Origin of the sequence: Frankia sp. Allo2 (assembly GCF_000733325.1) — a bacterium.
GTDB classification, from domain to species: Bacteria; Actinomycetota; Actinomycetes; order Frankiales; family Frankiaceae; genus Frankia; species Frankia casuarinae.
This window is the reverse complement of the sequence record NZ_JPHT01000028.1, coordinates 1-57,671: the sequence shown is the minus strand read 5'-3', so window position 1 is coordinate 57,671 and position 57,671 is coordinate 1. Positions and strand designations below refer to the sequence as shown.

Annotated in this window: 50 protein-coding genes, 1 pseudogene and 1 riboswitch (1 of these 52 running past the window's edge); of the genes and pseudogenes, 2 read left to right on the top strand and 49 right to left on the bottom strand. The window is 72.6% G+C overall.

What is annotated here, in order from left to right; all coding sequences use genetic code 11:
- The 36 genes from argH to pyrR all read right to left on the bottom strand — a co-directional run.
- Positions 1–934, bottom strand: partial view of an argininosuccinate lyase gene (argH, locus tag ALLO2_RS17245; RefSeq protein ID WP_035733421.1) — the 5' portion only. 461 nt of this gene lie to the left of the window's left edge; 934 of the gene's 1,395 nt are visible here — the first part of the coding sequence; its start codon is at positions 932–934; the stop codon falls past the left edge of the window.
- Positions 935–1,011: 77 nt separating this feature from the next.
- Complete coding sequence (locus ALLO2_RS17240) at positions 1,012–2,214, bottom strand: argininosuccinate synthase (RefSeq protein ID WP_011437554.1); 1,203 nt, start codon at positions 2,212–2,214, stop codon at positions 1,012–1,014.
- A gap of 165 nt (positions 2,215–2,379) precedes the next feature.
- Positions 2,380–3,030, bottom strand: coding sequence for an arginine repressor (gene argR, locus ALLO2_RS17235; protein ID WP_023841505.1), 651 nt, complete (start codon positions 3,028–3,030; stop codon positions 2,380–2,382).
- Positions 3,027–4,049, bottom strand: a complete 1,023-nt coding sequence (argF, locus tag ALLO2_RS17230) for an ornithine carbamoyltransferase (RefSeq protein ID WP_035733405.1) — start codon at positions 4,047–4,049, stop codon at positions 3,027–3,029. The genes argR and argF overlap by 4 nt, the downstream gene beginning before the upstream one ends.
- On the bottom strand, positions 4,046–5,380 hold the full coding sequence (locus ALLO2_RS17225; RefSeq protein ID WP_084588473.1) for an acetylornithine transaminase: 1,335 nt from the start codon (positions 5,378–5,380) through the stop codon (positions 4,046–4,048). The genes argF and ALLO2_RS17225 overlap by 4 nt, the downstream gene beginning before the upstream one ends.
- Complete coding sequence (gene argB / locus ALLO2_RS17220) at positions 5,377–6,465, bottom strand: acetylglutamate kinase (RefSeq protein ID WP_011437558.1); 1,089 nt, start codon at positions 6,463–6,465, stop codon at positions 5,377–5,379. The genes ALLO2_RS17225 and argB overlap by 4 nt, the downstream gene beginning before the upstream one ends.
- Positions 6,462–7,628: a bifunctional glutamate N-acetyltransferase/amino-acid acetyltransferase ArgJ gene (gene argJ, locus ALLO2_RS17215; protein ID WP_011437559.1), complete on the bottom strand. Its 1,167-nt coding sequence runs from the start codon at positions 7,626–7,628 to the stop codon at positions 6,462–6,464. Before argJ ends, argB begins: the two co-directional genes overlap by 4 nt.
- A 127-nt stretch (positions 7,629–7,755) precedes the next feature.
- Positions 7,756–8,784 carry an N-acetyl-gamma-glutamyl-phosphate reductase gene (gene argC, locus ALLO2_RS17210; RefSeq protein ID WP_011437560.1) on the bottom strand — a complete coding sequence of 343 codons (1,029 nt, stop codon included), beginning with the start codon at positions 8,782–8,784 and terminating at the stop codon, positions 7,756–7,758.
- A gap of 64 nt (positions 8,785–8,848) precedes the next feature.
- Positions 8,849–11,395, bottom strand: coding sequence for a phenylalanine--tRNA ligase subunit beta (gene pheT, locus ALLO2_RS17205; protein WP_035733402.1), 2,547 nt, complete (start codon positions 11,393–11,395; stop codon positions 8,849–8,851).
- A 3-nt stretch (positions 11,396–11,398) separates the two neighbouring features.
- Positions 11,399–12,502 (bottom strand): phenylalanine--tRNA ligase subunit alpha, encoded by a 1,104-nt coding sequence (gene pheS / locus ALLO2_RS17200; protein WP_011437562.1) that lies wholly within the window; start codon positions 12,500–12,502, stop codon positions 11,399–11,401.
- Between the two features lie 165 nt (positions 12,503–12,667).
- Positions 12,668–13,813, bottom strand: a complete 1,146-nt coding sequence (locus ALLO2_RS17195; protein WP_011437563.1) for a PAS domain-containing sensor histidine kinase — start codon at positions 13,811–13,813, stop codon at positions 12,668–12,670.
- Positions 13,813–14,691 (bottom strand): RNA methyltransferase, encoded by an 879-nt coding sequence (locus ALLO2_RS17190; protein WP_049761106.1) that lies wholly within the window; start codon positions 14,689–14,691, stop codon positions 13,813–13,815. The genes ALLO2_RS17195 and ALLO2_RS17190 overlap by 1 nt, the downstream gene beginning before the upstream one ends.
- 35 nt (positions 14,692–14,726) lie before the next feature.
- Positions 14,727–15,107 (bottom strand): 50S ribosomal protein L20, encoded by a 381-nt coding sequence (gene rplT / locus ALLO2_RS17185; protein WP_011437565.1) that lies wholly within the window; start codon positions 15,105–15,107, stop codon positions 14,727–14,729.
- Between the two features lie 125 nt (positions 15,108–15,232).
- Positions 15,233–15,427 carry a 50S ribosomal protein L35 gene (gene rpmI, locus ALLO2_RS17180; protein WP_011437566.1) on the bottom strand — a complete coding sequence of 65 codons (195 nt, stop codon included), beginning with the start codon at positions 15,425–15,427 and terminating at the stop codon, positions 15,233–15,235.
- Between the two features lie 97 nt (positions 15,428–15,524).
- Positions 15,525–16,115 carry a translation initiation factor IF-3 gene (gene infC / locus ALLO2_RS17175; protein ID WP_070982428.1) on the bottom strand — a complete coding sequence of 197 codons (591 nt, stop codon included), beginning with the start codon at positions 16,113–16,115 and terminating at the stop codon, positions 15,525–15,527.
- A gap of 343 nt (positions 16,116–16,458) precedes the next feature.
- Positions 16,459–17,352, bottom strand: coding sequence for an SseB family protein (locus tag ALLO2_RS17165; RefSeq protein WP_035733398.1), 894 nt, complete (start codon positions 17,350–17,352; stop codon positions 16,459–16,461).
- A gap of 10 nt (positions 17,353–17,362) precedes the next feature.
- Positions 17,363–18,937 carry an ATPase involved in chromosome partitioning gene (locus ALLO2_RS25815; protein WP_023841501.1) on the bottom strand — a complete coding sequence of 525 codons (1,575 nt, stop codon included), beginning with the start codon at positions 18,935–18,937 and terminating at the stop codon, positions 17,363–17,365.
- A 731-nt stretch (positions 18,938–19,668) separates the two neighbouring features.
- Positions 19,669–20,151, bottom strand: coding sequence for a 6,7-dimethyl-8-ribityllumazine synthase (gene ribH, locus ALLO2_RS17155; RefSeq protein ID WP_011437570.1), 483 nt, complete (start codon positions 20,149–20,151; stop codon positions 19,669–19,671).
- Positions 20,148–21,668 (bottom strand): bifunctional 3,4-dihydroxy-2-butanone-4-phosphate synthase/GTP cyclohydrolase II, encoded by a 1,521-nt coding sequence (locus tag ALLO2_RS17150; protein WP_011437571.1) that lies wholly within the window; start codon positions 21,666–21,668, stop codon positions 20,148–20,150. Before ALLO2_RS17150 ends, ribH begins: the two co-directional genes overlap by 4 nt.
- On the bottom strand, positions 21,665–22,372 hold the full coding sequence (locus ALLO2_RS17145; RefSeq protein WP_023841500.1) for a riboflavin synthase: 708 nt from the start codon (positions 22,370–22,372) through the stop codon (positions 21,665–21,667). The genes ALLO2_RS17150 and ALLO2_RS17145 overlap by 4 nt, the downstream gene beginning before the upstream one ends.
- A gap of 127 nt (positions 22,373–22,499) precedes the next feature.
- A riboswitch (FMN riboswitch) is annotated at positions 22,500–22,629 on the bottom strand.
- 69 nt (positions 22,630–22,698) lie between these two features.
- Positions 22,699–23,409 (bottom strand): ribulose-phosphate 3-epimerase, encoded by a 711-nt coding sequence (rpe, locus tag ALLO2_RS17140; RefSeq protein ID WP_011437573.1) that lies wholly within the window; start codon positions 23,407–23,409, stop codon positions 22,699–22,701.
- Positions 23,410–23,442: 33 nt separating this feature from the next.
- Positions 23,443–24,918: an RsmB/NOP family class I SAM-dependent RNA methyltransferase gene (locus tag ALLO2_RS17135; RefSeq protein ID WP_011437574.1), complete on the bottom strand. Its 1,476-nt coding sequence runs from the start codon at positions 24,916–24,918 to the stop codon at positions 23,443–23,445.
- Complete coding sequence (gene fmt / locus ALLO2_RS17130; RefSeq protein ID WP_011437575.1) at positions 24,915–25,928, bottom strand: methionyl-tRNA formyltransferase; 1,014 nt, start codon at positions 25,926–25,928, stop codon at positions 24,915–24,917. Before fmt ends, ALLO2_RS17135 begins: the two co-directional genes overlap by 4 nt.
- Before the next feature lie 293 nt (positions 25,929–26,221).
- The gene (locus ALLO2_RS17125) at positions 26,222–28,468 is read right to left on the bottom strand and encodes a primosomal protein N' (RefSeq protein ID WP_035733395.1); all 2,247 of its coding nucleotides are present in this window, start codon (positions 28,466–28,468) and stop codon (positions 26,222–26,224) included.
- A gap of 128 nt (positions 28,469–28,596) precedes the next feature.
- Entirely contained in the window at positions 28,597–29,793 is a 1,197-nt protein-coding gene (gene metK, locus ALLO2_RS17120) for a methionine adenosyltransferase (protein ID WP_035733394.1), read from the bottom strand.
- A gap of 41 nt (positions 29,794–29,834) precedes the next feature.
- Complete coding sequence (gene coaBC / locus ALLO2_RS17115; RefSeq protein WP_157493450.1) at positions 29,835–31,145, bottom strand: bifunctional phosphopantothenoylcysteine decarboxylase/phosphopantothenate--cysteine ligase CoaBC; 1,311 nt, start codon at positions 31,143–31,145, stop codon at positions 29,835–29,837.
- Between the two features lie 18 nt (positions 31,146–31,163).
- Entirely contained in the window at positions 31,164–31,448 is a 285-nt protein-coding gene (gene rpoZ, locus ALLO2_RS17110; RefSeq protein ID WP_035733411.1) for a DNA-directed RNA polymerase subunit omega, read from the bottom strand.
- A 155-nt stretch (positions 31,449–31,603) separates the two neighbouring features.
- Entirely contained in the window at positions 31,604–32,149 is a 546-nt protein-coding gene (gmk, locus tag ALLO2_RS17105; protein ID WP_035733409.1) for a guanylate kinase, read from the bottom strand.
- Between the two features lie 250 nt (positions 32,150–32,399).
- The gene (gene mihF, locus ALLO2_RS17100) at positions 32,400–32,717 is read right to left on the bottom strand and encodes an integration host factor, actinobacterial type (RefSeq protein WP_011437581.1); all 318 of its coding nucleotides are present in this window, start codon (positions 32,715–32,717) and stop codon (positions 32,400–32,402) included.
- Between the two features lie 227 nt (positions 32,718–32,944).
- On the bottom strand, positions 32,945–33,769 hold the full coding sequence (gene pyrF / locus ALLO2_RS17095) for an orotidine-5'-phosphate decarboxylase (RefSeq protein WP_035733391.1): 825 nt from the start codon (positions 33,767–33,769) through the stop codon (positions 32,945–32,947).
- Positions 33,766–37,173: a carbamoyl-phosphate synthase large subunit gene (carB, locus tag ALLO2_RS17090; protein ID WP_023841497.1), complete on the bottom strand. Its 3,408-nt coding sequence runs from the start codon at positions 37,171–37,173 to the stop codon at positions 33,766–33,768. Before carB ends, pyrF begins: the two co-directional genes overlap by 4 nt.
- Complete coding sequence (gene carA, locus ALLO2_RS17085) at positions 37,160–38,386, bottom strand: glutamine-hydrolyzing carbamoyl-phosphate synthase small subunit (protein ID WP_082456767.1); 1,227 nt, start codon at positions 38,384–38,386, stop codon at positions 37,160–37,162. The genes carB and carA overlap by 14 nt, the downstream gene beginning before the upstream one ends.
- 35 nt (positions 38,387–38,421) lie before the next feature.
- Positions 38,422–39,477, bottom strand: a complete 1,056-nt coding sequence (locus ALLO2_RS17080) for a hypothetical protein (RefSeq protein ID WP_011437585.1) — start codon at positions 39,475–39,477, stop codon at positions 38,422–38,424.
- A complete protein-coding gene (locus ALLO2_RS17075; RefSeq protein WP_232235157.1) occupies positions 39,474–40,850 on the bottom strand; it encodes a dihydroorotase in 1,377 nt (458 codons plus the stop codon). Before ALLO2_RS17075 ends, ALLO2_RS17080 begins: the two co-directional genes overlap by 4 nt.
- A complete protein-coding gene (locus ALLO2_RS17070) occupies positions 40,847–41,770 on the bottom strand; it encodes an aspartate carbamoyltransferase catalytic subunit (RefSeq protein WP_023841496.1) in 924 nt (307 codons plus the stop codon). Before ALLO2_RS17070 ends, ALLO2_RS17075 begins: the two co-directional genes overlap by 4 nt.
- Before the next feature lie 49 nt (positions 41,771–41,819).
- Positions 41,820–42,440 carry a bifunctional pyr operon transcriptional regulator/uracil phosphoribosyltransferase PyrR gene (pyrR, locus tag ALLO2_RS17065; RefSeq protein WP_011437588.1) on the bottom strand — a complete coding sequence of 207 codons (621 nt, stop codon included), beginning with the start codon at positions 42,438–42,440 and terminating at the stop codon, positions 41,820–41,822.
- A 427-nt stretch (positions 42,441–42,867) separates the two neighbouring features.
- Between pyrR and ALLO2_RS17060 the strand changes: the two genes are divergently transcribed.
- Positions 42,868–43,365 (top strand): transcriptional regulator, encoded by a 498-nt coding sequence (locus ALLO2_RS17060; RefSeq protein ID WP_011437589.1) that lies wholly within the window; start codon positions 42,868–42,870, stop codon positions 43,363–43,365.
- A gap of 179 nt (positions 43,366–43,544) precedes the next feature.
- Here ALLO2_RS17060 and nusB read toward each other — a convergent pair whose 3' ends face one another.
- From nusB to ALLO2_RS16995, 13 genes are all read right to left on the bottom strand, one after another.
- Positions 43,545–43,952, bottom strand: coding sequence for a transcription antitermination factor NusB (nusB, locus tag ALLO2_RS17055; protein ID WP_011437590.1), 408 nt, complete (start codon positions 43,950–43,952; stop codon positions 43,545–43,547).
- 53 nt (positions 43,953–44,005) lie between these two features.
- The gene (gene efp, locus ALLO2_RS17050; RefSeq protein ID WP_011437591.1) at positions 44,006–44,569 is read right to left on the bottom strand and encodes an elongation factor P; all 564 of its coding nucleotides are present in this window, start codon (positions 44,567–44,569) and stop codon (positions 44,006–44,008) included.
- A gap of 232 nt (positions 44,570–44,801) precedes the next feature.
- Positions 44,802–45,890, bottom strand: coding sequence for a 3-dehydroquinate synthase (gene aroB, locus ALLO2_RS17045; RefSeq protein ID WP_011437592.1), 1,089 nt, complete (start codon positions 45,888–45,890; stop codon positions 44,802–44,804).
- Between the two features lie 2 nt (positions 45,891–45,892).
- Positions 45,893–46,534, bottom strand: coding sequence for a shikimate kinase (locus ALLO2_RS17040; RefSeq protein WP_051875349.1), 642 nt, complete (start codon positions 46,532–46,534; stop codon positions 45,893–45,895).
- 42 nt (positions 46,535–46,576) lie between these two features.
- Positions 46,577–47,761, bottom strand: a complete 1,185-nt coding sequence (gene aroC, locus ALLO2_RS17035; protein WP_035733387.1) for a chorismate synthase — start codon at positions 47,759–47,761, stop codon at positions 46,577–46,579.
- Positions 47,762–47,860: 99 nt separating this feature from the next.
- Positions 47,861–48,526 (bottom strand): A24 family peptidase, encoded by a 666-nt coding sequence (locus tag ALLO2_RS17030; RefSeq protein ID WP_023841493.1) that lies wholly within the window; start codon positions 48,524–48,526, stop codon positions 47,861–47,863.
- Between the two features lie 2 nt (positions 48,527–48,528).
- Positions 48,529–49,500 (bottom strand): shikimate dehydrogenase, encoded by a 972-nt coding sequence (locus tag ALLO2_RS17025; protein WP_232235156.1) that lies wholly within the window; start codon positions 49,498–49,500, stop codon positions 48,529–48,531.
- Between the two features lie 120 nt (positions 49,501–49,620).
- Complete coding sequence (gene mltG, locus ALLO2_RS17020; protein WP_023841492.1) at positions 49,621–50,886, bottom strand: endolytic transglycosylase MltG; 1,266 nt, start codon at positions 50,884–50,886, stop codon at positions 49,621–49,623.
- Positions 50,883–51,476 (bottom strand): Holliday junction resolvase RuvX, encoded by a 594-nt coding sequence (gene ruvX / locus ALLO2_RS17015; protein WP_023841491.1) that lies wholly within the window; start codon positions 51,474–51,476, stop codon positions 50,883–50,885. Before ruvX ends, mltG begins: the two co-directional genes overlap by 4 nt.
- Complete coding sequence (gene alaS, locus ALLO2_RS17010) at positions 51,473–54,118, bottom strand: alanine--tRNA ligase (protein ID WP_011437599.1); 2,646 nt, start codon at positions 54,116–54,118, stop codon at positions 51,473–51,475. The genes ruvX and alaS overlap by 4 nt, the downstream gene beginning before the upstream one ends.
- Before the next feature lie 123 nt (positions 54,119–54,241).
- Complete coding sequence (locus ALLO2_RS17005; protein WP_023841489.1) at positions 54,242–54,616, bottom strand: hypothetical protein; 375 nt, start codon at positions 54,614–54,616, stop codon at positions 54,242–54,244.
- The gene (locus ALLO2_RS17000) at positions 54,617–55,147 is read right to left on the bottom strand and encodes a DUF948 domain-containing protein (RefSeq protein WP_011437601.1); all 531 of its coding nucleotides are present in this window, start codon (positions 55,145–55,147) and stop codon (positions 54,617–54,619) included.
- Positions 55,148–55,291: 144 nt separating this feature from the next.
- A complete protein-coding gene (locus ALLO2_RS16995) occupies positions 55,292–56,713 on the bottom strand; it encodes a replication-associated recombination protein A (protein WP_049761107.1) in 1,422 nt (473 codons plus the stop codon).
- Between the two features lie 750 nt (positions 56,714–57,463).
- On the opposite strand from ALLO2_RS16995, the pseudogene ALLO2_RS27390 reads away from it, so the two are divergent.
- A pseudogene (locus ALLO2_RS27390) lies at positions 57,464–57,671 on the top strand (GntR family transcriptional regulator); the annotation flags it as partial.

The window sequence follows — 57,671 nt, the reverse complement described above, 5'->3', positions numbered from 1 at the left end:
GTCCCTTGAGGGTGGCCAGGAAACCGGTCAGATCCCCGATGAGCCGGCCGGACTTCCCCCGGGCCAGCTCCGCGACGTCCGGGTTCTTCTTCTGCGGCATGATCGAGCTACCGGTCGCGAAGGCGTCGTCCAGTTCGACCCAGCCGAACTCCCTCGTCGTCCAGAGCACGATCTCCTCGCCGAGCCGCGACAGGTGCACCCCGATCAGGGCCGCCACGAACAGGAACTCGGCGGCGAAGTCCCGGTCGGAGACCGCGTCGAGGGAGTTGGCGAACGCCCGGTCGAACCCCAGCTCCGCGGCCACCCCCTGCGGGTCGAGCGGCAGCGAGGAACCGGCCAGTGCCCCGGCCCCCAGGGCGCTCACCGACGCCCGGACGTCCCAGTCGCGCAACCGGTCGATGTCCCGGACGAACGCCTGCACGTGTGCCAGCAGCTGATGACCGAAGGAGATCNGCTGGGCGTGCTGCAGGTGGGTCATCCCGGGGGCCGGGGTGTCGACGTGCTGCTCGGCAAGCACGACCAGCGCGTGGGACAACTCGGTCAGCCGCGCGGCCACCTCGCGGGCCGAGTCCCGCAGGTAGAGCCGCAGGTCGGTGGCGACCTGGTCGTTGCGGCTCCGGCCGGCCCGCAGCTTTCCGCCCAGCGTTCCGAGCCGTTCGAGCAGACCACGTTCGAGGGCGGTGTGGACGTCCTCGTCCTCGACGGTCGGGCGGAACCGGCCCTGGGCGACCGCGTCGGAGAGCTCGTCCAGGGCGGCGAGCATCGCCGCGAGCTCGTCGGCGTCGAGCAACCCGGCCCGGTGCAGGACCCGGGCGTGCGACTTCGACGCGAGCAGATCGTAGGGCGCCAGCCGCCAGTCGAACTGGACGCTTATCGACAGCCGGGCGAGCGCCTCCGCCGGGCCGCCGGCGAAGCGCCCGCCCCACAGCCGCATCGGCGCCCCGTCACCGGGCGCCCCGTCACCGGGCCCTCTGCGCGTCGTGTCGTTCCCGCCGGGCGGGTGCGTCGCGGTCACGGGTTCAGCCGCTGCTCGCGCGCCGCCCAGACCTTCGTCGGCAGACCCCAGAGCTCGATGAACCCGCGGGCGTCGCGCTGGTCGAACTGGTCGCCGGCGTCGTAGGTGGCCAGTGCGTGGTCGTACAGACTGGCCGGGCTGCGCCGGCCGACGACCTGGGCGACGCCACCCACGAGCCGGATCCGCACCTCCCCGGACACTCCGGCGCTGGCGGAGTCGACGAAGGCGTCCAACGCGCTCTTCAGCGGCGAGTACCACAGACCGTCGTAGACGATCTCACCCCACCGCTGGTCGATGCCCCGCTTGAACCGGGCGACGTCCCGCTCAAGCGTGAGGTCCTCGAGGTCCCGGTGGGCCGTTAGCAGCGTGATCGCCGCCGGGCACTCGTAGATCTCCCGGCTCTTGATGCCGACGAGCCGGTCCTCGATCAGGTCGATCCGGCCCACGCCGTGGGCGCCCGCCCGGACGTTGAGCTCGGCGACGAGATCGGCGAGCGGGAGGGAGCGCCCGTCCAACCCCACCGGGACACCGTCGATGAACGAGATGGTCACCTCGTCGGGGATCCGCGCGACGGTGGGGTCCGCGGAGTAGACGAAGACATCCTCCGGCGGCTGGGCCCACGGGTCCTCGAGGACGCCGCACTCGGCGGTGCGGCCCCACAGGTTCTGGTCGATGGAATACGGCGATTTCTTCGACACGTCGATCGGCAGGCCGCGTTCCTCCGCGAAGGCGATCGCCTTGTCCCGGGTCATCCCCGAGTCGCGCACCGGGGCGAGCACGCTCAGCCCGGGGGCGAGCGCCGCCACCCCGACCTCGAAGCGCACCTGGTCGTTGCCCTTGCCGGTGCAGCCGTGCGCGATGGCGTCCGCCCCGTGCTCGCGGGCCGCGGCGACCAGATGCCTGACGATGACGGGTCGCGACAGGGACGAGATCAACGGATACCGGTCCATGTAGAGCGCATTGCTCTTAATCGCCGGAGCGACGAAGGACTCGGCGAACTCCTCACGGGCGTCGACGACGATCGACTCGACCGCGCCACAGGTGAGGGCGCGCTGCCGGATGGCCTCGAGGTCCTCGCCGCCCTGGCCGACGTCAACCGCCAGCGCGACGACGTCGGCGCCGGTCTCGGCGCCGATCCAACCGATGGCCACGGACGTGTCGAGGCCGCCCGAGTAGGCAAGCACGACGCGTTCGGTCACAGTACTTATCTCCTTATGTCGTTTTATATCAGAATCATGTTGAATTATTGAAAATCACGCCAGGCTGGTTAAAGAAAAACCGATGAGTGCTATTTTTAGCAAAAATTAGCGCTATGTTCATCAAGGATGCCGGGAAGGCCGGTTCACGGCGTCGCCGGCGCACCGCTACGCATCCTGGTCTGGCACGGCGGACGATCCCGTCGACGCTCCCCGCGCCCGGCCGTCGGCGAGCCACAGGAGATGAGCGGCGAGTGCCGGACCCCTCGGACCAGCATGCCCTCCCTGACCAGCGGGATCTCCCGGACCGACCGAACTCTCCGGACGGACCGAGCTCTCCGGACGGACCAGGGCCTCGGCTGCGGGAGCCGACCGGCAGACGACGAGCACCGTGTCATCCCCCGCGATCGTGCCCATGACCCCCGGAAGCGCCTCCCGGTCGAGCACCGAGGCGAACAGCTGCGCGGCGCCCGACGGTGTGCGCAGCACGACCAGGTCGCCGTTGGCCTCCGCGGAGACCAGCAGTTCCTCGCAGAGCCGGGTGAGCGACAACCGGACGATCTCCGCCGGCGCGAGGTTCGCCTCGACCGCGTAGACCAAGCCGCCGTCCGGACCGCGCACCTTGGTCGCCCCGATGTCCTCCAGATCACGGGACAGGGTTGCCTGGGTAACCTGGACGCCCTCGGCGGCCAGCAGACGCGCGAGCTCGGTCTGTGAACGCACGCCGCGCTGACCGATCAACGCCGCCAGCCGAGCCTGGCGGGCGTGCTTGGTCAACGGCGCGGCACGCGCGGCCTCCGCGCCTGCTTCCGAGGTCATCGCCCGGTGCCCCCCACCGACGATGCGCCCCCCACCGACGATGCGCCCCCCACCCCGGACGCGCTTCCGGCGGTGCCGGTCGGACCGACGCCCTCGGACAGCAGGATCGACAGCAGGGCCTTCTGGGCGTGCAGCCGGTTCTCGGCCTGGTCGAACACGACCGAACGGGGTCCGTCGATCACCGACGTGGTGATCTCGAGCTCCCGATGCGCGGGCAGGCAGTGCATGACGATCACGTCGGGCGAAGCGGCCTCGACGGCCTTCTCGTCGAGGCGGTACGGCTGGAACACCAACGCGCGGCTGTCCGACTCACTCTCCTGACCCATCGACGCCCACACGTCGGTGTAAAGCACGTCTGCCCCGGCGGCGGCCTCCAGCGCGTCGTGCATCACCAGCGCCTCCCCCCCGGTCACCATGCCGATCTCATTGGCGTGCCGCACCACCTGCTCGAACGGCTCATAGCCGGGCGGCGAGGCCACGTGCACCCGCATGCCGGCCGACGCGCCGGCGAGCAGCAGCGAGTGCGCGACGTTGTTGCCGTCGCCCAGGTAGGTCNGGGTCANCCCGGCCNGGCGNCCCCGCCGCTCCCGGATCGTCTGCAGGTCGGCCAGGGCCTGGCAGGGATGGGCGTGGTCGGACAGCGCATTGATCACCGGAACGGTGGCCGCCGCCGCCAGCCGCTCCAGCCGCTCCTGCGCGAAGGTACGCACGACGATCGCGTCGACGTACCGGCTCAGCACGGCGGCGGTGTCCTCGATGGTCTCCCCCCGGCCAAGCTGCGCGCTCGCCGCGTCGATCACCACCGGGTGGCCGCCGAGCTCAGCGACGCCCACGTCGAACGACAGTCGGGTGCGCGTCGACGGCTTCTCGAACAGCAGCGCCACCGAGCGCCCGGCGAGCGGACGCTCCGTCAGCCGGGTGACGCGGCGGCGTGCCTTGAACCCGTCGGCGAGGTCGAGCAGAGCGGTCTGCTCCGCGGGGGTCAGGTCGGTGTCGAGAAGGAAGTGTCGGACCGTCATGCGCTGACCCTAGAGCCCGGGGCTGACGCGGACTGCGCCGACGCGGACTGCGCCGACGGAACCCGGGCGGCGAGCGCGTCGCCGACGATGCCGGGCAGGGCCGCGACGAAGGCGTCCACCTCGGCGGCGGTGAGGATCAGCGGTGGGGCGAGCCGGATGGCGTCGGGGGCGACGGCGTTCACCAGGTAACCGGCCTCGCGGGCGGCCTTCNCCNCCGCCGGCGCGAACGGGCCGTCGAGCTCGATCGCCCGCCACAGCCCCTGTCCCCGGACCCCCGCCACGCCGGGCACGCCCGCCGCCCGGATCGCCGCGGCCAGCCGCTCCCCGAGCCGCGACGCGTGTTCAAGCAGGCCCTCGGCGGCGATCGTGTCGAGCACCGCGAGCGCCGCCGCGCAGACGATCGGGCCGCCGCCGAAGGTGCTGCCATGANCCCCCGGGCGNAACAGCGTCCCCGCCGCGCCGATGCCGACGCAGGCGCCGACGGGCAGGCCACCGCCGAGTCCCTTGGCCAGGGTGATCACGTCGGGCAGCACGCCCTCGGCCTGGTGAGCGAACCACGAGCCGGTCCGGCCGATGCCGCTCTGTACCTCGTCCAGGACCAGCAGCGCGCCGGCGGAGTCACAGACAGCCCGCGCGGCGGCGAGGTAGCCGGTCGGCGGCGGCACGACACCGCCTTCACCGAGGGTCGGTTCCAGGAACACCGCCGCGGTCGCCTCGCTGACGGCGGCGCGCAGGGCCGCGCCGTCTCCATAGGGCACGAACCGGACGCCGGGCAGCAGTGGCTCGAACGGTGCCCGCTTGGCCGGCTGACCGGTAATGGACAGCGCGCCCAGGGTCCGACCGTGGAACGAGCCCTCGGTGGCGATAATCTCCGGACGGCCGGTCCGGCGGGCGATCTTGATTGCTGCCTCGTTGGCCTCCGCCCCCGAGTTGCAGAAAAAGACCTTCGCCCCCTCGGGCGGAAGCCCGGGGCTCGGCGCGCCGACCCGCAGCAGCTCGACGAGCCGTTCGGCCAGCAGCACCTGAGGCTCGTTGGCATAGAGGTTCGACACGTGGCCGAGAGCGCCGAGCTGGCCGACGACGGCGTCCCGGACCGCCGGGTGGCAGTGACCGAGCACGCTGACGGCTACCCCGCCGACCAGGTCGAGATATTCGCGGCCGTCATGGTCCCACACCCGGCTGCCGGCCCCCCGGGCCAGGGAGATCGCGGGTCGGCCGTAGGTCGCCATCACGACGGCGTCCCGCCGGGCGATCAGATCGGCGTCCTTAGCGATCTCGGCGTTCACTGGGTTCACTGGGTTCACTGGGTTCTCAGCGATCTCGGCGTTCATGGCGTTCCTCCGGTCGGTTCGCCGGCCGGAACGATCCCGGCCGGGCGCGCGGCGGGTGCGGGGGGCGTACCCGGCTCAGGCGAGGTGCCCGACTCGGCCATGATCAAGGTGCCGATGCCATCGTCGGTGAAGATCTCCAGGAGCACCGCGTGCGGCACCCGTCCGTCGAGCACGTGCGCCTGCGGAACACCGCCACGCACCGCCCGCCGGCAGGCCTCCATCTTGGGAATCATGCCGGCGGTGAGCGAGGGGAGGAGCTGTTCGAGCTCGGTGATGCTCAGCTCACTGATCACCTCGTCGCTCGCCGGCCAGTCCGCGTAGAGGCCCTCGACGTCGGTCAGGACGACGAGCTTCGTAGCCCCGAGCGCGACGGCGAGTTCGGCGGCGGCGGTGTCGGCGTTGACGTTGTAGACCCCGCCGTCGACGCCGCGGGCGACCGACGCGACCACCGGCACCTTCCCGGAGCCGAGCAGGGCGTTGATCGTCTCCGGTCGGACCTCGACGATGTCGCCGACCAGGCCGACGTCGACCTCCCGGCCATCGACGATCGCCGGGCGGCGCCGCGCGGTGAAGAGGTTGGCGTCCTCACCGGACAGCCCGACGGCGAACGGGCCGTGGTCGTTGACGAGCCCCACGACGTCCCGATTGACCTGGCCGAGCAGGACCATCCGCACGACGTCCATGGTCTGTGGGGTGGTGACCCGCAGGCCGCCGACGAACGTTGAGGGGACACCGAGGCGCTCCAGATGCGCGGTGATCTGCGGACCGCCGCCGTGCACGACGACCACCCGCAGCCCCGAGTGGCGCAGGAACACGACGTCGGCGGCGAAGGCCTCGCGCAGCGCCGGCTCCGTCATCGCGTTGCCGCCGTACTTGACGACGATGGTCGCGCCCTGGAACCGCGACAGCCACGGGAGCGCCTCGATGAGGACCTGGGTCTTCGCGAGCGCCGCATGGCCGCGGGCGGTGGCGGCCGGGCCCCGCCCGGTGCCCCCGCCCGGGGCGGCGTCGCCGGTGCTGCCGGTGCTGCCGGTGCTGCCGTGCCCACCGTTCGAAGGCGGCGGCGTCCGGGTCGGGGCGTTCATGTCGAGTACGCCGAGTTCTCGTAGACGTACCCGTCGGTCAGGTCGTTCGTCCAGACGGTGACCTCGGCATCGCCGGCGTGCAGATCGACGCCGATGCGCACCTCACGGCCGGACAGGTCGACGAGGTCGCGGTCCTCGCCGGGGGCCCCGGCCCGGCAGACCCGCACCTCGTTGATGGACACGTCCAGCGCGTCGGGCTCGAAGACGGCCTTCGTGGTGCCGATCGCGGCGAGCACCCGTCCCCAGTTCGGGTCCTTGCCGTACAGAGCGCACTTGAGCAGGTTGTTGCGGGCGACGGCCCGGCCGACCTCCAGCCCGTCGTCCTCGGTCGCGGCTCCGGTCACGGTGATGGCGATGGTCTTCGTCGAACCCTCGGCATCGCCGAGCATCTGCTGGGCGAGGTCGATGCACACCTCGGTGACCAGCCCCGTCAGCTCCGCCTCGGGCAGGCTCACCCCGGCGGCGCCCGAGGCCAGCAGCAGCACGGTGTCGTTGGTGGACAGGCAGCCGTCGGAATCGACCCGCTCGAAGCTGACCCGCGAGGACGCCCGGATCACCCGATCGAGGGTGGCGGCGTCCGCGACGGCGTCGGTGGTGACCACCACGAGCATCGTCGCGAGCGACGGCGCCAGCATCGCCGCGCCCTTNCCCATCCCGCCGATGGTGACACCCGGGGTCGTTGACGAGGTGCGGACCGCGGCCTTCGCGACGGTGTCGGTGGTGCGGATCGCCTCCGCAGCCGCGGCGCCGGCGGTGTCGGTGTCAGCGAGGTCCGCCACCGCCTTGGTGGCGCCGGCGAGCAGGTTGTCCATGGGCAGGCGGACGCCGATGAGACCGGTCGAGCAGACCGCGACGTCGCCGGCACCGAGGCCGAGCGCCCCGGCGACGTGCTCGGCCGTGGCATGGGTATCGGCGAATCCGGCCGGACCGGTGCAGGCGTTCGCCCCGCCGGAGTTGAGGATGACGGCGCGCAGCCGGCCGTCGGCGAGGACCTGGCGGGTCCAGAGCACCGGAGCCGCCTGAACCCGGTTGGCGGTGAAGATCCCGGCGGCGGCGTCGGACGGCCCGTCGTTGACGACGAGCGCCACGTCCGGACGGCCGGACGGCTTCAACCCGGCCGCCACTCCGGCGGCGCGGAAGCCCCGTGGGGCGGTAACGCTCAACTCAACCCTCTCCTGTCTCCTGGCCGCGTTGCTGATCGATGTTGCTGATCGATGCTCCCGCGTCCTTACCGACCTACCGATCTACCGACCGATCTACCGACCTACCGATCTACCGGGCCGAAAACGGTCAGGGGGCGATGCCCTGAGCGGTCAGCCCGGCGGTCTCGGGCAGGCCGAGCATCAGGTTGGCGCACTGCAGCGCCTGGCCGGCCGCGCCCTTGCCGAGGTTGTCGATCGCGGTGACGACGATCGCCCGGCCGGTCTCCGGGTCGAAGGTCCCTTGCACATGAACGGCGTTCCCGCCGAGCGTCGCCGCGGTGTGCGGCCAGCGCCCCGGCGGCAGCACCCGGACGAACGGCTCCCCCGCGTAGGCGGCCCGCAGCGTCTCGTACACGGCGTCCGCGTCGGTGCCCGGGGTGGCCCGGCCGGTGCTGGTCGCGAGGATGCCGCGGGGAAGCGGGGCGAGCACCGGGGTGAAGGACACCGTCACGGTCATACCGGCGGCCCGGGAGAGGGTCTGCGTGATCTCGGGTCTGTGCTGGTGGGTGCCCACCTTGTAGGCGGTCAGGTCACCCATCACCTCGCTGCCGAGCAGGTTCACCGTGGCCGAGCGCCCCGCGCCGGACGTGCCGCTCGCCGCGACAACGACCAGGTCGGCGGGCTCCACGAGGCCGCCGACCAGCAGCGGCACGAGCCCGAGAGAGGTCGCCGTGGGATAGCAGCCCGGAATCGCCACTCGCCGGCTCGCGGCGATCTCCGCCCGTGCCCAGGGGAGCTCGGGCAGGCCGTAGGTCCAGGTCCCGGCGTGCTCCCCCCCGTAGGCGCGCCGCCACGCCTCCGGGTCGACGAGCCGATGATCGGCACCCAGATCGGCGACCCGCACGGTGTCGGGCAGGGTGGCCGCCACCGCGGCCGACTGACCGTGCGGCAGCGCCAGGAAAACGATGTCCGCGTCGGTCCCGGCCAGCGCGGCCGCGTCCGTGAACACCCGGCCCTCCAGGTCGGGCAGGTGGGGATGCACCTCCGTCACCGGCAGGCCGGCGGACGCGTTCGCGGCCAGCGCACCGATCTTGATTTCGGGATGGGCGAGGAGCAGGCGCAGCAGCTCTCCGCCGCCGTACCCACTCGCCCCCGCAACTGCTACCGTCACACCCATGATTGCAATTTTATACACGCCAACTCATGATCATGCAATGATGCTGGCGTAACCCGTCTCGGCCTCAGGCGCGCAGGGACGCGCCGGTAAGCTCCGCCGCCCGGGCGACCGCCGCGTCCCGCACCGCGTTCGCCTCGGCGGCCGTCAGCGTCCGGTCCCCGGCGCGCAGCCGCAGGCCGAAGGCCAGCGAGCGCTGACCGACCCCGACCTGGGCGCCCTCGAAGACGTCGAAGAGGGTCAGGGACTCCAGCAGGTCACCGGCTCCGGCCCGCAGTGCCGCCGTCACATCGGCGACCGGCACCTCGATCGGCACGACGAGCGCCACATCCCGGTCGGCGGGCGGATAGGTGGAGATCGTCGGCGCGATCATCGGCGGCGCCGCCGACGCGACCTCGATCAGGGCATCGAGGTCCAGTTCCATCGCGCCGGCCCGAGGCGGAAGCCCGACGTCGCTGAGCACCCGGGGGTGCAGCTCACCCGCGTGGCCCACGACCCGGCCGTCGATCGAGAGCTCCGCGAGGCGGCCCGGGTGCCAGGGCATGACATTGCCGGCTCTGACCGTGAGGGTCACGCCCACCGCCTCGGCGACCACGTGCGCGGCGTCCACCGCGTCCGCCCAGTCCGCGTCCCGGGCCGGCGTGGACCAGCCACCTGGCTCACGGCGCCCGGTGAGGAGCGCGGCGACGTGGCGGGGCTGGCCGGGCAGGGNCGAGTCCAGAGCGGCGATCTCCGCGGCGGAGGGCCGACGATCCACCGGCGGGGTGNCGACGTCCGTCGGGATCCGTTCGCGTTCCCGGAACACCAGACCGCTCTCGAACAGGGCGAGATCGCGCTGCCCCCGGCCGATGTTGCGCACGGCCGCCGCGATCAGTCCGGGTAGCAGGGTCGTCCGCAGGTAGCCGGCGTCCTCGGCGATCGGGTTCGCGATCCGGACCGCCGCACGCCGCGGGTCGGCCGCGGCCAGGCTGAGCGCGTCGGCGGCGTCCTCGGGTACGAACGGCAGGGTAAGCACCTCGGCGAACCCCGCATGGGCCAGCGCCCGGCCCACCGCGCGGTGCATCCGCTGCGCGGCGGTGAGCCCGCGCCCCGCGGGCAGCGACGGCAGGGTCACCGGGATGGTGTCGTACCCCTCCAGCCGCATGATCTCCTCGACGAGATCGGCGGGCCGGGNCAGGTCGGGACGCCAGGACGGCGGCGTCGCGATCAGAACACCGGGCAGGTCCTCGGTCGCCGACCCGTCAGCCACCGCGCAGCCGACGTCGACGAGCCGGCGCCGCACCACCTCGGCGGGGTAGGGCCGGCCGGCGAGGCGTTCCGGTTCCGTCAGCGGCAGGGTCACCGGCGCCGGGGCGGGGCGGTGGTCCAGGTCGGTCACGCCGGGCTCGGGACGGGCGGCGGCGAGCTCGGCGAGCAGGTCGACGGCCAGCGCCGCGGCGACCGGCGCGAGTGCCGGGTCGACGCCGCGTTCGAAACGCCGCGACGCCTCCGAGGACAGCCGGTGCCGGCGGGCGGTGCGGGCCACCGTGATCGGGTCGAAGTGCGCAGCCTCGAGGACGATGTCGGTGGTCGTCGCGGACACCTCCGTGCTGGCCCCGCCCATCACCCCGGCGAGCGCGATCGGACCGGTGTCGTCGGCGATGACCAGATCCTCGGGGTCGAGAGTGCGGTCGACCCCGTCGAGGGTGCGCAGCGTCTCTCCGGCGACGGCCCGGCGCACAATGATCGCGCCGGCCAGCTTCGCCCGGTCGAAGGCGTGCAACGGCTGGCCGAGGCCCAGCAGCACGGCGTTGGTGACGTCGACCGGCACCGAGATTGACCGCATCCCGGACAGCGACAGCCGCCGCTGCCACCCCAGCGGGGTGGTGGCCCGCGAGTCGACCCCGGTCACCACCCGGGCGACGTAGCGGTCACACGCCGCGGTGTCCTCGACGACGACCGGATAGGCCTCCCTGGCGGGCCCCGGGACGGCTGCCGGGTCCGCCGGCGCGCCCGGGTCCGTGAACGGCAGCGCGAAGGCGGTCGCCGCCTCCCGGGCGATCCCCCGCACCGACAGACCGTAGCCCCGGTCCGGGGTGACCGCGATGTCAAGCACCTCGTCGGCGAGATCGAGCAGCTCGGCGACGTCGGCGCCGATCGGCGCCCGCGGCGCGAGCACCAGGATGCCGTCGGACTCCTCGCCGAGGCCCAGTTCCCGGGCCGAGCAGATCATCCCCTCGCTGACATGGCCGTAGGTCCTCCGCGCGGTGATCTCGAACCCGCCGGGCAGCACGGCGCCGGGCAGCGCGACCGCCACCCGGTCGCCGACGGCGAAGTTGTGCGCCCCGCAGATGACGCCGCGCACGCCCTCGCCCCTGGATCCGGCGCTCTCGGCTCCGGCATCCTCGGCTCCGGCGCTCTCGGCGACCCGGACCTGGCACCAGCGGACGGCCTTCTTCTTCGTCTCGACGATCTCGAAGTCGACGATCTCCCCGACGACCACGCCGGAGAACTCGCCCCCGACGCTACGCAGTCCCTCGACCTCGAAACCGGCCCGGATCAACGCGTCGGCGACGGCCCGCGTGGGCGGCAGCCCCGCCACATACTCCCGCAGCCAGGACATCACGATCAGCATGGGTCAGTCCTCGATTCCGAACGGCAGGCTGAACCGGACGTCACCGTCGACGAAATCGCGGATCTCCCGGATGCCATGGCGGACCATCGCGGCCCGTTCCAGCCCCATCCCGAACGCGAAACCGCTGTACCGGGTCGGGTCGACCCCCGCGGCCCGCAGGACGTGCGGGTCGACCATGCCGCAGCCGCCGGCCTCGATCCAGCCCTCGTCCGAACAGACCCGACAGGGCTGGCGGGCCGCCTCCCCGCGGCAGGCGAAGCACTGCACGTCCAGTTCCGCGGACGGCTCGGTGAACGGGAAGAACGACGGGCGCAGCCGCGTCGACAGGCCCGCCCCGAACAACGCCTGGGCGAAGACCTCCAGGGTGCCGCGCAGGTCCGCCATGGTGATGCCCCTGTCCACGGCCAGACCTTCGAGCTGGCCGAAGACCGGCGAGTGCGTCGCATCGATGGTGTCGTTGCGGTATGTCCGCCCCGGGCACACGACGTACACGGGCAGCGGGCGGTTCAGCAGGGAGCGGATCTGCACCGGGGAGGTGTGGGTACGCAGCACCCGGCCCGCCCCGGTCGGCGCGACGTAGAGCGTGTCGTGCTCGCTGCGGGCCGGGTGATCGGGCGCCATGTTCAGGGCCTCGAAGTTGAACCAGTCGTGTTCGACCTCGGGTCCCTCGGCGACCTCGTAGCCCATCGCCACGAACACGTCGGCAAGCCGGTCGGACAGGGCGGTCAGCGGGTGGCGGGCACCACGGCGGCGGCGGTCGACGGGCAGGGTCACGTCGACCCGTTCCTCGCGCAGCACCCGGGCGTCGCGTTCGGCGGTGAGTTCGGCCAGCCGGGCGTCGTAGGCGGCCTGTACGGCCGTGCGGGCGGCGTTGTGCCGGCGACCGGCGTCGGCACGCTCCGCACGGGGCAGGGCACCGAGCTCCCGGCGGGCCAGCACCAGCGGTGCGGAGGCACCCTGGATGTGGGCGGTACGGACGGCTGCCAGCGCGTCGAGATCGGCGGCGGCGCGGATCGACTCCCGCGCCGCGTTGACGGCCGCGTCGAGCTGATCGGGGTCGAGGGCGTGGACCCGGGACGGGTCGACAGTCTCTCCAGGGGCGGGCACGATGCTCATCCTCGTCATCGGGTGAAAAGCAGGGTCATCCCGGCGGGAAGCCGGGGTCGTCCGGCCTGCGGCGGGGTTCGTCCGGNCCTGGGGNGTCCGGTCCTGGGGCGGCGGCGCGCGCCTGGCCGCCCGGGGCGCCCACCGGTCGGTTCGCGGTGCTCGGCGTCAGCCGAACACCGGGCCACCGGCGGGCACGAAAAATCGGAACTCGGCGCCGCCACCCGGGGCCCGGCCGACCGAGATGGTGCCGCCGTGCGCCTCGATCAGCGCCTTGGCGATGTAGAGCCCGAGGCCGGTGCCGTTCCCGCGGCTGGCGCCCCGCCAGAACTTCGTGAACACGCGCGCGGCGTTCGATTCGGACACGCCTTCACCCTCGTCGGCCACGCTTACCTCCGTGCCGCTGTCCCTGCCACGCAGCAGTACCGTCACAGTACCCGCACCATGCCGCAGGGCGTTGTCGACGAGGTTGTGCAGTACCTGTTCAATCTTGTCCGGATCGACCCACATCTCGGGCAGTTCGCCCTCCTCGCGGATGAAGAACCGGTCGGCGCCCGCCGCGCCCGAGGCCACCTTGCCGTCCACCACCGAACGCACCCGGGCGGGCAGGTCGACGATCTGCTTGCGGACCTGGATGCGTCCGGAGTCGATCCGAGAGACGTCCAGCACCTCGGTGAGCAGGCGCGTGACCCGGTCGGCGTCGGTGTTGACCGTGTTCAGCATGAGCTTCTTCTGCTCGTCGGTGAACCGGTCCCACTTGGCGAGCAGCGTCGCGGTGAATCCCTTCACACTGGTCAGCGGCGAGCGCAGCTCGTGCGCCACGGTCGCGACCAGGTCCGCCCGGTTGCGTTCCAGCCGCTCGCGGCTGAGGGTGTCGCGCAGGGACAGCGACACCCGCACCAGCCGACCGGCGACCCGGTTGAACCGCACCGTGACGTGGAAGTCACGGTCGTGGACTGGACCCGCGTAGGTCAGGCGCCGCTCCGGCTGCCCGGTGACCCGCGGCAGGTTCCGGCTGGCTGTAGAGCACTCCCACCAGTCGTTGCCCCGCTCGTCCAGCAACGGGAGGACCTCGGTCAGATGCCGGCCGATCGCGGACGGTCCATCCACCCCGGTGAGCTTCGCCGCCGCCCGGTTGAACACCTCGACGACGCCGGCGGCGTCGGTCACGATCACCGAATCCGGTAGCAGGTCGAAGGCGGCGGCAGGCAGTGGGCCGTCCTGCGCGGCCGACACGGCTGAATCGGTGGCATCGGGCGCGCAGCCGGGGCCGGAGGGCGGCACCTGCCCGGATGGCGACGTGACAATGTTCATCACCGTCGACCACCTCCTCCGGTGCCGTCAGTACCGGACCTGCCCGTTCTCTGCGCCCGCGCCGACGCGTAAAGGCACAGGGCGGACGCAACCGCAAGATTCAGGGACTCGGCCTGACCGTACACCGGTACCCGCAGAACCGCGTCCGCGGCGGCCAGAGTAGCCGAAGCCAGCCCATGTGCCTCGTTACCGAACAGCCACGCCGTCGGCCCGTCGAGCTCACCGGCCGCGACGGCGGTGTCAATGTCGCGATCCGCGGCTCCGGACGTCGCCACGATGCGGCAACCCCGGGCCCGCAGCCGGTCCAGCACCCCGGCCAAGGCTGGTTCCACGATCACCGGGAGGTGAAAGTGGCTGCCGGCCGAGGAGCGCACGCACTTGCCCCCGAAGGGGTCGACACCGCTCCCGGTGAAGACGACGGCGTCCGCTCCGGCCGCGTCCGCGCTGCGGATCACCGTGCCGGCGTTACCCGGATCGCCCGCGCCGATGCACACCGCGACCAGCCGGGGGGCGTGCAGGTCGGCGAGCCGATGAGCGGGCAGGGCCGCGACCGCGACGAGGCCCTGGGGGGTCACCGTCTCCGACAGCGACGCCACGGCCTCGTCCGTCACGACCCGGACCGGCACCCGGACCGCCCTCAGCAACTCCTCGTGCCGGGGAGTCGCAGAGACTCCGACGAACACCTCAAGCAGCTCGCCGACGGCCAATGCCGCGCCCACCGCCTGCACCCCCTCGACCAGGAACCTGCCCTGCTCGCGCCGGGCCGCGGGCCGCTTGAGGCGACGCGCGGCGCCGACCCGCCCGGAGCGCGCTCCGGCGATCGGCGCCGGCCCCGGCGAAGGGGCGTCCGGCGAAGGGGCGTCGGTCGTGGAGGACACGCGGGAGGCGGGCACGGGCCGACGTCGCGACGGGCTCAGGCGGCGGTGGGCTCCGGCGCCGCCGCCAGCGCGGCCCGTGCCACCTCGACCAGGGCGGTGAACGCGACCGCGTCGTTGACCGCGAGGTCGGCCAGGATCTTGCGGTCGACTTCGACGCCGGACAGCTTCAGACCCTGCACGAAGCGGTTGTAGGTCAGACCGTTCGCCCGCGCCGCCGCGTTGATCCGAGTGATCCACAGCTGCCGGAAGTCGCCCTTGCGCGCGCGGCGGTCCCGGTAGGAGTAGGTCATCGAGTGGAGCATCTGCTCCTTGGCCTTGCGGTAGAGCCGCGAGCGCTGGCCCCGGTAGCCGCTGGCCTGCTCGAGGACCGTACGGCGCTTCTTCTGGGCGTTGACCGCCCGCTTCACGCGTGCCATGAGGGCACCTGTCTCCTTCGTTCGGGTGCGTCCGGCGGCCCGGGCCGGAGTCGGCCGCCAACGGCGGGCCGACCGCGACCGGCGGGCCCGCCGCAGTCGGGGCCGGAGTCGTCAGCGGGCCACGGTCAGCGGGCGAGCAGGCGCTTGACGCGTCGGTTGTCCGCCTTCGTCAACGGCACCACGCCATCCAGTCTGCGGGTGAGGCGGCTGGTCTTGTGCTCCAGGTAGTGGCGGCGGTTGGCCCGCTGGCGCAGCACCTTGCCGGAGCCGGTGACCCGGAACCGCTTGCTCGCACCGCTGTGGGACTTCTGTTTGGGCATGTTGACATCCTGACGGGTTACGTGGGTGATCGAACAACCGGCGTGGCGAGATCCGGAACCGGTGGCGGCGCCACCGCGCGGACTGCCCGCCCTCGAGTCAGACGTGGCCGGCCGGTTCCGGCACCCGCTGCGGCTTCGAGCCCTTGTGCGGGGCCATGACCATGGTCATGTTCCGGCCGTCCTGCTTGGGCTGAGCCTCGACATAACCAAGGTCGGCCACGTCGGCGGACAGCCGTTGGAGCAGGCGGATGCCGAGCTCGGGCCGGGACTGCTCCCGACCGCGGAACATGATCGTAATCTTGACCTTGTCGCCGGCCCGCAGGAAACGCACGACGTGACCCTTCTTGGTCTCGTAGTCGTGCGGATCGATCTTCGGCCGCAGCTTCATTTCCTTGATGACGGTCTGGACCTGGTTCTTCCGAGCCTCCCGACGCTTCTGGTCGGACTCGTACTTGAACTTTCCGTAGTCCATCAGCTTGCAGACCGGGGGACGAGCGGTCGGCGCGACCTCGACGAGGTCGAGATCGACCTCCTGCGCCATACGCATGGCCTCACCGATCGAGACGATGCCGATCTGCTCACCCTCCGCGCCGACGAGGCGAACCTCGGGGACGCGAATCCGGTCGTTGATACGGGACTCTGTGCTGATGTGTTTCCTCCGTTGCTCGACGCGCGGGCATGACCTCACCGCAGCGGAGCACCGAGCCTGGTACACCAGGCTCCCGGCCGACGACCGCGGAAACGGCTCGGCCGACCGGCGACCCGGCCACCGCGGCCCCCAGCCGGAACTCCGGCCTGAGGACCTGCTGACGTCCCGGGGNGGCGACATCAGTGCTGACATCGGGTGGAGGGCGAACCCCCGCTTGGTCCTGCCGATCAGGCTCCGCGCCGTGCCCTGGCTGCCTGGAAACGGCAACGCCAGCGGACGGAACAAAACCAGCCGGCAGGCGGTCTGCGGCCCAGCGTAGCACCAGACCGGGCGACACGACGATCACATCATCGTCCGGGCGCTCCGAAAGGGCCGGCGGCGCTCACCTCGCGAACCGCACCGGCCATCGGCGCGTCGGGCGCAGGCCCCGCCCCAGATGGCGGCGCACCGCCTCGGCCTCCCGCGCGCTCACGAGCAGCACGGCCGGGCCCGAGGCCCGCTCCTGCTCCCGCGCCGGGGCCGGGGCCGGGGCCGGATCGGTGGCGAGCAGCCGGGACAACCGCCGGGCAAGCAACTCCCCGGACCGCGCGTCCGCATCTCCGCCCTGACGTACCGCGACGGCGAGCACCGGGCGTGGGGCGCCGGCACCCGGGAGGAGCAGTTCCGCCGGCCACACCTCGACCCGCTCAGTCACGGTCCGCAACGCCTCCCGAACCCGCCGCCGGGATAACGGACCATCCGGATCGGACGGACGGCGCAGGGCGGTCACCCTCAGCTTGTCGAGGTCCGCGGCTTCGGTCACGCGCGGCGTGTCGAGGGTTCCGGACGGCGCGTCGGAGCCGGATCCGCCGGGCACCGGCGCGGGACCGCCCGGGCCGACGTCCAGACTGGCCGAGCGCGGACCGGCCACGTCGATCACCACCGCTCCGAGCCCCAGCCGGACCGCCTCCGTGCAGGCGTCCACCGCGGCGACCGGAACCGGCCGGGCCGAGGAGCGCCAGGCGGTGAGCGCGCTGACGCTGGAGAAGATCGGTAGCGCGGTCGCGCCGGACGGGGTGCGCAGGGTCGTCAGCGCCATCTCGCTGGTCTTGTCCGCACCGGTGACGGCGTCGGCGGCGGTGAGCCGAGCCTCGACTCCGACGAAGACCCGGGCCTGGCGCAGCGCGGCGGTCAGAACGGCGGGGNCGACCGGGNTGGNGGCGAGCGCTCGGGTGAGCGACTCGTCGGCGCGGCCGTCATCGCCCTGACCAGACGGAGTCAGCAGATCGCGTGCCATTCTCGCCAGCCTAGGGCCCAGGCGGCGCGGCGGGCCGGTACCGGATCGGGTCCGTGGCGTTCACCATGGCCCGGACGGGCCCGGGCCATGGTTGAGGGCCCCGACCGGGGGCTGCGATGGCGGGCCGGGCCAGCACGGTGGCCGGTTGCGACCCGGGAAGCGGGGCGGTGGCGACCGCCCCGGCGAGACGCTGGAAGGCAAACCTGGTCCGGCGACGCAGGCGGTACCAGCTGATCGGACGGCTGTCGGCGAGCGCCGCGTCGAACGGCACCGGCACCGTCATGTAGGCCCGGTCCTCGAGATGTTCGAGACGCAGCCGCGCCCCGCGGCTCAACCGGGAGGGATACGTCTCGACGACGGCCACGATGACGGTGGCAGCGAGATCTGGCCGACCGGCCGCGGTCAACGCGCTCAACGCGTCGTCCGCACCGGCGATCTCCGTCTCGCCGGCCCGGATCGTCAACACGACGAGGTCCGCCCGCGCCAGCAGGGTGGCCGGCACCGGCTGGCTCCACCCCGGTGGGGCGTCCGCGACGACGACCGGATACCAGTGTCCGAGCAGGTCGAGTGCCCACGCCAGCTCCTCGGGAAGCAACCCCGGCCCGGTAAGATCACGCAGTCCGGCCAGCACCTCCAGGCCACCGGAGCCGTCGGAGGCGACAAACCGGCGCACGTCCTCCAACGAGGACACCGGTGGCCGCGCCGTGGCCAGCTCCCGCAACCCCACGCCCGGTGACATGAGGCCGACCCGGTGCGCAAGCAGCCCGGACTGGTCCGGGGATGCGTCCACGGCCATCACCCGATGACCGTGGTGCTCCGCGATCGCCAGTCCCAGACCCGCGGCGACCGTCGTCCGGCCGCCTCCGCCACCGAATCCCCCAACCAGCACCCGCCGCCCACCGGCCCGCGCCCGCGCGACCGACGAACCGCCCGTTCCCGCGACGGCCGGGACCACCGCCCGACCACCGGACGGCGTCACCGCGGCCACCGCCGCCCGGACGGGCAGGGAAGGGGCCAAGCCGGACCGCCGCGCCGGCAGGTTCGCGGGGACCGGGATGGACCAGGCTGGCTCCAGACCAGGCGTTTCGACCGCCTGTCGGCCGACCGTGGGTCCGCCCAAGGAGTCGGCGTCGGGCCACGCCTCCGGCACCGGCCAACCCGGGTCAGCCGCCGCGGACGGGGGAAGCCGCCCGGATACGGGCCCGGCACCGGGCGAGCCGTCGGGGGGCGGCGCGGTGGCGGCCCGGGAAACGGGGACGACCGGCGTTCCATCCGGGAGGTTCACCGGCTGCCCGGCCGCGGGGACCAGCACCGCGATGTTCTCCCAGGTCTCCCCGGGCGGCGGGACGGCCGGGAGCGGTGGGGAAACCGCCGGGGGCGGCGGCGCACCGGGCGGTGGATCCGGTGGCGTCGGGTACGGGTCCACCGGGTACGGATCCGGACCGGTCGGGTCCGGGTCCGGCGGCCCGGCCGCCGACGTCGCGGCGGCGAGGTCGGGCGTCCACCCCGCTCCGCCGGACACGGTGAGCGAGGCACCGGGCCAGGCGGAGCTCGGGCCGGGCGGCGCGGTCAATGGAAGGCCCACGGGGGGCGCGCTCCGGCCCGGCGGGAGCAGTGGCGCGGGCGGCGGGAGCAGTGGCGCGGGCGGCGGGGCCGGTGGCACGGGGGTGGGCGGCGGGGCTGCCGTGCTCCCGCGCCCCCCGGAGGGGCCCCCTGTCCGACCGGTAGCGGGCTCCGAACGGGTCCCGCCCGGACGTGATCGGGCGGGACGACGGGTAACCAGCGCGTTATGGGGCGCCTGAGGCTCGGTCAGTCGTAGGCCAAGCAGCGAGATGGGGCGCGCGTCCCCGCCACCACCCGGTTCGGTCGCGTCGGGATCCCGCCGGCCGGGGCCGGCCGCGACCCGTTCCCCGGCCTCCGGATTCCCCCCGACCGGGCCGGTCGACGCCGACGCCTCGTCACCGTTCCAACTCCCACCGTGACTTACCATCCGCGCCACCCCCGCCCCCATGTGTGCCGGCCGACGGGACCTCCGCCGATCCCACCGCGAAGTATGACGCCAGAGCGCAAGGGCACCGATACGACGTGAGACCACAGTCTCGTGTAACCGGCCGTCCCGACAAGAGCACCGGACTGATCGGGACAGCCGGAATCAGAGCCACGAGCAGCGAACACACGACCGGCACACCCGATCCACTTCGAATCGCCATGTGACGGCAACACCATACCGAGAGCATGTCACGCGGACGGATCGGCCTCGCACCGTGTGTGTGAACTCCTGATGCGGAACGTTTCGGTCGGTGACGGCGTGGGAGCTCAGCCGGCGAGTTCCAGATCGCGCAGCACCGCGGCGGTGTCCAGCGCGGCCAGGGTCGCCTCCCGGCCCTTGTCCTCGCTGGACCCGGGCAGCCCGGCGCGGTCCCGGGCCTGCTCGACGGTGTCGCAGGTGAGCACGCCGAAGCCGACGGGGACGCGGGCGTCGAGGGTGACGCGGGCGAGCCCCGCGGTGACGAACTGACAGACGTAGTCGAAGTGGGGGGTGCCGCCCCGGATGACGACACCGAGGGCGACGACGGCGTCATGCCGCGCAGCCAACGCGGCGGCGATCACGGGAAGCTCGACCGCACCGGAGACCCGCACGACGGCGGGTGCCGCCGCGAGGCCCGCGTCCTTCGCGGCGCGCAGCGCGCCAGCGAGCAGCGCATCGGTGATCTCGGCGTGCCACCGGGTGGCGACCACCGCCAACCGCATGCCCGCGACGGGCGGAAGCACCTCCGCGGGAGCCCCGAGGCCGCTCACAGACCCTCCCCCTCGGCACAGTCGACCCCGGCGGACGTACCCGGGCCCGCGACGGCCGTGCAGCCGGAGGTGACGGGTACCCTCGGCGCCCTCGGCGCCCCCGGGATCCAGCGCGAGCCGGCCGGCTCGTCCTCGCCCACGGCCCTAGGCAGATCGGACAGGCCGGGTGGACCCGGAAGGCCGGGCGGACCCGGAAGGCCGGGCGGACCGGGAATGCTGGGCAGACCGGGAATGCTGGGCAGACCGGGAATGACGTGTCCCATCCGGTCCCGCTTGGTGGTCAGGTAGCGCAGGTTCTCCGGCGTCTGGGTGACCGGCATCCCGATGAGTTCGACGATGCGCAGGCCGTAGCCCTCCAGCCCGGCCCGCTTCGTCGGATTGTTGGACAGCAGCCGGATGCCGCGCACGCCGAGGTCGACCAGGATCTGGGCCCCGGTGCCGTAGTCACGGGCGTCGGCCGGCAGACCCAGCGCGAGGTTGGCGTCGACGGTGTCGTGGCCGGCGTCCTGCAGCTGGTAGGCCCGCAGCTTGTGCATCAGGCCGATGCCCCGGCCCTCGTGGCCCCGCATGTAGAGCACCACTCCGCGTCCCTCGGTCGCGATTATGCGCAGTGCCGCGTCGAGCTGGGTTCCGCAGTCGCAGCGCCGGGAGCCGAAGACGTCCCCGGTGAGGCATTCGCTGTGCACCCGGACCAGCACGTCCGCGCCGTCACCGAGCTCGCCGCGGATCAGCGCGATGTGTTCGACGCCGTCGAGGATGTTGCGGAACCCGACCGCCCGGAACGCCCCGTAACGCGTCGGAAGCGACGCCTCCGCGACCCGCACCACCTGCTTCTCGGTCCGCCGACGGTAAGCGATGAGATCGGCGATGGAGATCAGCAGCAGCCCGTGCTCGCGGGCGAACTCGGCGAGCCGGGGAAGCCGGGCCATCGTCCCGTCGTCGTTCACGATCTCGCAGATCGCACCGGCCGGCCGCAGCCCGGCGAGCCGGGCCAGGTCGACCGCGGCCTCGGTGTGGCCGGGGCGGCGCAGCACCCCGCCGTCCTTGGCCCGCAGCGGGAAGATGTGGCCCGGCCGGCTCAGGTCGCCGGGCGTGGTCCGCGGGTCGGCCAGCAACCGGATGGTGCGGGCCCGGTCGGCGGCGGAGATCCCGGTGGAGACGCCGTCGCGGGCGTCCACGGTGATGGTGAACGCGGTGCCCATCCGCTCCGTGTTGTGCGGGACCATCTGGTCCAGTTCGAGCCGGTCGGTGTCGGCGGCGTCCATCGGCACGCAGATCACACCGGAGGTGTACCGCGTCATGAACGCGACCAGCTCGGGTGTCGCGGCCTCCGCCGCGAAGATCAGATCACCCTCGTTCTCCCGGTCGGCGTCGTCGACGACGACGAGCGGGCGGCCGGCGGCGATCTCGGCGAGCGCGTCCTCGATGGCGGCGAACCGCACGTCGGCGTAGCCGGCGGGAAGGGCACCGGCGGGAAGGGTGGCCGTCGAGGAGGCGCCGGCCGCGGATGTCGTCATCGGTGTCGTCCGTTCGGTTCGATGGGGCCGGCATGCAGCTTCTCGACGTACTTGGCCAGCACGTCGACCTCGATGTTGACCAGGGAACCCGGCGCACGGCGACCCAGCGTGGTCAGTTCGAGCGTGGTGGGGATCAGGCTGACCGTGAAGGTGGCCGGTGAGTCGCCACCGGCCGGCGAGATGTCGACGACGGTCAGGCTCACCCCGTCCACCGTCACCGAGCCCTTCGCCACGAGGTAGCGGTCGAGCCCCTCGGGGAGCGCGACGCGCACGAACTCCCAGCCCTCACCGGGCTGCCGGTCGAGGACCGTGCCGACGCCGTCGACGTGCCCCTGGACCAGGTGGCCTCCCAGCCGGTCCGCCAGCCGGACGGGACGTTCGAGATTCACCCGGTCACCGACGGCGAGCTTCCCAAGAGAGGAACGCACCAGCGTCTCTCGCATCACGTCAGCAGTGAACGCCGACGGGCCGTCCGTTGTGCCGGGTGGGCCGGGTGGGCCGCCGGCCGTACCGGTCTCGGCGCCCCCGTCGAGCCCCGGGCGGGCGAAGGAAGTCACCGTGAGACAGACACCGTTGACGGCGATGGACGCGCCGTGACTCACATCACCCAGAACCGTCTGACAGGCGATGGTGAGTGCCGCCGACTCCGACCGCGCATCCACCGCGGTCACCACGCCAAGTTCTTCAACGATGCCGGTAAACATCCGACCCGTGCCCCTCGCTCCCGGGCACCCGCACCCTGGGCGAGGAAAAACCACGCGGGACCACGCCGGCACGCTCACGCCGACACGCGCCCGCGAGCGGTCAACGACCACCGCGGGCACTCGGCCCGCGCGCGTCCTCCCATCCGGACTTTCACCGTCGGTCCCGGAATTCCACCGGGTCAGCCGTCCCAGTACCTGCGGACGGGTCGCGGACTGTCACCGCCGGTTCGGAATTTCACCGACCCCGGAGCGCGCGTGCTGCTGGTTGTACTGCCTCAAGTCTGGCATATGAAGCCGCCGGACGCCGGTGAAGCCACCGGACGCGGTCACGCCGGCCCGACCGCCGAGCGTGGCGCGGGCGGGGACAGCCGGGGCGCCGCCCGCAGCGCCTGCTCACGCAGCCGCTCGACGGCCTGGCCCGGATCGGCCGCCCCGAAGACGGCCGTGCCGGCGACGAACACGTCCACACCCGCCACCGCGGCCCGCTCGATCGTCCCGGCGTTGACCCCGCCGTCGATCTGCAGCCACAGGTCCAGCCCACGGGCGTCGAGCAGGCGCCGGGCGGCCTCGATCTTCGGCAACACCTCGGTCATGAACGTCTGACCGCCGAAACCCGGCTCGATGGTCATCAGCAGCAGCAGGTCGAACCGGTGCAGGTCGTCGAGATAGTGCTCGACCGGGGTGTTCGGCTTCACAGCGAGGCCGGTGCGGGCCCCGGCCGCCCGGATCGCCCTGGTGGTGCGGGGCAGGTCGGACACGGCCTCGGCGTGAATGGTGACGTTCGCCGCGCCGCGCTCGGCGTACCCGGCCGCCCAGCGGTCGGGATCGTCGATCATGAGATGGCAGTCAAGCGGAGTATCCGTCACCGCGCGCAGGGCCGTCACCGTGTCCGGCGCGAACGCCAGGTTCGGGACGAAGTGGTAGTCCATCACGTCGACGTGCAGCCAGTCGGCCTGCCCCTCGACCGCCAGGGCCGCGTCGGCGATCCGGCCGAAGTCGGCGGCGAGCAGGCTGGGGTAGATCTGCGCGGTGGCCATTTCGCGAGGGTATCGGCTCCCGGGTCCGACGCCTCAGCTGTCGACCCGGCGCAGCAGGGCGACGAACATCGCATCCGTGCCATGGAGATGCGGCCAGAGCTGGACGAACGGGCCGTCACCGAGCCGGTCGACCTCCGGCAGGGTCAGGCGGGCATCGAGGATGGAGGTGTCGGCGCGTTGTCCGGCCACGCCACGCACCACCTCGACGGTCTCGGCCGGGTGCGGGGAACAGGTCGCGTACGCCACCACCCCGCCCGGGCGGACCAGGTCGAGCGCGGCGACGAGCAGCGCACGCTGGAGCGGGACGAGCGCGGCCACATCGGCCGAGGTCCGCCGCCACCGGGCCTCCGGCCGGCGCCGCAGTGCTCCGAGGCCGGTGCAGGGGACGTCGACCAGCACCCGGTCGGCTCCATCGGGCCGCAGCGGCACCGCCCGGCCGTCGGCGCGCACCGTCCAGGCCCGCGCCGCGTCGCCCAGGGACCGGGCCACCATGGCCGCCCGGGTCGCCCGGGGCTCGACCGCGATCAGGGCCGGCCTGTCCGGTGGACCCGGCCTGTCCGGCAGACCCGGCCCGTCCGATGGGGCGGAGCCGCCGAGCAGCGCGGCGAGCAGGGCCGCCTTCCCGCCGGGGCCCGCGCACAGGTCGACGGTCAGCCCGAGGTCACGGCCCACCGTCGCCGCGCGGGCCAGGGCCAGGGTGACGAGCTGGCTGCCCTCGTCCTGCACGGCGGCCGCGCCCGCGGCCACGGCGGGCAACCCCGCCGGGTCCCCGCCGTCGAGGCGTACCGCATACGGCGAGTAGGGGCCGACTCGGGCGGTCAGACCTGCCTGCGCGGCCTCGGCGAGCAGCCGGTCACGGTCGACCCGGCCCGGACGGGCGACCAGGTGTACCGCGGGTCGGACGTCGTCTGCCTCCAGCGCGGCGCGGGTCGCCGTGAGGTCGCCGGCCAGGGCCTCCGCGACGACCTCGACGATCCAGCGGGGATGCGTCGTCACGACCGCCAGGTGACCGACAGGGTCGACGTCGAACCGCGGTGCGGACAGCATCGTGGCGAGATCGCCGCCGGTCTCGGCCACCCGGGCGGCCACCCGACGCAGCACGGCGTTCGCGAAGCGGACCGGGCGCTCGCCACTCGTCGTGCGGACCAGCTCGACGGTGCTGGCCACGGCCGCGTGGGCCGGGACCCTGGTCCGCAGCAGCTGGTAGGCGCCCAGGCGCAGCGCGTCGCGCACCGGCGGGTCGATGGTGTGGACGGGNCGACTCGTCGCCGTGTCGAGCACCCCGTCGAGGGTGCCCTGCGCACGCAGGGAGCCGTAGGCGAGCTCCGTGACGAACCCGCGGTCCCGGGCGGACAGCCCGCTGCCCGCCAACAGGGACGGCAGCAGCAGGTTGGCGTAGGAGCCGCGCTCGTCCACCGCCCGCAGCACCTCCCAGGCCAGCAACCGCGGCCGGTCGACGCTTGACGCTGGCCGGGGCCCACGGGTGCCCGGCGAACCGGCCGATCTCACGACGTTCCTCCACTGACCGGCATCGCGCCGATCGCGCCGAGGGTCTCCCCCTTGGCGATCCGGACCCCGCGGGCCCAGGCCGCGGCCGCCATCGGGCCTCGCCCCTCGGGACGCACCTCACCGAGGAGCACCGGGCTCGTGCCCGTGCCGACCGCCACGTCCCCGCCGGGGAGCACCATGATCTGCCCCGCCGGCAGCCCCCCCGCCGGCAGCCCGGCGGGCAGCGCTACCGGCCCGGCCGGCCGACCGGACACCGCACCGAGGCGCACCGGACCGATCTTGAGCCGCCGGTCGCGAAACGTCGTCCAGGCTCCCGGCGCGGGAGTGGCGGCCCTCGCCAGCCGATCCACCGCGATCGCCGGCTTCGTCCAGTCGATCCGGGCCTCCTCGGCGGTCAGCTTCGGCGCGAAGGAGATCCCCTCGGCGGGCTGGGCCACGGGCCGCACCGTCCCGTCGGCGATGCCGTCCATCACCGCGACCAGCAGCCCGGCGCCGGCCTCGGCGAGCCGGTCCAGCAGGTCACCGGAGGTGTCCGTCGGCCGAACCCGCTCGGTGAGGACACCGTAGACCGGACCGGAGTCCATCGCCGGTTCGATCTGGAAGACGCTCGCGCCGGTCAGGTCGTCCCCGGCGAGCAGGGTGCGCTGCACCGGAGCCGCCCCGCGGTAGGCCGGCAGCAGGGAGAAGTGCAGGTTCACCCAACCGTGGCGGGGAATGGCGAGCGCCGCGGGCGGTAGCAACGCGCCGTAGGCCACCACCGGGCAGCAGTCGGGCGCGAGGCCAGCGAGCGTGGCCAGGAACTCCGGGTCCCGGGGCCGGTCCGGGCTGAGCACCGGGATGCCGGCCTCGTCGGCCAGGACGTGGACGGGGGGCGGCTTCACCTTCCGCCCCCGCCCGGAGGGCCGATCGGGCCGGGTGACAACCGCGACCACGTCATGGCGCGGGCTGTCGATCAACGCCCGCAGGCTGGGCAGAGCCACCGCCGGGGTACCGGCGAAAACAAGACGCATACGCGAAGCACCGATCCGTCGCGACGTCATTGCCGACGCCGTGACCGTCTCCGGGGGTCATCGATCCGAGGTGTCCGACCGGGCNGGGAGCATCCCGCCGTTCTCCGGCCGGGGAGTATGGGCTGACGTCCACAGGCCTGTCGCCGCCGACGACCGTACCCCGCCGACGCTCGGAGGTGGCGGACGGCCGCGGTCCGGACCGGGCCCGCGGCCGAAGATCATGATCCATGACGCGTACCCGGGCCGTGGTATGCGGGGCCACGCCATGCGGTGCGAACCAGACCATGCCGGCGCTACCCGAGGATCAGGGGATCGAGCTGGATCCGTAACCGGCCGGTGGTTCGCCGGGTCGCGAGGACGCCGCGAGCGGATCGCAGCGAGGCCGCGAGGGCCGCACCGCGCTCGCGCCGGACCCGGATCAGGACCCGTTCGATCTCCTCGGGGCCGGAGGTGGCGCCGTCGGGGCCGCGCCGCCCGGCACCCACGGCAGACGAATCGCCCTGGTTCGCGCCGTCGGGAACGGCCCGCGCGGACGGTGCGGGGGGCAGCGGTACCGGCCCGAGCACATCGGCGCCGTCGGGAAGCTCGACGGCGGCCAGCAGCTCCGCGACCGCCGCGGCGGTGCCCGCTACGGACGCCATCCGGGTCGCCGGCGGGAACCCCAGCTCCGCCCGCTCGTCGGCTTCCCGGGCAACGAACGTGCCGGGATCCCAACGGACGAGCGCCTGGACCGGCCCTAGTCCGGCATCGGCCGCGACGATGACCCGCCCCCCGCGAGCGGCGGGCCGGGCGAGCGCGGCGGCGGCGGNCCACCGGCGCAGAGTCTCCTCCCCCGCGCGCAGGTCGGGACGGCCCAGCAGAGCCCAGCCGTCGAGGAGCAGCACCGCCCCGTAGCCGCCGTCCGCCACGGGCTCCGCCCCCGGGGTCGAGATGACAAGGGCCGGTTCTGCGGGCACGGTGGCGAGCACCCCGCCCCGGCCGGAGGTGCGGACCGGAACGCCCGGAAAGGCCCGCCCCAGTTCCTCCGCCGTGCGACGATCTCCCGTTACCGAGGCGCGCAGCCGCGGGCCCGAACAGGACGGGCAGTGCCAGACCGCCGCGGCGACCGGACGGCCGCACCACCGGCAGGAGAGCGCACCGCCGCCCGCCGCCCGGCCCAGCGGCCCCTGACAGTGCGGGCACCGGGCGGGCCGTCGGCAGTCCGCGCAGGCCAGTGACGGCTGGTATCCCCTCCTCGGCACCTGGACCAGTACCGGCAGACCGGCCGCCAGCGCATCCCGGGCGGTCCGCACCGCGAGGGAGGGCAGCCTCGCCGCCCGGGCGGCGGGGTCACGGGCGTGTTCGAGGTCGGAGCCGGTGGCCTCGACCCGGGGAGCCAGCGCGCGCACCTGCTCCCGGGGCGGCACCACCGGGTGCGCCCACCCCGTGCGCACCAGCGCCTCGGCATCCGTCGACGGGCAGAACCCGCCGATCACGAGCGCGCACCCCTGGAGCCGGGAGCGCAGGACGGCGACGTCTCGGGCGTGCGGGTACGGGGCCAACGGCTCGGCATGCAGGTCGTCACCGTCATCCCACACCACCACCAGGCCAAGCTCGGCCACGGGCGCGAACATCGCCGCGCGGGTACCCACCACCGCCCGCGCCTGTCCGCGGCTGACCGCGAGGAACGCGCGATATCGCCGGGCCGGGCCGAGATCGGCCCGCAGTGCGACGGTGGTCTCCCGACCGACCGCGGCGACCATCGCCGCCTCGACCCGGTCGACATCACGATGATCGGGTACGACGACGAGTACGCCGCGACCGGACACCGCCGTGGCGGCGGCCGCGGCGGCGATCATCTCCGGCCAGGCGGGGCCGGGCGGGGCCCACCAGACCGCCCTTGGTGACCTGCCCGCCGCCAGGGCGGTGAGCAGCGACGGCCCCGTGGGATAGCGGCCCCACTCGCCGGGTTCCGGCGGCACGGCCTCAAGCCCCGGTGAGACAGCCGCAGGCCCCGGCGAAACGACCTCGGGCCTCGGTGAGGCGGCCTCCGCCCGGCCGTGGCGGGGAGGCACGGCGAGCCGGAGGACGTCGGCCAGCGTGCCGGCGTAACGATCGGCAACCGCGCGGGCGAGTTTCGCGACGGGCTCGGACAGCACAGGCTCCGGCGAGATCGACCGGGCCAGCGGCGCAAGCTGACCGGAATGGTCGGAACTCTCGCGACGCTCCAGCACGAACCCGTCGACCAGCCGGCCCGCGAACCGGACCCGGACCCGGGATCCCGGCACCGCCAGGTCAGCCAGGTCCGCCGGCACGAGGTAGTCGAAGGGACGGTCGAGATGGGCGAGCGCAGTGTCGACGGCAACCCGCGCCACCGGCAGCCGCGCGGCGAGCGGCCGCGGCGAACCGGAACCCGCGGAGCGCGAAACCCCCGACCGGGCACCCCCCGGCCCGGCCGCTGCCCGGCCGGCCGCTGCCCGGCCGACCTCTGCCCGGCCGACCTCTGCCCGGCCGACCTCTGACGGGCTGAGGCCGGGGAGGGTGCCGGGGTGCTCGGTCATGACGGCATTCGTACCAGCCGCCTACGACATCCTCCATCCCCGTTCCCTCGCCGGAACAGCGACCGGCGGGACAGGGGCCCCGGGNGGGGCCGGGGNGATCCCACGGGGGCCGAGGGAGGAGCGTCGGGTCAGCCCTTGACGGCGCGCTGGAGAGCCTCGGCGCGTGCGGTGGACTCCCAGGTGAAATCGAGCTCGGGGCGACCGAAGTGGCCGTAGGCGGCCGTCTGGGCGTAGACCGGCCGCAGCAGGTCCAGATCCCGGATGATCGCGGCGGGACGGAGGTCGAACACGCTCGTCACCGCGTCCTGGATCTGGATGTCCGGGACGGTTCCGGTGCCGAAGGTCTCCACGAACAGGCCGACCGGCTGCGCCTTGCCGATCGCGTACGCCACCTGGACCTCGCAGCGGCTGGCGAGACCCGCGGCGACGACGTTCTTGGCGACCCAGCGCATCGCGTACGCGGCGGAGCGGTCGACCTTGGATGGGTCCTTGCNGGANAAGGCNCCNCCGCCGTGGCGGGCGTAACCGCCGTAGGTGTCGACGATGATCTTACGGCCGGTCAGGCCGGCGTCACCCATCGGGCCGCCGATCTCGAACCGGCCGGTCGGGTTGACCAGCAGCCGGCGACCCTCGGTGGCGATCTCGAGCAGGGCCAGCTCCGGCTCGACGACGTACTCGGCGATGTCCGGCGCGAGCAGGGTGTCCAGGTCGATGTCGGCGGCGTGCTGCGAGGAGACGACGACCGTGTCGAGCCGGGCCGGCTTCCCGTCGACGTACTCGATGGTCACCTGGGTCTTGCCGTCCGGGCGCAGGTAGCCGATCTGGCCCTCCTTGCGGACCGCGGACAGCCGCCTGGCGAGGCGGTGCGCCAGCGCGATCGGCAGCGGCATGAGCTCGGGGGTCTCGTCGCAGGCGAACCCGAACATCAGGCCCTGGTCGCCGGCGCCCTGCCGGTCGAACTCGTCGTCGGCGGAACCCTCGACGCGAGTCTCGTGCGCCGTGTCGACGCCCTGGGCGATGTCCGGGGACTGCGCGCCGATCGACACGCTGACGCCGCAGGACGCGCCGTCGAAGCCCTTCTTGGAGGAGTCGTAACCGATCTCCAGGATGCGCTCGCGGACGACGGAGGCGATGTCGACGTAGGTCTTCGTGGTGACCTCGCCGGCGACGTGGACCTGACCCGTCGTGATGAGCGTCTCCACGGCGACCCGGCTCTTCGGGTCATCCTTGATCATGGCATCGAGAATCGAGTCGCTGATCTGATCGGCGATCTTGTCCGGATGCCCCTCGGTGACGGACTCGGACGTGAACAGGCGCGTCGCCACTGGACTAACCCCCTGGGTGATCCGGCTGATTCCGACGAAGCTTACCGAGGTGCCGCGAGGGGTACACGTAGCGCCTCCGCGGGCGTTCCATCGGTCCGATCGGCCGTGAGGCCGACCACGAGGTCGAGGATCCGATGCGCGAGGAGGTCCTTGCTCGTGTGCTCGATCGCCGTCTCGCCACCGCGGGGGTCCAGTACCACGGCGGCGTTGTGTTCCACCTCGAATCCGAGGCCGGCGCCGACCTCGTTGACCACGAGCAGGTCGACCGGCTTGCGCGCCAGTTTGGCCCGGGCGNGGTCGAGTNCCCCNCCGCCGGGACCGCCGGTCTCGGCCGCGAAACCGACGAGGACCTGACGGGGCCGGCGGTTCGCCAGCAGCTCGGCCAACACGTCGGGATTCGCCACGAGCGGGATGGAGCCCGGGGCCGCGGACTCCTTCTTGATCTTGTAGGCCTGCGGCGCCCCGGGGCGGAAGTCAGCGACCGCGGCCGCCATGACGACCACGTCCGCCGAGGGCGCGACCTCGTGGACCCGATCGCGCAGCTGCGCCGCGGAGGTGACCGGGATCGTGCGGGCGCCGGCGACCTCGGGCAGCGCGACGTTCGCCGCCACCACCGTGACGGAGGCTCCCCGCACCACGGCAGCCCTGGCCACGGCGTACCCCTGACGGCCGCTCGAGGCGTTGCCGAGGAACCGGACGGGGTCGAGGTACTCCCGGGTGCCGCCGGCCGTGACCAGGACATGCCGGCCGGCAAGATCGGGCCGCNCCCCGGCCGCNCCCCGGGCCAGCACCGCCATGCCGAGCGCGGCGATCTCCGCTGGCTCTGGCAGGCGACCCGGACCCGAGTCGGCGCCGGTCAGCCGGCCCACCGCCGGCTCAACCACCACCGCTCCCCGCGCCCGCAGGGTCGCCACGTTCGCCCGGGTGGCCGGGTGCTGCCACATCTCGGTGTGCATCGCCGGCGCGTAGACGACCGGGCAGGTCGCCGTCAGCAGGGTGCCGGTGAGCAGGTCGTCGGCGCGCCCGGCGGCCGCGCGGGCCATCAGGTCCGCGGTGGCTGGCGCGACGAGGACGAGGTCGGCCTCGCGGCCGATCCGGACATGGGCGACCTCGTCCGCATCGTCCCACACGTCCGTGGTGACCGGGTTTCCCGACAGCGCAGCCCAAGTCGTCGCGCCGACGAACCGCAGCGCCGACGGCGTGGGCACCACCCGGACCTCGTGGCCGGACTCGGTGAACCGGCGGAGCACCTCCACCGCCTTGTAGGCGGCGATGCCGCCCGCCACACCGAGCACGACCCGGGGACGCCGAGGGTCGGACAACCCGGTGCCGGAGCGCTCCGCATCGGGCATCTCGGTCATCGTCCTACATCAGGAGACCGGCGGGAGGCTGTCGGCGACGGTCTCGTGGGNGAGCAGGCCGGCGTTGATCTCACGCAACGCGATCGACAGCGGCTTCTCCTGCGCGTTGGTCGTCTCGACCAGCGGGCCGACGTACTCCAGCAGACCCTCGCCGAGCTGCGAGTAGTAGGCGTTGATCTGACGAGCTCGCTTCGCCGCGTAGATGACCAGGCTGTACTTCGAGTCGGTCGCCTCGAGGAGCTCGTCGATGGGGGGGTTGGTGATGCCTTCGGGATGGGCGGCGGTACCGGCCACGATGTCCTTCCGGAATGGGACGTCCAAGGCGGCTGCGCCGTCCGGACAGTGCGGAGCGCAGGCTACGCGGGGGCAGGGCGGGCTGCGCGGAGGAGGCTGTACGGCATGTGGGCTGTACGGAGATGCCGGCTGCGCGGGCGACCGGTGGGCCGGACCTACGAGCCGATCATCAATGCTACCAAGCGGGCTGCCGCGGACCGCACGTCGTCGTTCACGATCACGTCGTCGAACTCCGTCTCGGCCGCGAGTTCGATGCGCGCCCGGTCCAGCCTGCGGGCGATGACCTCGGGTGACTCGGTCCCCCGACCGGTCAGCCGACGGACGAGCTCGTCGAAGGTGGGCGGGGCGAGGAAGACGAAACGGGCCTGTGGCATCGCCGAGCGCACCTGCCGGGCGCCCAGCAGCTCGATCTCCAGCAGGCAGGGCACACCCGCGGCGAGCCTTTCGAGAAGCGGACGGCGGGGGGTGCCGTAGGCGTGTCCGGCAAACATCGCGTGCTCGACGAACTCCCCGGCCTTGACCATCCGGGCGAACTCCTCGGCGTCGACGAAGTGGTACTCGACACCGTCAGTCTCACCCGGACGCGGTGGCCGCGTGGTGGCGCTGACCGAGACCCAGACCTCGGGGTGACGTTCCCGGACTGCCGCGACGACGGTGTCCTTCCCGACTCCGGACGGCCCGGACAGCACTGTAAGACCCATGGGCACCACGATAGGACCTCTCAGTCAGTCGGCGCGCACCCGGTCATCAGTCCCCAGAGGACACGAGGACGGGACTGGTTTCCCGGGGACGGCCGGATCGGGGGAGGTTAAAGAAATGCCGCCCCCCGATCCGACCGGAAGGAAGGGCAACATCGCCGGAAGAATGTGAGTGACGCCACCCTCCCGTCAACGCCGCTACCCGCCGTAACCATGATCCGGGCTGGCGGAGTGGTTTTCCCACTCCACCGGATCAGGCCATGCCGAACTCCTCGAGGAGTGCGGCACGCTGCTTGGCGCCGAGTCCTCGCAGTCGGCGGGTCGGACTGATCCCGAGCCGTTCCCGGATCTTCTGGGCGCGTACGCGCCCCACTCCGGGAAGCGACTCAAGAACAGCCGAAACCTTCATCTTGCCGACGACCTCATCAGCCTCGGCCTGTTCCAGGACGGCGGCCAGCGTGGTCTCCGCCTTCTTCAACCGCTCCTTGAGTTCCGCACGCTGCTTACGAGCCAACGCTGCTTTCTCGAGGGCGGCGGCCCTCTGCTCGGGCGTTAGGGGCGGCAGGGGCACGGGTACGCCTCCTCAATTCGGTGATCGCGCCGCGCAAACTAGCGAGGAAGGGACTCCTCAGTCCAGCCTTGGCCATAACACTCTGATGCGAACATATTGTCAGCACAAGAGAAGGCTTTGACGGACGAAAGGGGTGGCCCACTCGTGCCGCACCCTTTCGGTCTACGGCGGCCCCACCGTACCGCTTCGTACCGCACCAGGACGAACACACCCTGGTCCCATCGGCGTCACAGCAGGTCAGCAGCCCTGCCGGCAGCGCTGAGACCTGCGGCGATGGCCCTCGCGGCGACCCCGGGGTCGGGCGCACCGGTGATCGGGCGACCCACCACGACCAGGTCAGANCCCCCCACAAGGGCAGCTTCCGGCGTCGCGGTTCGGGCCTGATCGCCGNTTTCCGNCCCCGCCGGTCGCACGCCTGGAGTGATGAGAGTCACATTGCTACCAAGCTCCATACGGACCATTCGAACCTCCCGCGGACTGCACACCAGGGTGCGCGCACCGGCTTCGACCGCAAGCACGGCGAGCCTGCGGACGGCGTCGGAAGGGGGTCCGGCGAGCCCGATCGCGCTGAGCGCCGCCACATCCAGCGAGGTGAGTACGGTCACGACGGCTACCTCGACATCCGGGGCCGCCTCGATCGCCGCACGTATCATCGCCGCCCCCCCAGCCGCATGCACGGTCACGAAACGAGGGCCCAACGGGGTGATTGAGCGCATTCCCCCGGCGACCGTGGCGGGAATGTCGTGCAGTTTGAGATCGAGGAACAACTCCGGGGCACTCCCGGTGCCGCCCGCGGCGACCGCCGCGCCGCCGGCCCCGGCGAGCACGCCGGCCGCGCGCAGCGCCGTCACGATTGCCGGGCCCTCCCGGTAGAACAGCTCCAGACCGATCTTCAGCACGGCCACGGTGGGGGCGACCGCGGCGGCCCAGCGCAGCGCGGTCGCGGCGTCCGGGGCATCCAGCGCGACCGCCAGCGGCGCCCGGCCCCGCGGCGGGGTGAAGCGGGGCGCGGCCGCGCTCCTCCCGCCGGAGCTCCTCCGGCCGGCGCTCATCCGCTCCTCCTGGCCGCCGGTCCGAACACGGCGGACTCAGGCGCCGCGGACTCAGACGCCGCGGACTCAGACGCCGCGGACTCAGACGCCGCAGAGCCGGAGGATTCGGGCGGCGAGCCGCCCGGTTGTCCCCCGCCCCACGCCTGCCGCAGCGCCGCGTGGTATTCCTGCAACGATCGGACCCCCAGCTCCCCCCGTACCAGCGCTTCCACGCCCTGCACGCAGGCCGCCGCACCCTGGATCGTGGTGATGCACGGAACCCCGGCACTCACGCAGGCTGTGCGGATCTCATAGCCGTCCAGGCGCGGGCCGACGCCCCACGGGGTGTTGATGACGAGGTCGATCTGCCCGGATGTGATCATCTCGACACAGTCGAGTAGCCCCTCGGTGGGGGCCCAGTGCTTGCCGAGGACGACCGCCTTGACCCCGTTGCGCCGCAACACGTCCGCGGTCCCCTCGGTGGCGTAGACGACGAAACCGAGATCCGCGAGCCGCTTGATCGGAAAAACCATCGCCCGTTTGTCCCGGTTGGCCACGGAGACGAACACCCGGCCGTAGGTGGGCAGCGAGGCGTACGCGGCGGCCTGGGACTTGGCGTACGCCGTGCCGAAGCCGTCGTCGATGCCCATCACCTCACCGGTCGACTTCATCTCCGGCCCGAGGACGGTGTCGACGCCGCGGCCACCGGCGTCACGGAAGCGCCCGAAGGGCAGCACGGCCTCCTTGACCGAGATGTGCGAGTCCAGCGGCAGGGTGCCACCGTCGCCGGAGCGCGGCAGCAGGCCCTCGGCCCGCAGCTCGTCGATGGTCGCGCCGAGCATCACCCGGGCGGCGGCCTTGGCCAGCGGCACCGTGGTGGCCTTGGAGACGAACGGCACGGTCCGCGACGCCCGGGGATTGGCCTCCAGGACGTAGAGCACATCGGACTGCAGGGCGTACTGGACGTTGAGCAGACCCCGCACCCCGACGCCCTTCGCGATCGCCTCGGTGGACGTCCGGATACGGTCGAGCTCCGAACGGCCCAGCGTGATCGGCGGCAGGGCGCAGGCCGAGTCGCCCGAGTGGACCCCGGCCTCCTCGATGTGCTCCATCACCCCGGCGAGGTAGAGCGTCTCCCCGTCGTAGAGGGCGTCAACGTCGATCTCCACCGCGTCGTCGAGGAACCGGTCGACGAGCACCGGATGTTCCGGGGAGATGGCGGTGGCCCGATCGATGTAGTCGCGCAGCATCGTGTCGTCGTAGACGATCTCCATGCCACGCCCGCCGAGCACGTAGGACGGCCGCACCAGCACCGGGTACCCGATCCGCTCGGCCACCGTGCGCGCCTCGGCGAAGGAGGTCGCCACCCCGTGCGGCGGCGAGGGCAGGCCCGCCCGGGCCAGCACACGCCCGAACAGCCCACGGTCCTCGGCCAGATGGATCGCCTTGGGCGGGGTGCCCACGACGGGCACGCCCGCCTCGGCGAGCGCCGCGGCGATGCCGAGGGGGGTCTGCCCGCCGAGCTGGACGATTACCCCGGCGAGCGGCCCGGCCTGCTGCTCGGCGTGGACGACCTCAAGCACGTCCTCGACCGTCAACGGCTCGACGTAGAGCCGGTCGGCGGTGTCGTAATCGGTGGACACCGTCTCCGGGTTGCAGTTGACCATGACGGTCTCATAGCCGGCGTCGGAAAGCGCCATCACCGCATGACAACAGGCGTAGTCGAACTCGATGCCCTGGCCGATGCGGTTGGGCCCGCTGCCGAGCACGATCACCCGCGGCCGTTTGCTCGGCGCGACCTCGGTCTCGGCGTCGTAGGCGGAGTAGTGGTACGGGGTCTCGGAGGCGAACTCCGCCGCGCAGGTGTCGACGGTCTTGAACACCGGCCGGATGCCGGTGCGGTGGCGGAACGCCCGGACCACGTCCTCGGAGGTGCCGAGGATCTCGGCGAGCTGGACGTCGGAGAACCCGGCTCGCTTGGCCCGCCGGATGCCCGCCGGATTGCGGCTGATCATCGCCGCGGTCTCGTTGAGGAAGACGAGCTGGTCGACGAACCACGGGTCGATCCCGGTGACCCGGGTGACCTCGTCGGGATCCGCGCCGGCAAGCAGCGCCTGCTGGACGGTACGCAACCGGCCGTCGTGGGGAACCCGCGCGGCTTCCAGCAGGTCGGCGGCGTCCGCCTCGGGCGGGACGAAGGAGAACACCGAGCCCGGGGCCTCCATCGAGCGCAGCGCCTTCTGCAGCGCCTCGGCGAAGCTGCGGCCAACCCCCATCGCCTCGCCGACGGACTTCATCGTCGTCGTGAGCGTCGGGTCGGCACCGGGGAACTTCTCGAACGCGAACCGCGGCACCTTCACCACGACGTAGTCCAGCGCCGGCTCGAAGGCCGCGGGCGTGGTGCGGGTGATGTCGTTGGGGATCTCGTCAAGGGTGTATCCGAGCGCGAGCTTCGCCGAGATCTTCGCGATCGGGAAGCCGGTCGCCTTCGACGCCAGCGCCGAGGACCGCGACACCCGGGGGTTCATCTCGATGACCACCTGCCGGCCCGTCGCAGGGTCGACGGCGAACTGGATGTTGCAGCCGCCGGCGTCGACGCCGACGGCCCGCATCACCGCGATCGCCATGTCCCGCATGCGCTGGTACTCGCGGTCGGTCAGGGTCATCGCCGGCGCCACCGTGATCGAGTCGCCGGTGTGCACCCCCATCGGGTCGACGTTCTCGATCGAGCAGACCACGACCACGTTGTCCGCGCGGTCGCGCATCAGCTCGAGCTCGTACTCCTTCCAGCCGAGGACCGACTCCTCCACCAGCACCTCGGTCGACGGGCTCGCGGCCAGTCCGTCCGCCGCCATCCGGCGCAACTCGCCGGAATCATGGGCGAAGCCGCTGCCGGCGCCGCCGAGGGTGAAGCTGGGTCGCACGACCACCGGGTAGGAGAACTCCTCCCCGGCGGTCAGGCACTCGGCGACGGTGTGGCAGATGGCGCTGCGCGCGGTCTCGCCGCCGACCGCGGCGACGATGTCCTTGAACGCCTGACGGTCCTCCCCGGCGCGGATCGCGTCGATATTCGCGCCGATCAGACGGACCTCGAAGCGGTCCAGGACACCGGCGTCGTGCAGGGCGACGGCGGTGTTCAGCGCGGTCTGGCCACCCATGGTGGCCAGGATCGCGTCGGGCCGCTCCCGTTCGATGATCTTCGCGACGATGTCCGAGGTGATCGGCTCGACGTAGGTCGCGTCCGCGATCTCCGGATCGGTCATGATTGTCGCCGGGTTGCTGTTGACCAGGATGACCCGCAGGCCCTCCGCGCGCAGCACCCGGCAGGCCTGGGTACCCGAGTAGTCGAACTCGCACGCCTGGCCGATCACGATCGGCCCGGAGCCGAGGACCAGGACGCTGCTCAGATCCTCATGCTTCGGCATGACCGGCCTCCCGCACAGATCGCTCACTCCGCTCCCGGCCACCCTCCCGGGTGTCCGCCATCAAAGCGCGGAACCGCTCGAACAACGGGGAGGCATCATGCGGCCCCGGCGCGGCCTCCGGATGGAACTGCACGCTGAAGGCCGGCACGTCCAGACACTCCAATCCCTCGACGACGTTGTCGTTGAGGCCGCGGTGGCTGACCACCACCCGGCCGAACGGGGTGTCGGTCACCCCGGTGAGCGGCGCCCGCACGGCGAAGCCGTGGTTCTGGCTGGTGACCGCGATCCGCCCGGTCGCCATATCCCCGACCGGCTGGTTCACGCCGCGGTGGCCGTAGGTGAGCTTGTACGTCTCGAAGCCAAGAGCGCGGGCCAGCAGCTGGTGCCCGAAACAGATCCCGAACACCGGGACACCGGCCCGCAGCACCGTCCGCAGCGCGTCAACCGCATAGTCCGCCGCCGCCGGATCGCCGGGACCGTTCGACAGGAACACCCCGTCCGGTTCCAGCGCCAGCAGCTGTTCGCCGGTGGTGCGGGCCGGCAGCACATGCACCTCGCAGCCCAGCGCGGCCATGGCGGCCGGCGTCGCGCGCTTGATGCCGAGATCGAGCGCGGCGACCTTGAACAGCGCGGCGCCCGCCACCGCCTCCACCACATAGGGGGTAGGGGTGGAGACCCGGGGCGCGAGATCCGCGCCGAGCATCTCCGGGGAGGCGCGGACCCGGTCGAGCAGGGCGTCGAGCGCCGCCGCCCGCTCGCCGTCCGCGCCGGAACCCGGGCCCGGGCCGACCGGGCCACCGTCGGCGTCGGCGTCGGCGTCGGCGTCGAGCACGCTGCTGATCCCGCACCGCATCGAGCCGAGCTCACGCAGGTGACGGGTCAGCGCCCGGGTGTCGATCCCGCTGATCCCCACCACACCGGCCGCGGCCAGCTCGTCGTCGAGCGTGCCCCGGGCGCGCCAGTTGGAGGCCCGCCGGGCGGGGTCACGCACGACGAACCCGGCGACCTGGATCCGCTCGGACTCGTAGTCCTCGTCGTTGACGCCGGTGTTGCCGATGTGCGGGGCGGTCATGATGACGACTTGGCCGTGGAACGACGGATCGCTCAGCGTCTCCTGGTAGCCGGTCATCCCGGTGGAGAACACGGCCTCGCCGAAGGTCTCGCCGATCGCCCCGTACGCCTCGCCGACGAAGCTGCGACCGTCCTCCAGCATCAGGACCGCTCGCGTCGGCGTCGTGGTGGGAGTGCTCACCGATCCTCCTTCAGCCTGTTGACCTCACCGAGCGGTGAGGTCAACGGGTCGACCGACGACCAGCCGGGGTCAGACTGATCAAGCTGTTCCGGGTCCACCCACCCGGGGTCCGATTCCGGATCCGCCGGCCACTGATCGGGATGACGCCGCTCGGGGTGGCGCGGGTCGGAGCGGCGCGGGTCGGGGTGACCCTCATCCTGGTGTCGCCGATCGGGGAGTCGCTGGTCCGAGCGCCACCGCTCCGCGTAGAGCCGCCGGTCGGCGGGCACCGCCCGCTCGCCGCGGGCCTGGGCCCGCTCCCCCCGGGAACGCAGCCGAGGGCCGGTCCGGATCGCCGGCATCTCCTCGGTCGGTTGTCCGGAACCCGGCCGCTGCCCGGACCGGCCCACCGGCCCGGGGCCGGGCGCGACGGCCCGGGGCCGGATCCGCGGGCGGATCCGCGGTACCGCGTGCGGCGAGGTGACGTCGCCCGGTGCCAGATGCGCGGGCGGGGGGCCGATCAGGTCGTGGACGGCGCGCACCACCTTGGGCTGGCGGGCACGGTCCTCACCGCGGAAACCGGTCTCCAACTCGTGCCCGCCGAACGACCACGCGATGACGATCAGACGCCCGGGGGCGGAGACCTTGCCGGCGTGCGCCCGCTCCAGGCGGGCACCGCGGACGGCCTCGCGCGGGATCCAGAACGCCTCGCCGGGGCGGTCCACCCGCACCCCGGTCTCGTACACGCTGACGTAGCCGCCGGCCCGCCCGCCCAGCCCGCGGGCGGCGATCCATTCCAGCCAGTGCCCGGCGTCGACGGTGCCGAGGTACATCCCGCGCAGCGGAGCGGCGAACACCGTGCCTGGTTCCGCCGGCGGGACGGGCAGCTCGGGAAGGTCCTCCTCCTGACGCTCGGCCCGGTTGCGCCACGCCCGTCGCATCGAACCGACCGCCGCGACGAACACCAGCAACAGGCCAAGCAGGAGAAGCAGGTGCAGCCCCAGGCGATCCGGCGCCCGGTCCAGGGCGACGGCGGGCCCGGCGGCCGACAGGGCGGCGCGCGAAACAGTCATACGATCTTCCCGTCGAGCACGGTGGGCCGTCCCCGCAGGAACGTGGCGCGGATCGTTCCCGGCAGCGACCGGCCCGCATAGGGCGTGTTGCGGCTGCGGCTGGCGAGCGCGTCCGGCTCGACCATCCGCCACGGCGCCGGGTCAAGCAGGGTGACGGTCGCGGGCGCGCCCACTGCTATGGAACTCCACACCTCGGCCGCGGTTCGCGGCAGGCCACCGATCCTTGCCGGGGCCAGTGCCATCCGCTCGGCGACCCCGGCCCAGTCCAGCCGGCCCGGGATGACCATCGTCTCGATGACCACCGACAGCGCCGTCTCGAGACCGAGCATGCCGGGACGCGCGGCGGCCCACTCCGTCTCCTTGTCCTCCAGCGCGTGCGGAGCGTGGTCGGTGGCGACGCAGTCGATCGTGCCGTCGGCGAGCCCGGCGCGCAGCGCGGCGACGTCCTCGGCGGTGCGCAGCGGCGGGTTGACCTTGTAGACCGGGNCGAACGAGCAGACCAGGTCGTCGGTGAGCAGCAGGTGGTGCGGGGNCACCTCGGCGGTGACGTTCCAGCCCTTCGCCTTGGCCCACCGGATGATCTCTACCGATCCGGCGGTGGAGACGTGACAGACGTGCAGTCGGGAGCCGACGTGCCCGGCCAGCAGCGCGTCCCGGGCGATGATCGCCTCCTCGGCGACCGCGGGCCACCCCGGCAGCCCCAGCCTGGCAGCCACCGTGCCCTCGTTCATCTGGGCGTTCTCGGTCAGCCGCGGTTCCTGCGCATGCTGGGCGATCACCCCATCGAACGCCTTGACGTACTCCAGCGCCCGGCGCATGAGCAGCGCGTCCGACACGCAGTGCCCGTCGTCGGAGAAGACCCGCACGCCCGCCGCGGAGGAGGCCATGGCGCCGAGTTCGGCGAGCCGCTCGCCGGCAAGTCCGACGGTGACCGCGCCGACCGGCCGGACATCGCAGTGACCCGCGTCCAGGCCGAGCCGCCACACCTGCTCGACGACCCCCGCGGTGTCGGCGACCGGATTGGTGTTCGCCATCGCGAACACGGTGGTGTAGCCACCGAGGGCCGCGGCGCGGGTGCCGGAGGCGACCGTCTCGGCGTCCTCCCGGCCGGGTTCCCGCAGGTGGGTGTGCAGGTCGACCAGGCCGGGGAGCAGGATCAGCCCGTCCGTGTCCAGCACGGTGGTGCCGGCGGGCAGTCCCCCGGCCCCGGCGTGCGTGGAGCCGGCCGGTCGCCAGGCGGCCACCACCCCGTCCGCGAGGACGACGTCGACGGGGTCCCCGCCGAGCGGGCGGACCCGCCGCAGGACCCAGGAGGTCCCCGCCGACCTCCCCACCGGCGTTTCCTCCGACGTTTCCGCCGCGGGCGTCGTCATGAGACCTCCCCGGAACCACCCAGCAGCAGGTACAGCACGGCCATCCGCACGCTCACCCCGTTCGCAACCTGTTCCACGACTGTCGACCGGGCGGAGTCGGCGACCCGAGAGGCGATCTCCATCCCGCGTACCATCGGGCCGGGATGCATCACCAGGGCGTGGTCGGGCAACATCTCCGCCCGGTCGGCATCCAGCCCGTAGCGCCGGCTGTACTCCCGTTCGGTCGGGAAGAAGGCCGCGGACATCCGCTCCCGCTGGACCCGCAGCATCATCACCACGTCGCTCTTGGGCAGCACGGCGTCGAGGTTGTACGACACCTCGACCGGCCACGAGGAGATTCCGAGGGGCACCAACGTCGGCGGGGCCACGACGGTCACCGTCGCGCCCAGCGTGGCGAGCAGCCACACGTTCGATCGCGCCACCCGGGAATGCAGCACGTCGCCGACGATGGTGACGGCGAGGCCGTCGATCCGGCCGAGCCGGCGGCGCATGGTGAAGGCGTCGAGCAGGGCCTGGGTCGGGTGCTCGTGAGTGCCGTCTCCCGCGTTCACCACGCTGCCGCGTACCCAGGAGGCCAGTCGGTGCGGCGCGCCACTCGCGGCATGCCGGCAGACCACGGCGTCGGCACCCATCGCCTCAAGGGTCTGCGCCGTGTCCTTCAGACTTTCGCCCTTCGACACGCTTGACCCGCGCGCCGAAAAATTGATCACATCGGCCGACAGTCTCTTGGCGGCTACCTCGAAGGACGTACGGGTGCGGGTGGAGTCCTCGAAGAACAGGTTGACGACGGTGCGGCCCCGCAGGGTCGGCAGTTTGCGCACCGACGCCTCGGCGACCCGCGCCATCCGTTCGGCGGTGTCCAGCACCAGCAGCGCGTCGTCCCGGTCGAGATCCTCAGTCGACAGGAGATGGCGGTTCACGCCCGTCCCCCGAACCCGGCTTGTGCTCCCCACACGGCACTTCCCCCGATCATGGCTGGTTCCCGGGGGGCGCGTCGTCGGCGCCGTCCCCCCCGGCGGCCGAGAGGATCAGCACGCCGTCGGCGCCGTCGATCTCCCGCAGCCGGACTGCCACCGACTCCCGGCGCGAGGTCGGCATGTTCTTCCCGACGTAGTCGGCGCGGATCGGCAGCTCGCGATGGCCCCGGTCGACCAGGACCGCGAGCTGGACGGCACGCGGCCGGCCGTAGGCGGCCAAGGCGTCCAGCGCCGCCCGCACCGTGCGCCCGGAGTAGAGGACGTCGTCGACGAGGATCACCACGCGGCCGTCGACACCACCCTCGGGAATGTCGGTCACCTCGAGGGGACGCACGCCGCGCAGTCGCAGATCGTCGCGGTACATGGTCGGGTCAAGGGAGCCAACCGGGAGACGCACCCCCTCGACGGCCTGCACCCGCTGTGCCAGCCGGTGCGCAAGGGGTACCCCTCGGGTGGGTACTCCGAGCAGGACGACCCCGGCGCCACCGGAGGTCTTCTCGAGAATCTGATGCGCCATCCGGCTGACGATCCGGGTGATGTCGTCTGCGGACAGTACTGCCCGGGCGGTGCCGGGACGGCGCGATGCGGGGTCGCTCGCGGCAGCCGGGGCCACGCGGCATCCCTCCTTCCCCGCCTCACGGGACGGTCCTTAAAGGAGTGGTCCCAGCGACGTTACCAGGGCCCTCAGGACGTGTGAGGATCTCGCCGCCGGACGCCGACGCCCCTGGCGCCCGGCGCGACGACGGGTCGCCCACCGGTCCGGACAGCGCGGGACGTTATTGCCGCGCCAACCACGCAGCATCATGTTGTCACTACTTGTCACTGGGTTCGATGCCGTCGCCACAGCGGTGGCGGCATCCGGAAGTTCCCACCGCTCAGGCGTAGGGCGCAACCAGAGGGCTACAGAAAGTGGNANAAAGAAAGAGGCGACACGNCCCCCCGGGTGTCGAGCGTCANCCCGGCGGGCACTACTATCGGTAACCGCCGGCGGCACGAGCCCCGGTTCCAACTGATCGACCACGACAGGAGTGGGCACTCCGATGTCCGACTATGCGAAGGCGCTCGGTGCTCGGCTGCGCGCGATACGCACCCAGCAGGGGCTCTCGCTTCATGGCGTCGAGGAGAAGTCGCACGGTCGGTGGAAAGCCGTCGTCGTGGGTTCCTACGAACGTGGGGACCGCGCCGTCACCGTGCAGCGCCTCTCCGAGCTCGCGGAGTTCTACGGCGTTCCGGTGGGGGAGCTTCTTCCCGAGGGTTCCACCGTCGCTCCGCTGGAGCAGTCTCCTCGGATCGTTCTCGACCTCGAGCGTCTCTCCCAGGTTCCCAAGGAGCAGGGTGGTCCGCTCGCCCGGTACGCGGCGACCATTCAGAGCCAGCGCGGCGACTACAACGGCCGGGTGCTCTCGATCCGGTACGAGGACCTGCGCTCGCTCGCGGTGATCTACGACACCTCGCCGAGCAAGCTCACCGAGCAGCTCGTCTCTTGGGGCGTGCTGTCTCCGGAGCAGGGCGCGGACGCCGCGGCGACCGACGTCTAGCCTCGCTCCGGTATCGCGGTACCGGTACCGCGATACCGGTACCACAATCCGCCGGCTCGCATCCGCGCCACCCGCGGCACACGTATCCGGGGAAGGACCCGGTACGTCGCCTGGGCGACGTACCGGGAACGCCGATCCCGGTTCCCTCCCGGCAACCGGGCAACCCCGGTGGACCGCCGCTACGACGGCTGGCCGGGAATTGAATCCACCGCCGATCCCCGTCCGGTCGACTCGGCCGGGGTGGCCAGGCCCTTTCCCTCGACCAGACTCGCGAGCAGCCCGTTGACAAACGCCGGCGACCGGTGGGTGGAGAGGTTCTTCGCCAGTTCCACGGCTTCGTCGATGGCGACCCGATCCGGGACGTCGGGACGCCAGAGCAGTTCCAGCACGGCAATCCGCAGAATGTTGCGGTCGACCGGCGGCATCCGCTCCAACGTCCAACCCTCGGCGTACCGGGCGATCCGCTCGTCGATCTCCCCGCGGCGCTCGACGACCCCCTCGACCAGCTCGACGGCGTATTCCGACACCGGTGGATCGGACTGGGCCAGCCGGGCAGCGAGGATCTCCGGCACGGCGCTCGCGCGCACGTCCGCTTCGTAGAGGATGTCCAGCGCCCGTTTACGGGCTTTGGACCTGGCGCTCAGCTCGTCACCCGGCCCAGGTACCGGCCGTCACGCGTGTCGACCTTGACCTTTTCCCCACTGGTGATGAACAGCGGCACGTTGATGGTGGCGCCCGTCTCCAGGGTGGCCGGCTTCGTCCCGCCGGTCGAGCGATCGCCCTGCACCCCCGGGTCGGTCTGCGAAATGGTCAGCTCGACGCTGGCCGGCAGTTCGACATAGAGCGGGGCGCCGTCATGTAGCGCGACGGTGGCCACGGTGTTTTCCAGCATGTAGTCGGCCGTCCCACCGACGACATCCGGCGGGATCGGGATCTGATCGTAGGACTCGCTGTCCATGAAGACGAAATCGGCACCGTCCCGGTAGAGGTAGGTCATCTCGCGGCGGTCGACGGTCGCGACGTCAACCTTGACCCCGGCGTTGAAGGTGCGGTCGACGACCTTCCCGGTGAGCACGTTCTTCAGGGTCGTGCGGACGAACGCCCCACCCTTACCCGGCTTGACGTGCTGGAAGCCGACGACGTTCCACAACACCCCGTCGATGTCGAGCGTCATGCCGTTCTTCAGGTCGTTGGTGGTCGCCACTGCGCGCGTTCTCCGTTTCCATCGCCGTACGCCGACGGCGGGTGTGGTCGTTCCCCGGACCCTCGTGCGAGGACCGCGGTGCTCTCTCCCCAGGCCATCCCCAGGCTCCCCAGGCCATCCCCAGGCCGCTTCCATCCTCAGGCCGCTTCCGGACCCCGCCACCGGGCGAACGCACCGGGCGCGGACACCGGGCGCGGACGTGGCGGCGATCCTACAAACCGCCGCGACGAGTCTACCGACCCTCGGCGACAGTGGTGAACGCCGCGATCAGCAGGCCAGCGTCCGGATTGTCCAGGATGACGGTGCGGCCCTGCGCCTCGAGGCCGACGAAACGCATCCGCCGTCCCCGCGCCTTCTTGTCGACCCGCATCGCGTCGAGCAGCGCCGCCCACCGGTCGTCCCGGTAGGTCACCGGCAGGCCGATGCGGGTCAGCAGCTCACGGTGCCGGTCGGCGGTGGCGTCGTCGAGGCCGACGACGAGCCGGGACAGCTCCGCCGCGAACACCATGCCCACCGAGATCGCCGCGCCGTGCCGCCAGCTGAAGTGCTCGACCTTCTCGATGGCATGACCGAGGGTGTGACCATAGTTGAGGATCTCCCGCCGGCCGTCCTCCCGCGGATCGCCGGAGACCACCTCGGCCTTGACCCGGATGGACCGCTCGATCAGCTCGGGCAGATGCGCGGCGCCGGTCGGATCGGCGTCGAGCAGATCGAGGATCGCCGCGTCGGCGATGAAACCGGTCTTGACGACCTCGGCGAGCCCGGCGCGTACCTCGACGGCCGGCAGAGACTCCAGCGCCGCCAGATCGCACAGCACGCCGAGCGGCTGGTGGAAGGCCCCGACCAGGTTCTTGCCCGCGTCGATGTCGATGCCGGTCTTCCCGCCGACCGCCGCGTCGACCATGCCGAGCACGGTGGTCGGCACCTGGACGACGTCCACCCCGCGCAGCCAGCTCGCGGCGACGAACCCGGCCAGGTCTGTCACGGTGCCGCCGCCGAGGCCGATCACCATGTCGTCCCGGGTGAAGCCGATCCGGCCGAGCACGTCCCAGCAGAAGCCGGCGATCCGCAGCTGCTTGGCCTCCTCGCCGTCGGGCACCTCGATGGCGTGCGCCTCCACGCCCGCGTTCTCCCGCAGGTCGGCGACGACGGCGTCCGCGGTGGCCCGCAACGCCCCGGGATGGATCACCGCGGCGCGGGTCCGCCCGACGACGGTCTCGGCGAGCTCGCCGAGCAGGCCCACCCCGAGCACGACGTCGTAGGGACGCCCGCCGCCCGGCCGTACCGGGATCCGCACGATGTCGGAGGCCTTCACCTGCATACTCACCGTTTGCCCCCCGCAGCGTCCGCCGCCTCGTCCGGTTCGCTGCCCCCCGCGGCGTCCGCCGCCTCGTCCGGTTCGCTGCCCCCCGCGAGCAGCGGGCCCAGGGCCGCCGCCAGCAGGTCGGTCACCTCGTCCGGCTCGTGCCCCGCGGTGTCGATGACCACCGTCGCCACCTCGGCGTAGAGCGGCCGGCGCGCCCTGAGCAGGGCGGCGAGCCGCGTGCGGGGCCCCTCGACCAGCAGTGGACGGTCCCGGGCGAGGCCCNCCCGCCGCACCGCGTCGGAAACTCCCACCTCAAGATAGACGACCCGGTGCCCGGCCAGCAGGGTCCGGTTCTCGGCGTCGAGCACCGCTCCCCCGCCAAGGGCCAGGACCCCCCGGTGATCCGCGAGCGCGGCCGCCACCGCCCGGCGCTCGGCCAGCCGGAAGTACTCCTCACCATGATCGAGAAAGATGTCCGCGACGGTGGTGCCGAGCGCCGCCTCGATGTCGGCGTCGGTGTCGCGGAAACCCACCCCCCACCGCCGCGCCAGCTGGGTGCCCACCGTCGTCTTCCCCGCTCCGGGCGCTCCGACCAGCACCACCATCGGCCCCGTCCAGGCCATCGGCCCCGTCCACGCGTCCGTCGCCGGCTCCCCCACGATGATCCTCTGTCTTCGCCGCCTGCCGATTCCCGCCGCCGATCAGCGGATGACCAGGGACTTCAGGTACCCCTCGTAATTACGCCGGGTCTCCTCCACCGAGTCCCCCCCGAACTTCTCCAGCGCCGCGTCGGCGAGCACGAGGGCGACCATCGCCTCCGTCACCACCCCGGCCGCGGGCACCGCGCACACGTCGGACCGCTGGTTGATCGCGACCGCCGCCTCGCCGGTGGACACGTCCACCGTGGACAACGGCCTGGTCAGCGAGGAGATCGGCTTCATCGCCACCCGCACGCGCAACGGCTCGCCCGTGGTCATGCCGCCCTCGACCCCGCCGGCCCGGTCAGTCGCCCGCCGCACCCGCCGGCTGCCGGCACCGGCCGGCTCGATCTCGTCGTGCGCCCCGGAACCCCGCCGCCGCGCGGTGGTGAAACCGTCCCCGAACTCGACGCCCTTGATCGCCTGAATGCCCATCAGCTCGCCCGCGATCCGGGCGTCGATGCGCCGGTCGCCGTGCACGTAGCTGCCGAGCCCGGGCGGGCAGCCGTACGCCAGCACCTCGACGATGCCGCCGAGGGTGTCCGCGTCGGCGTGGGCCACGTCGATCTCGGCGACCATCCGCACGCTGGTCGCCTGGTCGGCACAGCGGACCGGGTCCGCGTCCACCGCCGCCAGCGACGTCGGGGCGGGCACCCCCGGGGGCACCTCGACCGCGCCGATCGCGACGACATGCGAGATCACCTCGATGCCGTAGGCCTGCCGCAGCAGTGCCTTGGCCGCGGTGCCGAGCGCGACCCGCGCGGCGGTCTCCCGGGCGCTGGCGCGCTCCAGCACGGGCCGGGCGTCGTCGAACCCGTACTTCTGCATGCCGGCGAGATCGGCGTGGCCGGGCNGGGGCNGGGTCAGCGGGGCTGCGCGGCCCAGGCCCGCCAGCGCCGCCGGATCGACCGGGTCGGGCGACATGACCCGCTCCCACTTGGGCCACTCGGTGTTGCGGACGACCACGCTGACCGGGCCGCCGAGGGTGACGCCGTGGCGGACTCCACCGAGCAGCTCGACCTCGTCACGCTCGAAGCTCATCCGCGCGCCGCGACCGTGCCCGAGCCGGCGGCGGGCCAGCTCGGCGGAGATGTCGGAACTGGTCATCCGGATCCCGGCGGGCAGCCCCTCGACCGTCGCCACCAGGGCGGGACCATGGGACTCCCCCGCCGTCAGCCAACGCACCATGACCCCAGTCTTTCACGCTCACCGCCCCTGTCACGACCGCGCTCAGGCAGGACAACCGGAATCAAACGGAACTATCAGTATCAAGTAGGACAAACGAGATCAGCCGGCGCGACCGAGGACGGCGAGCAGCGTCCCGGCGAGCAGAAAGGGACCGTAGGCGATGCGGTCATGCCGGCCGACCCGGCCCGCCACGAGCAGCGCGCTCGCCCAGAGCCCCCCGAGGACGATGCCGGCGAACAGCCCGAACACCACACTCGGCCAGCCGAGCCAGCCCAGCGCACCGCCCAGCAGGCCGGACACCTTGACGTCCCCGCGCCCGAGCCCCGCCCTCGGCAGGCAATGCACCCCCAGGAAGATCACCCAGACGGCAGCCGCGGCCATCCCGGCGCGCAGCAGACGGCCGGGCTCGCCGGTGAGCAGCGCGGCGAGGCCGAACAGCCCGGCGAGCACCGGATAGGACGGCAGTACCAGATGGTCGGGCAGGCGGTGCACCCGAAGATCGATCACGGCCAGCCAGACCCCGACGACCGCCAGATACACATAGGCCGGCAACCAGCTCGGATGATCGTGCAGGGCGACGGTCACGGCCGCGGCGACCAGCACCGTCACGGCACCGAGCGCCGCCGCCCCGGGCGCCTCCCGGTGCGGGGCCTGCCCGGGCAGCGCCGGCACGCCGGCCACGATCCGGCGACCGAACGGCAGGGCGGCGAGCGCAGGAAGGGCGATCAACGTGCTGAGCGCGCCGCCCGGCACCACTCCCGGCACCGCTATCCGCCGGCAGGTCCACCGCGGCCGCGGGGACCGCTCCCCGCGAGACCGTGGCCGCCCGGCACGCCGACCTCCACCGCCGGGGGCCTGTTCCCCCGCGTCCGCTCGTCCAGCGCGGCCTGACCCGCGGCCAGCAGAACGCTGGTGGGAACCACCTGCCCGGTGAAGTGCTCGACCTGCCCCACGGCCTGGGCGGCGAGGATCTCCAGGCCACCTGCGACCCGGGCACCGGCCCGGTAGGCCGCGGCGGCCAGCGCCGTGGGCCAGGGATGATAGAGCAGTTCTACGAGCTGGCAGGCTGGCGGCCACGGTCCGGTGGCGAGCCCGTCGGTCGCGCCGGCGGGCGTGGTGGAGATGACCAGATCCGGACCGGCAGGCAGGCCCGCGGCCAGCAGCTCCCAGGGCAGCGCGGTGACCTCGACGCCCAGCCGCGACCCGATCTCCGCCACCTCCGCCACGGCGGCGGGCCGGCGGGCGACGACGCCGAGGCGGGTGCAGCCCGCCGCGGCGACCGCCGCGACCGCGGCGCGGGCCGTGCCACCGGCACCGAGTACGAGCGGCTGGCCTGGGACCGCGCCGCGCATCACCCGGCGCAGCGCCATGCCGATGCCGTCCACGTCGGTGTTGTAGCCACGCAACCGGCCGGCGGGCCCGACGACGACCGTGTTGACGGCGCCGATGACCGCCGCCGTCGCGTCCACCTCGTCGAGCAGGTCGAGCGCGACGGTCTTGAGCGGCATGGTCAGGGACAGCCCGACCCAGCCCGGATCCGTGCGGACCCGGGTGAGCATCGCGGCGAGCCCGGTCTCGTCGCAGTGCACGGCGGTGTACGTCACCGCGAGACCGAGCTTGGCGTAGGCGGCGGCATGCAGCAGCGGGGAGAGCGAATGGTCCACCGGTGCCCNGAGCACGGCGGCGCGGGTGGGGCCCGACGGCGGCGCGGTGGCCGCGACGGTCGCCGGCGGTTCCATGGGCCGACGACGGCACTCAGGGGGCCGACGGCGGGCCGGGGTAGTGCCGGCGGGAACGATCTCCGGCACTACCGGGCCCTCCTCATGCTTGCGGGCCTCATGCTCGCGGCTTCCCTCGCACTACTCACGACCTCCTTCACGCCGGTACTGGGCCTCTGCCTGCTCCCACTCCCGCTCCGTGGTGGCGAAGACCGTCACCTTGCTCTGCGGCATGGAGACGAAATAGAACCACGATCCGTCGGCCGGTTCCAGTGCCGACCGCAGCGCCCAGACGCCGGGGTTGGAGATTGCGCCCGGCGGCAACCCTTTCACGGCCCGCGTGTTGTACGGGTTGTTCTGGGCGAGTTGTTCCTTGGTCAACGGCCCCTCGTACCCGTCCGTGGCGTAGCGGGTGGTCGAGTCCATGTCGAGCCGGCCAAATCTTCCCGATGTGTCCCTGAGCCGATTGTAGATCACCCGGGCCACCTTCGGACCCTCGTCGCGGTTGGCCACCTCCTTCTCGATGATCGAGGCGATGGTGACGATGTCCTTCGGCGGGACCCCGAGCGCGGCGGCCCTGCCCTCCAGATCGATCGCCGCGGTCTCCCGCTTGAAGCGGTCGACGAAGGAACGCAGCAACTGCTCGGGCGTGGCCCCGGGCACGAGGTCGTAGGTAGACGGGAAGAGATAGCCTTCCAGCAGGTTCGGCGGCGCGTAGGACGGCAGGCCCAGCTGGGCGGGGTTCTTCGCGATCGCCTCCAGGTCCGCCATCGACGTGCCCGGGAGGCGTTCATGCAGTGCTGTGAGGACCTCACGGACGGTCATGCCCTCTTTGATGACGAACTTGAACGGCGCGGACGAGGCAGGGTCGAGCAGGGCCTCGAGCGCCGCGGCGGCGCTCATCCTGGTGTGCAGACGGTAGGTGCCCGGCTGGATGCCCAGCGACTTCGGATTCGCGGTGGCGGCCTTGACGAACGCGGCGACACTCGCGGTCACGTTCGCGTCGTGCAGCTCCCCGGCGATCTCCCGGGTACTCGCCCCGGCCGGGATCTGGACCATCGCGATGCCCTCGCCGGAGCCGGAGTAGTCGGCGGGCTCGCCAGCCGAGATGTGCCCGACGACCTTCCCCACCCCGTAGATCCCCAGTCCCAGCAGGGCGGCGACCACGACAAGCACCGCGATGAGCTTCGGCAGCGCGCGACCGCGCCGGCCGCCGTCGGGACCGGGCTCGTCCCAGCCGCCGCCGTCGTCCCAGGCGCGGTGGTCCCAGTCGACCCCGGCACGGTCGTCCGGGTACTGATCATCGGCGTAGTGTTCATCCGAGTAACGATCACCGCGCTGGCGGGCCCGACGGCGACGCGAGTAGGGATCCTCGTCGAGCATCTCGTCGAGGTCGCCGCCGGTCACCTCTCGTCCGACGGCGGGACAACACCGTCCGGAGCCCGGGGGCCGTCTCTCGGAGCCCGGACCACGCCGTCCGGACCCGCGGCCGGGGCGGCACACCCGATCACGCCGGGCGCGGCGCTCCCCCGGCGGCTGTCCAGGTCGTGCTGCAGGATCTGCACGGCTGCCTCCTGATCCACGAGACTCCGGCGGGCACGCGAACGAACGCCACGCTCGGCCATCCTGCGATGAGCCGCAACCGTGGTGAGCCGCTCGTCCACAAAACGCACGGGGACGGGTGCGATCCGCTCGGCGAGTACCTCGGCGTACTGCCGCACCAGCCGGACCGCCCGGCCTTCCTGCCCGGACATCTGTCTGGGCAGGCCGACCACGACCTCTACAGCCTGCCGCTCCCGGACGATGAGGACGAGCTGATCTATGTCCGCATTACCCCGTCTGTCCCTGGCCAGGGTAGTCACCGGAACCGCGAGCACGCCGCCCGGGTCGCTCGCGGCGACCCCGACCCGCACCGAGCCGACATCGACCCCGATCCGCACCCCGGGCCGAGAATCCCCGGGCCGAGAATCCCCGGGCCGGGAGCCCGAGCCGCTCACCGCGAGGCGTGCTCGGCCACCAGCCCCCGCAGCCTGGCGAACACCGCCGGCACCAGCTGTGGGTTCCCCCCGCCGCCCTGGGCCACGTCCGGCTTGCCGCCACCCTTGCCACCCAGGCTCGCCCAGGACTGCCGCACCAGGTCACCGGCGCGCAGCCCCCGGCCGCGCGCGGCGTCGTCGGTCACCACGACGATCGACGACCCGTCGGCCTTGGCCACGGCGACGACGGCGGGCCGCCCCGCCAGCCGCCCACGCACGTCCAGCGCCAGCAGCCGCACGTCGTCGGGGGCGGTGCCGGCGGGCACCTCGGCGGTGACCACGGCGACGCCAGCCACCTCCTCGGCACCCTCGGCCAGCGCCCCGGCCCCGGCGAGTACCGCGGCGGCCCGCAGTCGTTCCAGCTCCCGCTCGGCGTCGCGCAGCCGGCCGACGATGTCGGTGACCCGGTCCACCAGCTCATCCGGACGGGCCTTCAGCGCGGTGGACAGCTGCGACACCAGGAGATGCTCGCGCGCCAGGTAGCGGAAGGCGTCGAGGCCGACCAGCCCCTCGACTCGGCGGGTGCCCGCGGAGATCGACGCCTCCGACAGCAGCTTCACCGCGCCGAGCTGCGCGGAGCTCGCGACGTGCGTGCCACCGCACAGCTCGCGGGCGTAGTCGCCCACGTCGACGACCCGCACGGCGTCGCCGTACTTCTCGCCGAACAGCGCCATCGCGCCGAGCCGGCGGGCCTCCTCCTGCGTGGTTACGAAAGCCCGCACCGGCAGGTCACGCAGGGCAACCTCGTTGATCTCGTCCTCGACGTCGGCGAGCACCGACGGCGGCACCGCGCCGAGGGCGTGGAAGTCGAACCGCAGCCGGCCCGGGGAGTTCAGCGAACCGGCCTGGGTCGCGCCCTCGCCCAGCGCGCGACGGAACGCGGTGTGCACGAGATGGGTGGCGGTGTGCGACCGGGACACCGCGCGGCGACGATCGGCATCCACCTCCGCGAACACCTCCACGCCGAGCCGCAGCTCGCCGCCGAGCACCCGCACCCGGTGCAGGACCAGGTCGGGCACGGGCCGCTGGACGTCGAGCACCTCGACCTCGCCGCCGTCGAAACGCAGCCGACCGAGGTCGGGCTCCTGGCCGCCGCTCTCGGCGTAGAAGGGGGTCGCGTCGAGCACGACCCCGACCTCGGTGTCCTCCCCCGCCGCCGCCAGCCCCGCGCCGTCGGCGATGCCGACGAGGCCCACCACGCCGGAGGTCCGGCTGAGCTCCTCGTACCCGGTGAAGGTCGTCGGGCCGGAGCGGGCCAGGATCGGCCGGAACGCGGACAGGTCGACGTTGCCGATCCGCCGCGCGGCCCGGTCCGCCTTCGCGGCCTGCCGCTGGCGGTCCATCAGCCGGCGGAAACCCGCCTCGTCAACGGAAAGGCCCGCCTCAGCGGCCATCTCCAGTGTCAGGTCGATCGGGAAGCCGTAGGTGTCGTGCAGCTTGAAGGCCGCCTCGCCGCCCAGCGTGGTCGAGCCCAGGGATCGGGCCTGGCGCGCCGCGGTGTCGAAGATCGTGGTACCGGTGCGCAGCGTCTCGGCGAACGCCTGCTCCTCCGCGACGGCGACCCCGGTGATCGTCTCGGCATTGTCGAGCAGTTCGGGGTAGATCGTCCCCATCGCCGACCCGACGACCGCGAACAGCTCGCTCATCACCGGCTCGTGGGCACCGAGCAACCGGGCGTTACGGATCGCCCGGCGCAGCATGCGGCGCAGCACGTAGCCGCGCCCCTCGTTGGAGGGGACGACGCCGTCGGAGATCAGCATCGCGGCGGTGCGGGTGTGGTCGGCGATCACTCGCAACCGCACGTCATCGGCGGGGTCCGCGCCGTAGCGCCGCCCGGTCAGCCGGCCGGCGGCGTCGAGCACCGGCCGGGAGATGTCGATCTCGTAGAGGTTGTCGACACCCTGGAGGATGGTCGCCATCCGCTCCAGGCCCATCCCGGTGTCGATGTTGCGGGCCGGCAACTCACGCTCGATCGGATAGTCGTACCCGGCGCCCTCGCCCCGCTCGTACTGCATGAAGACGAGGTTCCAGACCTCGAGGTAGCGCTCCTCGTCCGCGATCGGACCGCCCTCACGGCCATAGGCGCAGCCGCGGTCGAAGTAGATCTCGCTGCACGGCCCGCACGGCCCGGGCACGCCCATCGACCAGAAGTTGTCCTCCTTGCCGCGGCGCTGGATGCGCTCGGCGGGCAGCAGCTTGCGCCAGATCCCCTCGGCCTCGTCGTCGTCGAGGTAGACCGTCGCCCACAGGTCGTCGGCCTTGAAGCCGAACCCTTCGGTGAGCAGCTCGAAGGCGAACGGGATCGCCTCGGCCTTGAAATAGTCGCCGAACGAGAAGTTGCCGCACATCTGGAAGAAGGAGGCGTGCCGCGCGGTGTGCCCGACATTCTCGATGTCGACCGTCCGGACACATTTCTGCACGCTGGCCGCCCGCGGCCACGGCGCCGGGAGATCCCCGAGAAAATAGGGCTTGAAAGGCACCATGCCGGCGTTGACCAGCAGCAACGTCGGATCCTGGGCCACCAGTGAGGCGCTCGGGACGACGGTGTGCCCGCGCCGGGCGAAGTGGTTGAGAAAGCGGCTACGGATCTCGGCCGTGTCCATCGGGTTCACGTCGTCCAGACTCGTGGGAAGAGGTTCGACATCCCGGGGTGGCGTGCTGTGGTCGGGCGCGCCTTCCGGGCTGCGGTGAGGGCGGGTGCCCCCGGCCCGCGGGCAAGGGAGTCCTCAGGGCCGCCGGGCGCCGGGGACGAGCCGCATCGTGCGTTCGGCGTCGTCGAGGTCAGCGGGGTAACGCGGCGCGCCGGAGCCGGCGACCCGCGCCGCGGCGTCCCGGGGCGGGGCAGCCCCGACCGCGTCGCCTCGATCCGCTTCGTCGCCTCGATCCGCTTCGTCCGGATCACCGTCGAGGCCGAGCGCGACACGGATCTCCTCCTCCCGCTCGGCCGCGGCCTCGCGCACGTCCGCGAGGAACTCCTGTACCGACTGTACGAGAGAGCCGGCCAGACTCGTCGGTGTCAGGGAGGCTGCGGCCTTAGCCACCTGGCGCACCACCACGACGCCGGCCGCCGCCCCGAAAGCGAGATAGAAGATCCTCGACATCTACCGGCCTCCCCGACGCCCGCCCGCCGCGCCGGCGGCCGTGGACACCGACGGGGTCTTCTCGCCCGCGGGCTGCGGGCCGCCGCGCCCGGCCGGCCGCCGCGCCGCCTTCTCGGCCTTCATCTGGGCCGTCACCCGGGACTCGACCTCCGAGCGGGTCCGCTTGGCCGCCGCCTTGCGCACGCCGTAGCTGAACGCCGCGACGCGCACCATCGGGCCGCCGAGCGTCGCCGCGAACAACGACGTCAGCGAGGAGACGTTGGTCGTGATCGACTGCACGTTCGCCGTGATCGCGTCGACCCGGTCGAGTTCCTTGTTGACATGCGAGAGCGCCAGATTGACCTCGTCGACCGTCGCGCCGGCCTGCCTGACCCGGGCGGTTCCCTCGTCGAGGGCGAGACCGGTCTGACGTACCCGGGCCGCGGCCTCATCGAAGATCTTACCGAGCTTGAGCAGGACGTAACAGCCGAAGAGGACGAGCACCGCGAACGCGCCCGACGCGATCAGGCCCGCGACCGCACCACCGGACATATGTGCTCCTGCCTCCATCGTCGTTGGGCCGGTCCCACCCCACCCGATTCGATCCGCCGTGCCGCGGGCGCCACCCAGCCGACGCTCCTGGAGTGACCTTACCGAGACGGCTACCGGGGCCACGGGTAGCCCCCACGAGAGGAGTCAGGACGGCGAGGAGGGCGGTGGGGAGGGCGGTGGGGACGAGCCCGGGGACGGCGGTGGGTCACCGCGCACGACGCCACGCAGCTCATGGACCCGATCGGCCGCGCGGCGCTCGAAGCCGTTACCGCTCGGCTGGTAGTAGTCGGTCGAGGTCAGCCCGTCCGGCGGGTACTGCTGACGCACGACGTTGCCGGGGGCCTCGTGCGGGTACCGGTAGCCCGCGCCGTGGCCGACCCGCCGCGCGCCGCGGTAGTGGGCGTCGCGCAGATGCGCGGGCACCGGTCCGGCCCGCCCGGCACGAACATCCGAGGTGGCGGCGTCGATCGCCCGGATCACCGCGTTCGACTTGGGCGCCAGCGCCAGGTGGATGACCGCCTGCGCGAGCGCCAGGCGGGCCTCGGGCAGGCCAACGAACTCCAGCGCCTGACTGGCCGCGACCGCGACACCGAGCGCGCCCGGATCGGCCATGCCAATATCCTCACTGGCAAGGATGATCATCCTCCGGGCGACGAACCGGGGATCCTCGCCGGCCTCCAGCATCCGCGCGAGGTAGTGGAGGGCCGCGTCGACGTCGCCGCCCCGCATCGACTTGATGAAGGCACTGATCACGTCGTAGTGCTGGTCCCCGGACCGGTCGTAGCGCACTGCGGCTCGGTTGACGGCCCGCTCCAGCAGGTCGAGATCGAGCCGTGGCCGCGGGTTGACGAACGCCTCGGCGTCTGCCCCGGCATCGGCACCCGCTCCGGCCTTCCCACCCGGTCCGGACTCGCACTCATGGGCTTCGAGCAGCGCCTCGGCCCCGGCCTCCAGGGTGGTGAGGGCCCGGCGGGCGTCACCTCCGGCAAGGCGGACCACGTGCTCGCGGGCCTCGTCGGACACCGACAGCCGCCCGTCGTACCCACGCGGGTCGCGCAGCGCCCGGGTCAGCACCCCGCGGATGTCGTCGTCGGTCAGCGGCTCCAGCGTCAGCAGCAACGACCGGGACAGCAGGGGGCTGACCACGGAGAAGAAGGGGTTCTCGGTGGTGGCGGCGACCAGAGTGACCCAGCCGCGCTCGACCGAGGGCAGCAGCGCGTCCTGCTGCGTCCGGGTGAACCGGTGCACCTCGTCGATGAACAGCACCGTGCGCGCACCGGACGTTGACAGCGTCTCGCGAGCCTCGTCGATGACGGCGCGGACATCCTTCACGCCGGCGGTGACCGCGGACAACTCCCGAAAGCGTCGCCCGGTCGCCCTCGACACGATGTGCGCCAGCGTGGTCTTGCCGGTGCCGGGCGGTCCCCACAGCACGACCGAGGTGGTTGCGCCCCCCTCGACCAGCCGGCGCAGCGGGCTTCCCGGCCCGAGTAGATGCCGCTGGCCCACGACCTCGTCCAGGGTCCGTGGCCGCAGCCGGGCGGCGAGCGGAGCCGCGCGGTCCACCCCCGGACCGCCGCCACGCCGATCCCGGAGAGCGGCGAACCCCGAGGCGGAGCGGGACGCCGTCCCGGCCTCCGACGCGTCGGACGCCCCGGCACCAGCCCCGGCACCATCGGAGAGATCGGCGTCGAACAGGCTCACCCGTTCACCGTACGACCGTCGTACGACCGCTGGGAGGCACGATCAGCCCGGAGCACGGCAGACGGCGGCCTCCGACGGCGGCCTCCGACGGCGGCTCACCGAAGCAGGCATATTACATACAACGGTATAAGTGTCTTAAATTGGCCCTTAAGCCTACGCCCATTCCCCCGACCACACTCGGACCACCAGAGCTTCATTGCCGATGCACCGGAACGCGGCCAATGCGCCGGAACGCGCGGCGAACGGGTAGTGCACCGCGCGCCATCCGGAACAATCCCCCGAGAGACCACGCTTCGTTCACGTCGGACACCGGACCTCAATGGCGCGCGTATTATCATTCAGCTAGTCCGTTCAGCTGCTCGACTGAGCACATGTGCCGCCTTCGTGGTAATGCACGGTGTTCCGGACGGAACCGCGCCCGAAACCAGGCCGGGAACCGGGCCGGATTACGAAATCGCCCTGACCAGCCCAGATCGCAACGACGGGCTACCGCCCCTCACCCGGGGCGGGTGCCCGCAGAACCCACCCTCGCCACGGCACAGCCACACCACACCGTCAGAACCGACCAGCTCACCCGGAGACCGAAACCCTGCCCCGGAGAGGTGTCATCCGATGACCGTGCTACAGCCGCCCCGCGCCCTCGGAAACCGTGCCGCCGCATCACGCGGGCACCGCTTCGACAAGAACAGCGCGATACCCGAAGCTCCGATCGCATCAGCCGAGCCGACCGGGCATCCGGTTCGGCTGGCCCGCCCGGGGGAGACGGACGACCGCGAGTCGCGCCCCGCCCGGGACACCACCACGACAATCACCCGAACCG

Coding starts and splice junctions, on each gene's coding strand:
- ALLO2_RS17000 (WP_011437601.1), bottom strand. CDS start 55,147: ATGTCCGGTGGTGCGGTCGCGGGCCTGATCGCGTCGGGCGCGTTCGCG.
- fmt (WP_011437575.1), bottom strand. CDS start 25,928: ATGCGTCTTGTTTTCGCCGGTACCCCGGCGGTGGCTCTGCCCAGCCTG.
- rpmI (WP_011437566.1), bottom strand. CDS start 15,427: ATGCCCAAACAGAAGTCCCACAGCGGTGCGAGCAAGCGGTTCCGGGTC.
- carA (WP_082456767.1), bottom strand. CDS start 38,386: ATGCTGGAGGACGGTCGCAGCTTCGTCGGCGAGGCGTACGGGGCGATC.
- carB (WP_023841497.1), bottom strand. CDS start 37,173: ATGCCGAAGCATGAGGATCTGAGCAGCGTCCTGGTCCTCGGCTCCGGG.
- gmk (WP_035733409.1), bottom strand. CDS start 32,149: ATGGGTCTTACAGTGCTGTCCGGGCCGTCCGGAGTCGGGAAGGACACC.
- ALLO2_RS17080 (WP_011437585.1), bottom strand. CDS start 39,477: ATGACTGTTTCGCGCGCCGCCCTGTCGGCCGCCGGGCCCGCCGTCGCC.
- ALLO2_RS17005 (WP_023841489.1), bottom strand. CDS start 54,616: ATGTCGAGGATCTTCTATCTCGCTTTCGGGGCGGCGGCCGGCGTCGTG.
- ALLO2_RS17060 (WP_011437589.1), top strand. CDS start 42,868: ATGTCCGACTATGCGAAGGCGCTCGGTGCTCGGCTGCGCGCGATACGC.
- ALLO2_RS17195 (WP_011437563.1), bottom strand. CDS start 13,813: ATGAACATTGTCACGTCGCCATCCGGGCAGGTGCCGCCCTCCGGCCCC.
- ALLO2_RS17150 (WP_011437571.1), bottom strand. CDS start 21,668: ATGACGACATCCGCGGCCGGCGCCTCCTCGACGGCCACCCTTCCCGCC.
- alaS (WP_011437599.1), bottom strand. CDS start 54,118: ATGGACACGGCCGAGATCCGTAGCCGCTTTCTCAACCACTTCGCCCGG.
- argR (WP_023841505.1), bottom strand. CDS start 3,030: ATGACCTCGGAAGCAGGCGCGGAGGCCGCGCGTGCCGCGCCGTTGACC.
- aroB (WP_011437592.1), bottom strand. CDS start 45,890: ATGCAGGTGAAGGCCTCCGACATCGTGCGGATCCCGGTACGGCCGGGC.
- rplT (WP_011437565.1), bottom strand. CDS start 15,107: ATGGCACGCGTGAAGCGGGCGGTCAACGCCCAGAAGAAGCGCCGTACG.
- argC (WP_011437560.1), bottom strand. CDS start 8,784: ATGGGTGTGACGGTAGCAGTTGCGGGGGCGAGTGGGTACGGCGGCGGA.
- argB (WP_011437558.1), bottom strand. CDS start 6,465: ATGAACGCCCCGACCCGGACGCCGCCGCCTTCGAACGGTGGGCACGGC.
- ALLO2_RS17145 (WP_023841500.1), bottom strand. CDS start 22,372: ATGTTTACCGGCATCGTTGAAGAACTTGGCGTGGTGACCGCGGTGGAT.
- rpe (WP_011437573.1), bottom strand. CDS start 23,409: ATGGCCACCGCGCAGATCTACCCCAGCCTGCTCGCCGCCGACTTCGGC.